Below are 57,671 nucleotides of genomic sequence, written 5' to 3' on the forward strand. Positions count from 1 at the left end.
TTTTCTAGCTTTAAAACCAGCTTCTATAAGCTGTTGAACTTTTTTATCGGAGTTTTCTTCAACCCTAAACGCACCCGCCACAATATGATAATTACCACTTTGCTTGTTGAGTGTTAAGGTGGCAACTGGCAACGGATTTGAAATAACAAAAGTCGCTTCTTGCACTTTTTTATCTACTTGCTCGTGTGCTTGTTCTTGTGCTGCAACGTTATGTTCTTCAATGTTATTTACATATTGATGGGTATAAACAGCACCAGCAACCGCCAGTCCTAAAACGGCAATGGCAGCATATTTTAAATACGATCTTGAGCGTCGTTTTTCAGTGCTAACAGCAATTGGGATGACCTTTTCAATAGCTTCAACTTCGGCTTTATATACCTCACGTTTGATATCCGCACTTGTAAATTGCGCCAGACCGAAGGCATCGGTTAGGTAGTTTACATGTTGCGATGGCTCAAATAAAATGCGGCCTTCGCTATTCAATTTTAATTCACCTATGTGTTGAAGCACAATCACTTCACCTTGGGTTAAAAATGACTTAATCTCCTTTACCTGCCTTTCAATTTTATGAGCAGCAACTTCATATGGGATTTTTTCAACCTCAGCTAAATAGTTGGCAAGTAAACCATCGTTATTTTTAATCTGCTCATTAAAAGTGAGCACCTTTTTCGGCGGATAAAATGAATTGGTACTACTGTGTATTTTCGCCGAAACCTTGTTGGTGACGAAAGCGCCCAATTCAGGAATGGTTACGCAGTCGTAACGGTAAAGTAAATCGCTTATAAAACTATCTAATCGCATAAAACAAAGTTAAAATTTTTTGAATTTGAATTATATTTAGGCTGTTATAGTTATTAACAACGCAAAATTTGCGTTCTTGTATTAGTTTTTAATTTTTAAATGACTAAAGAACAACTACTTTATACACTCGCTTTACAGCATGTGCCAAACATTGGCGGTATTACTGCAAAGAAATTGATAAATCATTGTGGGGATGCCGAAGCTGTATGGAAATCAAAAAGGCATCAATTACTAAAAATTGATGGTATTGGCACTACCGTAATTAACACACTTAAGGAATCGCAACATTTAAAAGCCGCCGAGGAAGAGCTTAAATTTATTGAAAACAACCAAATTATTTGTCACTTTTTTACAGATTCCGATTACCCTGAAAAGTTGAAACACTGTATTGACAGTCCAATATTATTATTCCAAGTTGGGAACATCAATCTCAAAAAACAACGCATCATCAGTATTGTCGGTACAAGAAAAATAACGGTTTACGGAAGTGCCTTTTGCGAGAAATTAGTTGAAGAATTAGCGCCATTTAACCCAGTTATTGTTTCTGGCTTTGCTTATGGCACCGATATTACAGCCCAAAAAGCGGCGGTTAAACATAATTTACAAACCATAGGTTGTTTGGCGCATGGTTTAAACCAGATTTATCCCAAGGTTCACAAAAGATATATGAAAGACATCGAGGCCAACGGTGGATTTGTCACTGATTTTTGGAGCTCTGATGTGTTTGACAGAAATAACTTTTTAAAGCGCAACCGTATTATTGCTGGTTTAAGCGAAGCGACTATTGTTATTGAATCTGCTGAAAAAGGAGGAAGTTTGGTGACGGCCGATATCGCCAATAGTTACAACCGTGATGTTTTTGCGGTGCCAGGAAGAATAACCGATAGCATGAGTATTGGCTGCAACAATTTAATCAAATTTCAAAAAGCGCATTTATTGTCAACACCTATGGATATTCCGTTTATGCTGAATTGGAAACTGGAAGAAGACCAAAAACCAGCCGTTCAGAAACAGTTGTTTGTTGAATTGGATTCCGAAGAAAAAGTCATTTATAACTTTTTAAAAGATAATGGTAAAGAGCTATTAGATGTGATTGCCCTAAAATGTAATATGCCTACGTATAAAATTGCGAGTGTTTTGCTGAATATGGAATTAAAAGGGGTGGTTAGACCGCTGCCGGGGAAATTGTTTGAGGTGATTTAAAGACGAATTATTAATGACTTCATTTTTATTCTTACTTAATTAATTACCTTTTTAATTGTTATATTTGAATGTCAAAGGTTAGATCATGGATATTCAAGCAGAAAAAATTCAACTCGCAAAACTACTTTTAGAAACAGAGAATCCTAAAATTATTGAAGCTATTAAAAAAATTTTCAATAGAGATAAGGCTATTAATTTTTGGGACGAACTTTCACCGGAGCAAAAAAGTGAGATTGAGAAGGCTTCTATGGAAATTGAAAATGGTGAGGTAATCGATTATGAAACCTTTATGAAAAAGTATAGATAGGTGACCAGAAAAGTTGTAATTTCTAAAATTGCTGAGAAGAAATTAGAAAGTCTCTTTGAATATCTTGTTAAAGAATGGTCGTTAAAAGTAAAGAATGATTTCATTGTAAAATTAGGCGAACACATTGGAATCATTCAAACTCAGCCTTAGATTTTTCCCGAATCTAAAAAGAGAAAAGGTCTGAGGAAATGTGTTGTCACAAAACAGACCACATTATATTATAGATTCAATTCTAAACAAATAAATATTGTGACGGTTTTTGACACAAGACAACATCCCAAAAAATTAAATCCTGATTTATAAAAAGGACATCAATCATTGACAACTTTTAAAAGACAATGGTAAAGAGCTATTAGATGTGATTGCCCTACAATGTAATATGCCTACGTATAAAATCGTGGGTGCTTTGCTGAATATGGAATTAAAAGGGGTGATAAGACCTTTGCCTGGGAAATTGTTTGAGGTGATTTAATACCCCAAAACACCTCTAACTCTACCCAAAACCTCATTGGCAACATGAGAAGCTTTTTCAGCCCCTGATGTTAATACGGCATCAATAGCATCAGTATTATTGATATAGTAATTGTAGGTTTCTCTTGGCTTGGCAAATTTCTCCAAAATTAATTCAAACAAGACCTGTTTGGCGTGTCCGTAACCGTAACCACCTTGTTCGTAGTTGATTTTCATGGAGGTTACATCATTTGGGTTTGCCATTAGGCTGTAGATTGCAAAGCAATTGCAAGTATTCCAATCCTTAGGTGCTTCCAATGGTGTGCTATCGGTTTGGATGCTCATAATCTGTTTGCGCAATTGTTTTTCAGGCAGAAAAATGTCGATGATATTACCTTTGCTTTTGCTCATTTTTTCACCATCGGTGCCAGGAATAAGCATGGTGTCTTCTTGTATATCGGCTTCGGGTAATACAAATACTTCTGCATCCATACGGGCGTGAAACCGGGAGGCTACATCGCGGGTCATTTCAATGTGCTGTTGCTGGTCTTTTCCAACGGGCACAATTTCGGCGTCGTATAATAAAATATCAGCTGCCATCAACATTGGGTAGGTGAATAATCCAGAGTTGACATCTTCTAACCTATTCGCCTTATCCTTAAAGCTATGTGCTAAGGTGAGTCTTTGATAGGGAAAAAAGCAACTAAGATACCATGATAATTCGGTAACCTGTGGCACATCGCTTTGTCTGTAAAAAACCGTTTTTTCAGGATTTAAGCCAAATGCCAACCAAGCAGCTGCCGTAGAATAGGTGTTTTGCTTGAGTGTTTGAGCATCTTTTATTTGGGTAAGCGAATGTAAATCGGCTATAAATAAAAACGATTCATTGTCTATAGTTTCCGATAATTTAATTGCTGGAATTATAGCGCCTAAAATATTACCTAAATGCGGGGTGCCGGTACTTTGTATGCCTGTGAGTATTCTTGCCATAACATGCCTGCGAAAGCAGGTATCTCGTTTTTAAGTTTAATAAGCCACAAATGTAACCATAGTTAGTAACAAAAAAAAGTGACTGTTTAGGTCACTTTTTCATTGAAATTTTGTTAGATGATTACCTTCTAAACAAACCTGCAATTAATAAAAGCACAATGGCACCGATGGCTCCAGTTACAATATCGCCGATAAATCCATCGGAAATGTGAATTCCGAAATAGTTGAACAGCCAGTTGCCAATAACGCCACCAACAATCCCTAAAAGAATATTGATGAGTAAGCCAAAGCCGCCACCTCTCATTAAACTACCTGCTAACCAGCCGGCAATCGCTCCAATTAATAATGCATACAGTAATCCCATGATTGTTTAAGTTTAAAATTGTACACTAAATGTAATACATATTTATTAAATACTAATTTTACATCGCGATGAAGCTACTTAAATACCCTTTTTGGATTATATATCGTATTTGGTTTTATGTCTTGGTGGCATTACCAATCATCTTTTTATTTCCCGTATTAATTATTTCTATTTCAAAGGAAAAGTGGTATCCTTATTTTTTTAAACTCGCGCAATTTTGGGCTAAGTTTATTTTAATAGGAATGGGTTTTAGATTGAAAATGGTCTATCAACAAAAACCTGAACGGCATAAAAGCTATATGTTTGTTGCCAATCATACTTCTATGGCTGATATTATGCTGATGTTGGTTAGCGTAAAAAACCCTTTTGTGTTCGTTGGAAAGCAAGAGCTGGCTAAAATTCCCTTATTTGGTTTTTTCTACAAGCGCACTTGTATTTTGGTAGATAGGAATAGTGCTAAAAGTAGGCAAGCCGTTTTTTTAAGAGCACAACGTCGTTTAAAACAAGGTTTGAGTATTTGTATCTTTCCAGAAGGCGGTGTTCCTGAGGAACACATTGTGCTGGACGAATTTAAAGATGGTGCTTTTAGATTGGCAATCAATCACAAAATACCAGTGGTTCCAATAACATTTTTTGATAACAAAAAACGTTTTTCTTACACCTTTTTTAGTGGTGGCCCTGGTAAAATGCGAGCATGGGTGCATACATTTATCAACACAGAAGGTATGACAATTGTCGATACAAAAAACGTTAAAAATCGGGCGTGGGAAATCATCCACAATACCTTAGTGTCAGAAACAAAAAAAGCTACCTCTGGCACGAAGTAGCTCTTTTCTCATCATTGCTTATTGAGCAATAACTAATCTAACCAACCAAAAAAAACCTAAAACTTAAAACTTAAGCCTGTATATACACCCACAAAAAACGGCTGAAAATCGCCGAATGTATTGCTGAATGTATTTATTTGATACTTGAAAATGGGTTCAAGATTAAATTGAAACGACTTTGAAAAATTGTAAAACACACCCAATCCAAAATTAGCACTATAGCTCACATCATTAATGTTGTTTGCTTCTCCAATTAAAGTGCCGTTGCCATTTTGAATTTCAAATATATTATTGTTGTTCAGGAAAAATGTACTAAATCCGCCAATAACATTAAGACCAACTTTTTTATCTACCAAACTGTATTCTAATTCTAACGGTACTTCTATAAATCCAAATTGTTGTTCAAGAGAACTCAAATCGGCTGTTTTTACGATATCAGGCGCACTGGACAAGGACACTGCTCTATTACTGAGGTAATTGGTGGTAGTAACATTTTGGTTAAACTTAATGTTAGAAATATTACTTGCATTATTAGAGTTTCTGGCACTAGCATCTGAGGTTATGATACCGTTGGTGCGATAATCAAAACCAACAGCATTAATTCCTGTGCGGACTCTTAATTTTTTATTAATGGCGTAACTAGTAGAAATTCCATAGCTCATATTAATATCGGAACTTTTGCTGTTTTCGTTAAATTGACTATGAATGCTAGAACCTTCACCTAAAGAATTAAAATAAACAGGTGCCACATTTGGCGAAACGCGCCACCTGTTTAATGCTTCTTTTTCTTCTCCATCTATAATGTTTTCAGCCTCAGCAATGGCTTCTTCAATAGTTTTTTCAGTAGCTAATGTTTCTTTTGGGATGTCTTCTTCTTTTTCAATTTTACTTGTTAATTCGCTTTCACCAGTCACTTTAAAATTTATATCTTCTTGCTTTGTTACCAATTCAATTACCTTTTCTTTGTTGGTTTTTTCAATAGCTTCTGAGGCAACATCGGCATTGTTATCTTGCATTATTTCTTTATTTATCAAAGTTGAGGCTTGCTCGGATGATTTTTCCTCATTCAATTTTTTATCCTTAACCTGATTGCTTTCGGCGATTGCATTTGACTTTTCTGGATAGCTTTCGTTTGCCAACCTTTTAGTTTTATTGTCGATTTTTGATTTTATAGCATCCTTAGTTAAATCGTTGTTTGTAGTTATGGTTGAATTATTAGTAATCTGCCGATGTGTTTCTATTGAAGATTCATTGTTATCGGAATTTTGATTTTCAAAAACAAGCTCGCCATCCTGTATTTTCGGATTGGATGGAACGTTTTTAGTTGAATCTAAAATTGTTTCATTTTGATTTAATACAGAATTATTTTGAGATTGGTTAGCATTAAAAACACCGTAACCAATACCAAGCATAAGCACTAAAGCAGCAGCGATACCTCCCAATTTCCACCAGAATGGAATTATTTTACGGTCCTTCTTTTCACTTTGTAGCTCAGCTTGAATGCCTTCCCAAACGTTTGGCTTGGGTTGTGCTTCAAAGTTTTTCAGTTTTTCCTGAAAAATTCTATCTATGTTTTTCTTCTCTTTCATTTAAACATTTTGAGAGTTGGCTCCCATTTTGTTGTTTTCAATTTTTTCTTTTAAAATCAGCCGTGCTCTCGCTAGATTAGACTTAGATGTACCAATATTTATGTTGAGCATCTCGGCTATTTCACTGTGTGAATATCCATCTAAAGCGTATAGATTGAAAACCAACCGATACCTATCTGGAAGTTCTTGAATTATCTTTAACAAGAAGTCAATATGAATGTCATCGTTATCAACCTCTACAGTAACTTCTTCAATTTGATTGTCATTGATGATATCAAAAACACCAATGCTTCTATATTTTTGTAATGCTGTGTTAATGGCAATACGTTTCATCCAACCTTCAAAAGAACCTTTGTGCTTATATTGTTCAATTTTTTTAAATATTGTTATAAAAGCATCGTGCAGCGTGTCTTCAGCCGCTGCATAATCGCTAGAATACTTAAGGCAGAGTGAAAACAGTTTACCCGAATAGAGTTCATATAACTGGCTCTGTGCTTTAGCATCATTTTTTTTACAATTTTCTATGAGTTGATCTAAACTCACATTTAGTTGATGTTGGTTATAATTAAGTTTTATTCAACAACTGGCACCTCTACAATCATGTAAGTATCATTTCCGCCGCCATCTGATCCTTGCCAAAATTTAAATACATAGTGATCAAAATTTCCATTGACAAAAAAGTTAAATGAAGCTTCATCTTGGGTTGGATCGCTTGAACAATTTAAATCGTTGTTAATTGAATTTATAACTGCAATTGTCCGTTCATTGGAGTTAGACAAAAAATAAAAGTCATTAAATTCGTAACAAGGGTTCGGCTTGGTATAACCAACTGTAATAGTGTAAGTTTCTCCTGTCACAAATTCTTCAGGTAACCCATGTGTTTGAATTGGTAATATTTCAAAGGAAAAATTTGTTGGATTGTTGTCATCAATACTACATGAACTTAGGACAAACCCTATAGCCATTAACAATAAAATGTTTTTCATTACAAATAATTTATTCAAAGGTTTTAATTTATAGATGCAGAAAATACGTAAAGGTTGCGTTAAAAAATCAAAATCCTGAAATATTTCAGGATTTTGATTTGGTTTAAGCCTTTGTTTGTTCGTTTATTTCAGCGCGAACTTTAGCTTCAATTTCATCCATAAGTTCTGGATTGTCCTTAATCAAATCTTTTACTGCGTCCCTACCTTGTCCAAGTTTGGTATCTTCATAGCTAAACCATGAGCCACTTTTTTTAATGATTTCTAATTCAACAGCTAAATCTAAAATTTCACCAACTTTAGAAATGCCTTCTCCATACATAATATCAAACTCAGCTACTTTAAATGGTGGCGCTACTTTGTTTTTTACCACTTTGACTTTGGTTTTGTTACCAGTAACGTTAGAATTATTGTCCTTTATTTGGGTTGAACGTCGGATATCTAACCGAATAGATGCATAAAATTTTAAGGCGTTTCCACCGGTCGTGGTTTCTGGATTCCCAAACATAACACCAATTTTTTCTCTGAGCTGGTTGATAAAAATCATCGTGCAATTCGTTTTGCTGATGGTTGCAGTAAGTTTTCTTAAGGCTTGTGACATCAATCTTGCATGCAACCCCATTTTTGAATCGCCCATTTCGCCTTCTATTTCACTTTTAGGCGTTAAGGCTGCTACTGAATCAATAACAACAATATCAATGGCGCCAGAACGTACTAGATTTTCAGCTATTTCTAAAGCTTGTTCCCCATTATCAGGCTGTGAAATAATTAAATTTTCCAAATCCACACCTAATTTTCCAGCATAAGTTCTATCAAAGGCGTGTTCTGCATCAATAAAAGCAGCAATACCGCCTGCTTTTTGGGCTTCGGTAATGGCGTGTAAGGTTAAAGTTGTTTTTCCTGAAGATTCTGGTCCGTAAATCTCGATAACCCGGCCTCTTGGGTATCCACCTACACCAAGCGCAATATCTAAACCTAAGGATCCTGACGGAATCACTTCAACATCTACCACAGCCATGTCGCTCATTTTCATCACTGTGCCTTTTCCGTATGCTTTATCTAACTTGTCTAAAGTTAATTTTAGCGCTTTTAATTTTGCTTCTTTTTCACTACTCATGTTCACTCTTTTATTAATTGATATGACTGCTAAATTACTACATCTTTTAGCATATTACAATTTTATCACGCAACCTTTTTATAGTTTTTGTATCTAACATTTATAAAGGGAAGATTTTGCTATGAAAAAGAGTTATTACCTTTTAAATATCAAGTTCTAATATTTATTTTTTGTGGTGATTGATAAATATTTAAGAGCTTTAGGGTGACCTTAGTTTATACAGAATTGTTGGTTACAAAGTGTTTCAAATGTTTTAAAAAGCAATGATGAACAAATGAAATTTTTAAGTAAAATTATCTTAACAAATTTTGGCGCTACAACTGAAGTTATGGTCAATAGCAGTTGTAAAGCCGACGGTGGTTAGCTCGTTTGAGGTTTTTGAAATTAAACAAATTTGAAAAATTAATAACGAGTTAGTCTAAGAAAAGCGCTTTGGAGTATTTCCAAAGCGCTTTTTGATTGTTCATTATTAGCAAAAGCAGTACTTTTGTGCTTTAAAATTCTCTAACCTTAATAAATTGGTATAGCATGCAACTGTACAATAACTTAAGTAAAAAAGAGAGAGCAGTACTTATCGAGCAAGCGGGGAAAGACCGTTTGACTATCTCTTTTTACAAATATGCCAAAATTGGCAATCCTGAATTATTTAGAAATCATATGTTTTTAGCTTGGAACGAACTAGATGTTTTAGGCAGAATTCATGTGGCAAATGAAGGTATTAATGCCCAATTATCGATTCCTGCTGATAACTTTGAGGCTTTCAAACACCATTTAGACAGCATTTCATTTCTAGAAAATGTAAGATTGAATATTGCTGTAGAACATGATAATTTTTCGTTTTTAAAATTGAAAGTTAAAGTTCGCGATAAAATTTTGGCGGACGGGCTTAACGACCAGACATTCGATGTTACCAATAAAGGACAACATTTAAATGCCGAAAAGTTTAATGAGCTAATAGACAATCCTAATACCATTTTAGTGGACATGCGCAACCATTATGAAAGTGAAATCGGTCATTTTAAAAATGCTGTGATACCTGATGTGGATACCTTTAGAGAATCACTCCCCATAATTGAAGAGGATTTAAAAGATTTTAAAGCCGACAAAAATCTTGTGATGTATTGTACTGGTGGCATAAGATGCGAAAAGGCTAGTGCCTATTACAAGCACAAAGGCTTTAAAAATGTGTTTCAATTAGAAGGTGGAATTATTAATTACGTTCATGAGGTTCAAGAAAAAGGACTTGAAAACAAATTTATTGGGAAGAATTTTGTATTTGACGAACGTCGTTCAGAAAAAATTTCAGACGATATAATTGCCAATTGTCATCAGTGTGGCAAACCAGCAGATACGCATGTAAATTGCGCCAATGAAGCTTGTCATTTATTATTCATACAATGCGATGAATGCAAAGAAAAAATGGAAAACTGCTGTTCAACAAACTGCATGGAAATAAACCGATTGCCATACGAAGAACAAAAAGAAATGCGAAAAGGTCAAGGAAACAGTAACGATATTTTTAAAAAAGGAAGAGCTGACCATTTACCCTATAAAAAAGACTTGCGAAATATATTTGAAAACTTCACACCCTAAAAACAATAACACCCTTATTAATATTGTTATAAATTCATCTAAATTGAATTAACTGAATAAATAATTTTATCTTAGCTAATTAATAAATACGAATCCTCTTTTTGAAGAATGTTTTCTCACATTTATCAAGAAAATAATATATAAAATTTATGAGTTGTAACAGTTGTTCAACCGGAAAAGATGGACAGCCAAAGGGTTGTAAAAACAATGGTACTTGTGGCACTGATAGCTGTAATAAGCTCACTGTTTTTGATTGGCTTTCTAACATGTCGCTGCCCGATGGAGAAACACACTTTAATGCTGTTGAAGTCCGTTTTAAAAATGGACGCAAACAATACTTTTTAAATACCGAAAATTTAACTTTAAGTATTGGCGATGTTGTGGCTACTCAAGCAAAATCAGGCCATGATATTGGTATGGTAACCCTAACAGGTGAATTGGTGCGTATTCAAATGAAGCGAAAAAATATAGACATTGATGATCGCGAAAACGTACTTAAAATTTACCGAAAAGCCACCCAAAGAGATATCGATATTTGGAAAGATGCCAGAGAACGCGAAGATCCAATGAAGGTAAAAGCTAGGCAATTTGCCATCGATTTAAAACTTCATATGAAAATATCAGATATCGAATTTCAAGGAGATGCAAGCAAAGCTACTTTTTATTATACGGCCGAAGATCGCGTAGATTTTAGAGAACTTATCAAGTTATTTGCACGTGAATTTAAAACCAGAATCGAAATGAAACAGGTTGGTTTTCGTCAAGAAGCCGCACGTCTCGGTGGCATTGGTTCCTGTGGAAGAGAACTTTGTTGTTCTACTTGGTTAACCGATTTTAGGTCGGTTAGTACTTCAGCTGCCAGATATCAACAATTATCGCTCAATCCTTTAAAATTAGCAGGACAGTGCGGTAAATTAAAATGCTGTTTAAATTATGAGTTGGATGCTTATTTAGATGCACTGAAAGAATTCCCAAAAACAGAGGTTAAGTTATACACCGAAAAAGGCGTAGGTGCCTGTCAAAAAATCGATATTTTTAAAGGAGTACTTTGGTACGCCTACGAAGGTGAATGGATGAATTGGCATAAATTAACAGCGGCTCAGGCCAATGTTATCATAGACTTAAATAAGAAAAAACAAAAAGTTGCAAGCCTCGAAGAATTCGCTGTTGAATTACTAGAAGAAACAAAAGTCGCTTTTGAAAATGTAGTAGGACAAGACAGTTTAACGCGGTTCGATAGTCCAAAAACGTCTCGTAAACGTAATAATAAGAACTCTAATAACCGAAAAAGAAAGCCGCAAAACAATGCTAAAAAAAGTTAGCTTTATTTTACTTATTTATTTGTTTGTTCAATCCTGTGATACCAATTATGTGTTTGATACCTACGAAACCGTAGAAAAATCTTGGGGACATGATAAGGCAATTCAATTTAATTTTACAGCCCCAGATTCCATTAATAATTACGCCTTATTCATCAATTTAAGAAACAATAAGGATTATCGTTATAATAATCTTTTTCTCATTGCCGAGTTAAGTTATCCAAATGGCAAAACGTTAATCGATACGCTAGAGTATCAAATGGCAAAACCCAATGGCGAGTTTTTAGGAACTGGATTTTCAGATTTAAAAGAAAATAAATTGTGGTACAAGGGGTTTAATGAACCATTTGTTTTTGAAGAATTGGGAGATTACCAATTAAAATTAAAACACGCCATGAGAAAAAATGGAGAAGTTGAAGGCCTTAAACAACTTGAAGGAATTACTGATATAGGTTTTAGAATAGAAGCTTTAAATACGTATAACAATGGCAACTAAAAAAAAGACAACTGCTGCAAAAGCATCTGATTTTGGACGTTATGTTCGCTGGTTCTGGATTGGATTTCTAGGCATTTTAACCAGTATTGCACTTATTTTTCTATTGGCCTCTTGGGGATTGCTCGGAGAAATGCCCGATTATACAGTACTGGAAAACCCGAAAACTAATTTGGCTACAGAAATTATATCAGCAGATGGTAAAACCTTAGGCAAATACTATTTTGACGATAATAGAACCCCGGTTGATTACAATGAATTGCCAGCTAATTTAATAGATGCTTTAATAGCTACAGAAGATGCGCGTTACCACAAACATGCGGGTATTGATGCCATTGGTACCCTACGAGCGGCATTTTATTTGGGTAAACGCGGAGGCGCGAGTACCATATCGCAGCAGCTTGCTAAACAACTTTTTAATAGACGCGAAGGCGCAAATACCGTTCAAAAACTATCTCAAAAGATTAGAGAATGGATTATTGCTACACGGCTAGAGCGCCAATATACCAAAGAGGAAATAATTGCCATGTATTTCAATATTTATGATTTTGGCAACAATGCAGATGGTATTCGATCGGCAGCAAAAATTTACTTTGGTAAAGAACCAATGGAATTGGAAATTAAAGAATCTGCCATGCTGGTAGGAATGTTTAAAAATTCATCTTTATACAATCCAAGACCCCATAGAAATCCAGAAGGCACAAAAAACAGACGCAATGTTGTGCTTGAACAGATGTATAAATATGGCTATTTAGATAAAAACGTAAAAGATTCTCTTAAGCTAACAGAATTAGATCTTAAGTACTCACCCGAATCGCATCGCGAAGGCTTAGCAACCTATTTTAGAGCGTACCTGTCCGATTTTATGAAGCAATGGATTAAGGATAATCCAAAACCTGATGGCACTAAATACAGTTTGTACAACGACGGGCTCAAAATTTACACGACTTTAGATTCTCGTATGCAGCAATATGCCGAAGATGCCGTTCAGCAGCACATGCCAAATCTTCAGGCAGAATTTGATAATCAAAATACTAAAGAACGCAACCCAACTACACCTTTTTTAGATTTAAAACAGGCTGAAATAGATGCACTCATAAAACGCAGCATGCGCCAAAGTGAACGCTGGAGAAAAATGAAGAATGATCTTGGGAAAACAGACGAAGAAATCATAGCATCCTTCGAAAAACCAGTTCAAATGGAAATATTTTCATGGAAAGGTGAGATAGACACCATCATGAAACCCATCGACTCAATGTTGTATTACAAATCCTTTTTACACCCAGGAATGATGGCGATGGATCCTCAAACTGGACATGTAAAGGCTTGGGTTGGCGGCATGAATTACCGACATTTTCAATACGATCACGTTAAACAAGGTAAGCGCCAAGTTGGTTCAACATTTAAACCTTTTGTTTACGCAGCTGCTATGGACGAGTTACATTTGTCTCCCTGCGATTCTCTACCACGCACACCAATTACCATTGAAGCTGGAAGATTTGGAAATCCGCTGCCATGGACAACCAGAAATTCTGACGGCAAGTACGACGGCTTTCAAACACTTAAATCTGCCTTAGCAAATTCAACCAATACCATAACAGCACGATTAATGAATCAAATCGGTCCGCAGTTGGTGGTAGACATGGCAAAAAAATTAGGCGTAGAGCAAAAAATAGACCCAGTTCCTGCAATTGCTTTAGGTACTCCAGATTTAAGTGTTTACGAAATGGTCGCAGCCTATTCAACCTTTGCCAACAAAGGCATATATAATACCCCGGTAATGGTAACACGCATCGAAGATAAAAATGGCACCGTTTTATATCAAGTCGCTCCAGAAAGTAAAGATGTGTTAAGTGAAGAAATTGCCTACGTTACTGTAAATTTATTAGAAGGCGTTACGCAGTTTGGCTCAGGGCAAAGACTCCGACACAATTGGGCAGTAAACACACCGCTGTATAAAGAAGTGATTACAGGGTATCCTTACGAATTTGATAATCCAATTGCTGGTAAAACAGGAACCACACAAAATCAAAGTGACGGTTGGTTCATGGGTATGGTCCCAAATTTAGTGACGGGTGTTTGGGTTGGTGCTGAAGACCGATCGGTTCATTTCAAAGGTATTGCCTATGGTCAGGGCGCAACAATGGCATTGCCAATTTGGGCTTTGTTTATGAGAAGTTGTTATGCCGATGAGAGTCTTGAAATTTCTAAAGATGAATTTGTAGCGCCAGCCGATTTGTCAATAAGGGTTAATTGTAATTTGTTGCCAAGCCCCAACACCTATACAGACGACGAAGACGATTTAGATAATATTATTGATTTCTAATTTCAAATCGTTTTCAAAGGTTTCCTAGGATATTTTCTATGATTTTCTGAGCATATTTTGTAAATTCACCAATGCAAATCACAAACTATGATAAATAAAAAAGTAGCCAATGCAATGGTGGCATTATCGGGCGTCAAGGATAATATGACGCTAATGCTTGGTGGTTTTGGACTCAGTGGTATTCCAGAAAACAGCATATCGCAATTGGTAAAGCTGAATATAAAAGGATTAACCTGTATTTCAAACAATGCGGGTGTTGATGACTTTGGCTTGGGCTTACTTTTGCACAAACATCAAATAAAAAAAATGGTCTCTTCTTATGTTGGCGAAAATGCCGAGTTTGAAAGACAAATGTTAAGTGGCGAATTGGAGGTTGAATTAATTCCGCAAGGAACTTTAGCTGAAAGATGTCGTGCAGCTCAATCAGGGTTTCCAGCATTTTATACACCAGCAGGTTACGGTACAGAAGTAGCAGAAGGTAAAGAAACAAGAGAATTTAACGGAAAAATGTACGTCTTAGAACACGCGTTTAAGGCGGATTTTGCTTTTGTTAAAGCATGGAAAGGTGACGAAGCTGGTAATTTAATTTTTAAAGGCACTGCAAGAAACTTCAATCCCAATATGTGTGGAGCGGCAAAAATAACGGTTGCTGAGGTTGAAGAATTATTACCAGTAGGTAGTCTTGATCCAAATCAAATTCACATTCCGGGTATTTTTGTGCATAGGATATTTCAAGGTTCAAACTATGAAAAACGCATCGAACAACGTACGGTGAGAAAAAAATAAAAATAACAAATTCCAATCGTGATAGCTTTTGGCACAATAACCAAGATAACCAATAACCCAAATGGCACTAGATAAAAAAGGCATCGCAAAGCGCATCGCCAAAGAAGTAAAAAACGGATATTACGTTAATCTTGGTATTGGTATTCCAACCTTGGTAGCAAATTTTGTTCGTGACGATATAGAAGTTGAATTTCAAAGTGAAAATGGCGTTTTAGGAATGGGACCATTCCCTTTCGAAGGAGAAGAAGATCCCGATTTAATTAATGCGGGTAAGCAAACCATTACTGCTTTACCAGGCGCTTCTTTTTTTGATTCAGCTATGAGTTTTTCAATGATAAGAGGTCAACACGTTCACCTTACTATTTTAGGTGCTATGGAAGTAGCCGAAAATGGCGATATAGCTAATTGGAAAATCCCAGGATATATGGTGAAAGGTATGGGTGGGGCAATGGATCTTGTTGCTAGTGCCGAAAATATTATTGTAGCTATGACCCATACCAACAAAAAAGGGGATTCAAAATTATTAAAGAAATGTTCATTACCATTAACTGGTGTTGGCTGTGTTAAAAAGATTGTAACTGATTTGGCAGTGCTTGAAGTTACTCAGGAAGGTTTTATACTTTTAGAACGTGCACCAGGCGTAAGTGTTGAAGCTATTAAAAAGGCTACAGAAGGTAAATTAATTATAGAAGGTGATATTCCAGAAATGGATATTTAAACAACTTTGGTTTAATATTGAATCGCCTCTAGGGCGATTTTTTTGCAGGAAAAAACTTTACGACCAGTCATAAATGTTAAAATATTACGCATTACATCGATTTATTATGCTTTTTAACTGATTGCATTGAAAAGTTGTTTTATATTAGTAATCCCAAATCACAGTATTGAAAACCAAATCTATCATGAACTTAATTTATGAATTGACCCCAAATCTATCATAAAGCTTAATCTTATGAACAAAGCCCCAAATCTACTAAAAACCTACTCTACGGATGCTGCAATCATAAACAGCTTACAAAAAAGTGTCCGTTTAATCAAGGACATTGCCCTGTTGGCCAAAAAAGTATTCATGCTATAATCCTTTGGGTATAGCATGAATTAATTTTTTGGTATAAGGCGTGTTTGGATGATTGTAAATATGATCTGCTTCACCAATCATTTCAATCTTTCCTTGATTCATCACAATTAACTGATCCGACATAAACTTAACCACAGCCAAATCGTGGGATATAAATATGTAAGTGAAGTTAAATTTTTCTTTTAATTCATTTAGTAAATTGAGTACCTGCGCTTGCACAGAAATATCTAAAGCAGAAACCGATTCATCGCATATTATAAGTTTTGGATTTAGTACGATGGCTCTGGCAATCCCGACACGCTGGCGTTGTCCGCCTGAAAATTGATGGGGATATTTATTAAAATCGCTCGCACTGAGTCCTACACGCTCTAAAAGCGAAATCACCTTTTCCTTTCGATCTTTTTTAGAACTTCCAATACCATGAACTGTCATAGGTTCTAATATAGCTTCACCTACATTAATCCTCGGATTTAAAGAAGCAAATGGGTCTTGGAATATAATTTGAATATCTTTTCTAAGTTGTCTTACAGCATTTCGATTTAATTTAGTAATATCTTCACCTTTATAAAACACAGAGCCGGAAGTGGCTTTGTCTAATTGTAAGATAACATTGCCCAAAGTCGATTTTCCACATCCAGACTCACCAACCAATCCAAGTGTTTCACCTTCATAAACTTTAAAGCTCACATCATTAACTGCCTTAAATTGTTCAGGATTTTTAAATAATGAAGCTTTTCCAAAGTAAATTTTAGATACATTTTTCACTTCTAAAATCGGTGGTTTGGAATATATGTTTTCATGCTGTCGTTGACGCTCAGCGGGACTTATAATTTCAGTTTTAAGAGTACCATTCAACACATCCTTGATAGTTGGTAAAACTTTGAGTCTGTTTTTGGTAGATGGCCTAGATGCAATTAGGGCTTTGGTATAGCTGTGTTTTGCCGATTTAAAAATGGCGTTTACATCGCCTTGTTCTACGATGCTTCCTTGATACATCACCATAACTCTATCGGCAATTTCCGATACCAGTGATAAATCATGCGTAATAAACATCACACTCATATTATATTCTGATTGTAACGATTTCAGCAAGCTTATTATTTCAGCTTGTACGGTTACATCCAGAGCTGTTGTAGGTTCATCTGCTATAAGTACTTTTGGTTTGCAAGCAATGGCCATGGCGATCATAACACGCTGTTTTTGACCTCCAGAAATTTCATGTGGATAGGCTTTATAAAGTCTTTCAGGGTTTGGGAGTTTAACTTTTTCAAAAAGGTTGAGCACTTCGGCCTTAGCTTCTTTTTCGGAAATCTTTAAATGCTGTAAAAGTATTTCAATTACTTGCTTACCACAAGTCATAGAAGGATTTAAGGAACTCATGGGCTCTTGGAAAATCATAGCGATTTCATTGCCTCTTAAGGCTTGAAGCTCTTGAGGGTTCAAATCAACTAAACTCGTGTTTTTGTAAAAAATATTCCCAGAGGTAATTTTAGCAATGCGTTTTGGCAATAAACCCATGATCGATAATGCAGTCACGGATTTTCCCGAACCAGATTCGCCAACAATTCCTAATATTTCATTTGCATTAAGTTGGAAAGAAATATCTTTTAAAATTGGGTTTTCAACACCGTCGTTGAAAAACGACACATAAAGGTTTTCAATATTTAATAAGCTTTGCGATGAGTTCATGCGAATATTAGTGTCATATGCAATAAAGAGAATTCTTAGTTATTCATTTTAAACTGTTAATATCTTTTTTTGGTAGCTAGTTTGCTAAAAAACAATAATGTTTACTTTAACATCCTATTAACAATTTATTCCTCTAAAATATGAAATTAAAATTATCTGCACTCATCTTTATGATGACAACAGTATTTGTTTTTTCACAAAACAAATCTTATTGGGCAAAACAAAGCCCTTCAAAAAATTACACTGTAAAACATCACTTACAGGATTTAAATTCTCAACAACTTTTTAGTGTAAATTTTGATGCTATTGTCTCAGAATTGTTGAATGCCCCAGATCGAAGCGAAATGGGCAGAAGTAATGGTGTTACTATTGGATTTCCAAATGCTGAAGGCAAAATGGATTTTTTCAATGTCTACGAAGCCTCTACCATGCATCCCGAATTACAGGCCAGATTTCCACAAATTCGGTCTTATGTTGGGAAAGGAATCACAAATCCTGCGGCTATCATAAGATTTAGTGTGTCTCCTAAGGGAATTCACACCATGCTTAAAGAACCTAATAAACCAATGACATTTATTGAGCCCTATGCAACTGATTTGTCGGCCTATGTGGTTTTTACCAGAGATCAAAACAGTTCACGCGATAGAGACTTTGCGTGTGAAGTAACAGCCGCTATGCAGAATAATGACGATTATGAAGGCTACGCTTTAAGAAACGCCGATGATTCACTGTTAAGAACTTATAGGCTTGCTGTTTCTACAACAGGAGAGTACACTCAATATCATGGTGGTACCAAGGCATTGGCTTTAGCCGCGATTAACACAACAATGACGCGTGTTAATGGTATTTTTGAAAATGATTTTAATGTCACGCTTCAATTAATAGCCAACAACGATTTGGTAATTTATACCAATCCAAGTACCGATCCTTACACAACAACCGCTAATTACAATAATCAACTTCAATCCACATTAACCAATGTTATTGGCGAAGCTAATTATGATGTAGGCCATTTATTTGCCAACGCCCAAAACAACGGAAATGCGGGTTGTATCGGTTGTGTTTGTGTGAATGGGCAGAAAGGTAGAGGTTGGACTTCACGCACTACGCCTGAAGGCGACCCATTTGATGTAGATTATGTAGCTCATGAACTTGGCCATCAGTTTGGTGCCAATCACACCTGGACTTTTAATGGCAGTGAAGGCACTGGAGCGCAAATGGAACCTGGAAGCGGAAGCACTATCATGGGCTATGCAGGTATAACAGGGGTTAATACCGATGTGCAACCTAATTCTGACCCCTATTTCCATGCCATATCAATACAACAAGTAACGAATTATATTAAAAACAGGAGTTGCCAAACCAACACCAACACTGGTAATGCGGTTCCTGTTGTAGAGGCAGGACCTAATTATACCATTCCAAGAGCGACGCCTTTTGTTTTAGACGGCACAGCAACCGATGCAGACGCCCAAGATATTCTTACGTTTTGCTGGGAGCAGTTTGATCAAAATGCCGCGGCAACTACCTTGCCTGGCCCAAACAACACTTCGGGTGTTGCATTTAGATCGTATAATCCAACAGTTGATAGTAAAAGGTATTTTCCAAGATTGGAAACTGTAAAAACGGGCGCAACATCATGGAAATGGGAAGCAGTGCCAAATGTGAACAGAAATATGAATTTCCGCTTAACAGTTAGAGATAACCGACCCGGAAGCGCCACCAATAAGAGCGATGATATGATTGTTACTGTTACTACTTCGGCTGGACCATTTGTTGTAACCAACCCGAATACTAATCTGATATGGACGGTCGGTAGCACACAAAGTGTTACTTGGAATGTTGCTGGAACCACTGGAAATGGTGTAAATGCTTCAACAGTAGATATTTTTCTGTCAACCGATGGTGGTGACACTTATCCCATAGCACTGGCAACAGGTGTTTCCAACAATGGTTCGGCGTCTGTTTTGGTACCAAATAATATTGGTACTCAAAATCGAGTCATGGTTAAGGGTTCAAATCATATCTTTTTTGATATTTCAAATGCCAATTTCACCATTGAAGGTCAAGTAGCATGCAATGTAGCTATTCCCCAAGATTTGGTAGTATCTAATATAGGTTCTGCAAATGCAACTGTAAGTTGGACGGCATTACCAGGCGCAACTTATGATGTTAGATACAGACCAACAGGGAGTTCAACATGGAATACTATAGAAAATATTGTAGGCGTTTCAACTGAAATAGCTGGTCTACAAACTTTAACCGAATACGAAATTCAAGTTAGAAGTAAATGCCCAAATAATGATGTTTCGGAATATAGCAATAGCGTTATTTTTACCACGCTTGAAGTACAGTTAAATTACTGTGCATCTCAAAGTAGCAACGTTAATGATGAATACATTGGAAACGTTCAACTCAATACCATCAATAATACGTCTGGTGGCCAGTTTTATTCCGATTTCACAAATATTTCAACAGTCTTAACCAAAGGAACATCCTATACCATTTTTATTACACCTGTTTGGACAGGAACCGTTTATAATGAAGGTTATTCAGTTTGGATTGATTTTAATAAGGATGGCGATTTTGACGATGCAGGCGAACAAGTTTTCACAAGAGCCGCAACTAATCAGTCACCAGTGTCTGGAAATTTTACAATTCCAGAAGGCGCAGTTGAAGGTGCCACAAGAATGCGCGTTTCTATGAAGTATAACGCCACACCAACAGCCTGCGAAAGCTTTACCTGGGGTGAAGTTGAAGATTACACCGTAATAATTGAAGGTTCTGGTCCGGATGTTGAAGCGCCAACGGCACCCACTAACTTAACGGCATCAAACACTACGCAAACCTCAACCGATTTGGCTTGGAATGCTTCAACCGATAATGTTGGCGTCACAGGTTACGATGTGTATCAAGATGCTGCTTTAATAGCCTCGGTTACTACGGCAAATTATCAGGTTACTGGCTTAAATCCAAATACCAATTATTCGTTTTTTGTGAGAGCAAAAGATGCGGCGGGTAATATTTCTAATAATAGTAATACAGTTAATGTAACTACATTAGCGCCGCCAGATACAGAAGCTCCTACTTCGCCTACAAATTTAACAGCAACAAATACAACACAAAGCACAACAGATTTGAGTTGGAATGATTCTACCGATAATACAGGAGTAACTGCTTACGATGTATTTCAAGATGGTGCTTTAATTGCTTCGGTATCCTCTACAAACTATCAGGTAACTGGATTAAGTGCAAGCACCAACTATTCTTTTACTGTAAGAGCTAGAGATGCTGCTGGAAATCAATCTGATTTTAGTAACACAGTTTTAGTAACAACTATAGATACTCAAGCACCAACAGCACCAACAAATTTAACAGCGTCTAATATTACGCAAACCACAACCGATTTAAGTTGGAATGCTTCAACTGACAATGTTGGTGTTACGGGATACGATGTTTATCAAAGTGGTGTTTTGATAGCCTCTGTAATATCAACCAATTTTCAGGTTACAGGATTAAATTCTGCAACTAGTTATTCGTTTTTTGTGAGAGCGAAAGATGCAGCCGGTAATGTGTCAAATAATAGTAATACTGTAAACATAACAGCTTTAGCGCCTCCTGATACTGAAGCTCCAACTGCACCAACTAATTTAGTGGCTTCGAATACTACTGAAACTACGACTGATTTAAGTTGGACAGCTTCCTCAGACAATGTTGGTGTAGTGGCCTATGATGTATTCCAAGATGGTACGCAAATAGCATCAGTGTCAGCTATTAATTACCAGGTTACAGGGTTAATTTCAAATTCAACCTATCAGTTTAGTGTTCGTGCCAGAGATGCAGCCAATAATTTTTCGGCTTTTAGTAACAGTGTATCCGTAACTACTTTGGAATCAACTGTAAATTATTGTACCTCTAACAGTACCAATGTTAATGATGAATATATCAGCAGAGTAAGATTAAATACCATTGATAATGCGTCTGGTGCTCAGTTTTATTCAGATTTTACTACGATTTCAACAAATTTGGTGAAAGGAACGGAATACTCAATTACCATAAACCCAACTTGGACAGGAACCGTTTATGCTGAAGGTTACGCTGTTTGGATTGATTTAAATGGTGATGGAGATTTTACCGACGCGGGAGAATTGGTTTTTTCTCAAAACCCAACGAATGCTTCTGTGATTACAGGTACTTTTACAATTCCAATGTCAGCTGCAAACGGAGCAACCAGAATGCGTGTTTCAATGAAGTACAATTCAGTACCAACACCTTGCGAAACTTTCACTTTTGGTGAAGTTGAAGATTATACGGTTGTATTGCAGGAACCTATACCTGATAATGAAGCGCCAACCGCACCAACCAATTTGACGGCATCAAATACTACGCAAACCGCAACAACCTTGAGTTGGAACCCTTCAACTGATAACGTTGGGGTAACTGCTTATGAGGTTTATTTAGACGGGCTTTTATTGGGCACAACAGGAGCCACAAGTGTACAAATAACAGGCTTGAATCCAAGTACAAACTATTCGTTTTTTATAATTGCATTTGACGCAGCGGGTAATAGCTCTGCTCAGAGTAATTCAGTTAATGTTACTACTTTAGACAACGCACTAACTTACTGCAATTCTCAAGGTAATAATAGTAATAATGAATGGATACAAAGAGTACAATTAGGAAGTATCAATAACAACTCTGGAAATAACGGTGGTTATGCCGATTTTACTGCACTTTCAACCAGCTTAGTTAAAGGCTCTAGTAATACCGTTATAATTGTGCCAGGTAGAACCAATACCAGCAGAAGAGAAGCCTACAGAGTATGGATAGATTATAATCAAAATGGTAGTTTTAATGATCCTGGTGAGTTAGTATATAGCAGAAACAGAACCAATGCATCCTCAGTTGGCGGTAGTTTCACAGTGCCAACTTCGGCCCTAAATGGTGCTACAAGAATGCGCGTTTCTATGAAATACAATGCTTCTCCTACGTCATGTGAAATTTTCTCAAACGGTGAAGTGGAAGACTACACAGTTTTTATAATAAATTCGGCTAAAGGCGATGTTGTTGATAACGAGGGCCAAGCTAATGGAGATGATAGTATATTGCTATTCCCTAATCCAGTGAGCGATTCTGAATTAAATATTAAATTAATAGGATGGCAAGCTACTGAAATTAGAGTTTACAATACCTTAGGTCAGTTGGTAATTAAACAACCTTACAGTAATACCATACAAGTAGCAAAACTCGAGGAAGGTGTTTATTTATTAGAATTAATTTCTGAGAATAAATCAATCACCAAAAGATTTGTGAAAAAGTAACACTTAATAAATAACACAAAAATTGAAAAGGTCTGATGAAAAATCAGACCTTTTTTTATATATGAATAATTTCGTCTTCGTTTAAAATAGTTTCACTACGCAATCTCAAAAATACTTGCGCCACGGCAATAGTATCTTTTTCGCAGTAAGCGACTATTCTGTCTATACCATTTTCTTCGTAATAAACTTTGTAAACTTGACTGCCGTCAATATCGTCCTTAGGTGATGGGATGCCAAGTACATTGGTAAGTAATTTTAAAGACGTATAGTTTTTATAATCGCCAAATTTCCATAATTCTAAAGTGTCTAAATGAGGCACTTCCCAAGGTTTTTTTCCAAATAAATTCAACTTATAAGGCAATTCTATATTGTTGATGATCATTCTTCGTGCAATATATGGAAAGTCGAATTCCTTGCCGTTATGGGCACAAAGTAAATGTTTGGCTTGACTAAAGTGAGAAATCAAAAGGTTTTTAAAGTCTTTTAAAATAGTTATTTCATCTCCGTAAAATGAAGTTACTCTAAAATGTCTAATATCACCTTGAAAGGTAAAGTAACCTACCGAAATACAAATTATTTTACCAAATTCGGCCCAAATACCTGCACGTTCATAAAATTCTTCCGCTGAAATCTCGCCTCGTTGATATTGTGATTTCTGCTCCCATAATTCTTGTTTTGCCTCTGTTAATCCTGAAAATAAGGATTGCTCTGGAACCGTTTCTATGTCCAGAAATAAAATATTTTCAAGGGCTAACTTTTTAATCATTACTCTAGCATTTTGTAAGCTTCTTCTATATAGGTTGAAATATCGTCTGTAAAGGTTGCAATAGCATCACCATCACCTTTTGAATGGCCAAGTCTAACAATAATAACGTTATCTTCTGGTTCTACAATCACATACTGACCCAAATGACCGCGCATCATAAAAAAGTTTTTATCGCCTACGCTTTTCAACCACCAACCGTAGCCGTATTCTGGGCTTTCGGCAAACCGGGGTGTTATGGATTTCGCAATAAAAGCAGAGTCTAATAGTTGCTTGCCATTCCATTTTCCATGGTCTTTGTAAAGCTTTCCTAAACGCGCAAAGTCTTTGGCATTACTTGCTATACAGCAGTAGGCTTTTACTAGATCGTGGTCTTCACTATCTACTTGCCACAATGTTTCATTTTCGGAGCCAAGTGGTTTCCAAAAACTTTCTTCAAGATAATTATAGAGCTTTTTACCCGTAGCGCGTTCAATAGCGATGGCCAACATTTGGGTGTCTCCACTAGCATATTTATAAGCGGTTCCAGGTTCTTTCACAACTTTCAATCCAGTTACTACTTTTGTTAAATCATCGTCAAAATACGCTCTTGTGGTAATAGATAGTGGCGAGTAGTAGCGCTCATCCCAATTCGTTCCGGATGCCATACTAGACAAATCACCGACGGTCATTTTTGCTGCTTTTCCATCGCAATATTCTGGAATAAATTCGCAGACAGGCTGATCTAAATTCTTGATATAACCATCCATAATTGCTTTTCCTAACAACGCAGAAACATAACTTTTTGCCATAGAAAATGAATTGGTTTGGGAGCTTTCGCCAAATCCGTCGTAGTAGTTTTCGAACCAAATGCTGTCATTTTTAATAATGACGTAGGCAACTGTTCCGTTAGTTTTATTAATGTTGTTTAATGCTTCAGTTTCCTTTACTTTATTGTAGTCTGAATGATTCGGCCAAGGTTGTGAATTTCCGTTTCCTACAAAAGCGTTATCAAAATGTTTGTAATCTTCTAGGTAAGCGGTTGTGTGGCCTTTCAAGTAAATAGTTCTAACTGCTTTGATGAGGTAATCCGTATCTGTAATGTAAAGTACAGCAATTAAAATAATGAAGATTGAAAGAATTGCTAGAAAGAGTTTTTTCAGAAATTTCATAGGTGATATTTAATGATTTAAATATATAAAATTAATTTAACAGATAATAAATTTGAGCCAAAGAGATTAAAACAACGATTGTTGCTTACATGGATTTTCATGGTTAAGCAACCATTGCTTTCTGGCCAAACCACCAGCATAGCCGGTTAGGCTGCCATCGCTACCAATAACTCTGTGACATGGTATCACAATCCAAATTGGATTTTTCCCATTGGCTTTTGCAACGGCTCTTATAGCCTTAATATCGCCTAATTGTTTTGAAAGTTCAAGGTAAGACATGCAGGTTCCGTATGGGATATTTTGCAGTGCTTTCCATACTGTTTTCTGAAAATCGGTGCCTTGTGGATTTAATTTTAGTTGAAATTCTTTTCGTTTGCCCTCAAAATATTCTTGAAGTTGGTAAACACAATCTTCTAACAATTCTGGAATGATATCGGTAATGGTTTCTTCAGAGTTTAAAATTGAAATACTCGCAATACCATCAGGATCACCAGATATTTTTGCGAAACCTAAAGGTGTATGTATGATGCATTCTTCCACTAAAATTTAGTTGTTTTCATCTATAATACCAAGGCGTTTGGCTCTGTCTTCCCAGTTTTTCCTAGCTAGACTCTGTAAATCAGATATATTATCGCTCTCATCCATGATTTCTAGTCCAAGGAGCGTTTCAATTACATCTTCCATTGTAACGATGCCATTAATTGAGCCATATTCGTCAACTACTAAGGCCATGTGATTTTTCCCAGATATAAGTTTTTCAAATAATTCGGGAATAGGTAAGCTTCTGTTAACTACGATAATGTCGCGCTTTAATTCTGAAAGTGGCTTTTGGTCATGGTCTAAGGCCATTTCTTTAAAAACGTCATCTTTGAGCACTAGGCCAACAATATTATCTTGTTCTATTGAATATACAGGGATTCTTGAAAAGCGAATATTGGAGTTTGCTTTAAAAAATTCTGAAACCGTCATGGTTTCGTTTTCAATTTTCATAACCGTTCTTGGTGTCATGATATCCTTGGCTCGTACCTTTTTAAAGTTTAAAAGGTTTTTAATGACTTTACTTTCATTTTCTTCAAAAACACCTTCTTGATGAGCGATTTCTGTCATTGCTACAAATCCTTCTCTGCTTAAAATACTTCCGTGGCCTTTACCTCCAATTAGTCGCGTTGTTAATCTTAAGAGCCATAGTATTCCTGTATATTTTAAAGGAAAAATAAGAATTTTTAAGCTGATAGCAGTAAAATTACCAAGGCTTTTCCAATAGGTCGCACCGATTGTTTTTGGGATAATTTCTGAAGTAACCAAAATTAAAATAGTCATAATAGTTGAAACAACACCAACCATTAATTCTTCTGTGAAATTCACACCAAAATATCTGTGTGTGGTAGAGCCATAAATTTCAGCATAAGCCACTTTGGCCTGGACACCAACTAAAATAGCACCAACGGTGTGTGCAATTGTGTTTAAGGTAAGAATCGCTATAAGCGGCTGATCGACATCTTTTTTAAAGTTTTCAAGAATTTCAGCATAAACTTTGCCTTCCTGCTTTTTAATTTTTAGAAAGGTCGGCGTTAAGCTGAGCAATACAGCTTCGAGAATACTACATATAAAGGAAAAAAATATGGCAATAACTGCATAGAAGATTAAGAGTCCCATTTAATAATTAGATTTGACCGTAAAGATATAACAATTAGTGGTTCATAAGTTTACTGACATCCTTTGCAAAATAAGATGCTATGATACTTGCGCCTGCACGTTTGATGGCAGTCAATTGTTCCATCATTACAGCATCATGGTCTAGCCAGCCCTTCTCGGCCGCGGCTTTTAACATGGCATATTCACCTGAAACTTGATAAACTGCTACTGGCACATTAACGGTATCGACAATATCTCTTACAATATCTAAATAACATAAGCCTGGTTTTACCATCACAATATCGGCGCCTTCTTCTATATCCATTAATGTTTCTTTAATGGCTTCATGGCGATTGGCAAAATCCATTTGGTAGGTTTTTTTGTCTTTTGGAATATTTTGAGCATCAACTGGAGCAGAATCTAAGGCATCTCGAAATGGGCCGTAAAAGGCTGAGGCATATTTGGCGCTGTAACTCATAATACTCGTGTTGTGAAAACCTTCGTCTTCAAGTAAGGTTCTAATTTCAAAAATCCTGCCGTCCATCATATCACTGGGTGCTACAAAATCGGCACCTGCTTTGGCGTGCGATAGGGACATTTCAGCTAAAACAGAGGTGGTTTCATCATTTAAAATTTGTCCGTTGTGAATAATACCATCATGTCCGTAAATGGAAAAAGGATCGAGCGCCACATCGGTCATAACAATCATATCAGGACATGCATCCTTGACGGTTTTAATGGCGCGTTGCATGAGTCCATTTGGATTTAAAGCTTCGGTACCGCTGTTGTCTTTTAGTTTGTCGTCAACTTTCACAAACAACAAAACCGATTTTAAACCTAAATTCCAAAGTTCTTTTACTTCTTTGGTGAGATGATCTAAACTCAAACGATAATAATTTGGCATGGAAGCGATTTCTTCTTTAATATTTTTACCTTCAACCACAAATAGCGGTACTAAAAAGTCGTTCGGCGTAATGATGGTTTCTCTCACCAAACTTCTGATGCTTTCGTTAGTTCTTAATCTTCTATTTCTTCTTAATGGATACATAATTCAATTTTAAGTTATGAATTGGCGGGTTTTTAATAAAAACCTCTGTGTAACTTTTTATTATAGCCTTACCCAATCTACGGGATTTTTTAAAACCTTCAACAATCTTTCTTCTTCACTTCCGGGTTCAGGATGATGGTCGTAAACCCACTGCACATGCGGTGGCAAACTCATTAAAATACTTTCAATGCGGCCATTGGTTTTTAAACCAAATAAGGTGCCTTTATCGTGTACTAAATTGAATTCTACATAACGGCCACGTCTTATTTCTTGCCAGTTGCGTTGTTCTCTTGTGTAACTTAAATGCTTTCTTTTTTCAACTATTGGGATGTACGCTTCCACAAAACTGTTGCCAACTTCGGTTACAAAATTATACCAATCTTGCATAGAAAAATTATCGGTTGCTTTGCAATAATCAAAAAACAAACCACCAACACCACGGGCTTCATTTCGATGTGAATTCCTGAAATAGCTATCACATTTATGTTTAAATTCTGAATAAAATTTAGGGTCGTGCTTATCGCAGGCAGTTTTACAAGTTTGATGAAAATGTTCGGCATCTTCTTCAAATAAATAATAGGGTGTTAAATCTTGTCCGCCACCAAACCAACTGTCGATCACGTTTCCTTGTTTGTTGTACATTTCGAAGTAGCGCCAATTAGCATGCACCGTTGGAACCATCGGGTTCTTAGGGTGAATTACAAGACTAATTCCACAGGCATAAAAATTGGCATTATTAACACCAAAATAAGTCTGCATTGCTTCTGGTAAAGTGCCGTGAACTGCAGATATGTTAACACCACCTTTTTCAAAAACAGCACCGTTTTCAATCACTCGTGTGCGGCCACCGCCACCTTCAGCGCGTTGCCAAAGATCTTCTTTAAATTTGGCTTCACCATCACATTGTTCAAGCGCTGCACAAATTTGATCTTGTAATTTTTGAATGTATTTATAAAACTGTTCTTTCATTGCAATTGGTAAAACTGTTTAAAGCTCTTCAAGATACACAAATTCGTTTTTAAAATTTTCTATTTCAGAAATTGTTGTTATTAAAACAGCAGTTTTCATTTTTTCTTTTAAAATAGAAATGATGGCTTCTTTGTTGTGCTCAAATAAATTATGTTCAGTAAAAATAATTCTGCCAATGTTATTATTCTGTAGATCCATCAACATTTCAATTTGATTATTTGGTGCTAATTTTTCGTGTAAATCGGTTGTTTTCTTTGCCCAATTTACTGATGTTTCGATTGATTTATTCTTTTTATAACAATGGAAGGCTATTAAAATATTCCATAAGGCATGTCTGAATGCATTGGTAATGTTGTTTTTGTGATGTTTTTTGCCGTAAAGTCGATTACAAATTTGAAGGGTTTGTAATGTAGCCTGATGGGTTGGAAAAAAGTATTGAGGTTTTAAAGCGAAGGTTTTCACTAACAGAAAAAGTTGCTTAAAACTTAAACTTTTAATGCGGTTCCAAACTGCCATAATGGATTTATTTGTATTCTTTCACAGCATCAATAAATGCTTTGGCATTATCAAGCGGGATATTTGGTAAAATACCGTGACCCAGATTTACGATGTACTTGTCTTTTCCAAATTCGTTAATCATTTGGGTTACCATCTTCTTGATTTCAGCAGGGGGCGAAAATAATCGTGCCGGATCAAAATTACCTTGTAAAGTGACATTACCGCCTGTTAAATATCGAGCGTTTCTCGCTGAGCAAGTCCAATCAATACCGATAGCCGAGGCATTAGAGCGCGCCATTTCTGGTAGGGCAAACCAGCAGCCTTTTCCAAAAGCTACAACATAAGTTTCATCTTTTAAGGCCTCAATAATTTGATTGATGTATTGCCATGAAAATTCTTGATAATCAGTCGGCGATAGCATACCACCCCAAGAATCAAAAATCTGTACAGCGTCAACACCTGCCCTTACCTTAGCCTTTAAATAGGCAATGGTTGTATCGGTTATTTTTTGAAGTAATTGATGCGCTGCGATAGGATTAGTAAAACAAAACTCTTTAGCAATATCAAAATTTTTACTGCCCTGGCCTTGCACACAATAACATAAAATGGTCCAAGGCGAACCTGCAAAACCAATTAGTGGCACTTCATCATTAAGCAGTTCTTTAGTAGCTTTTATGGCTTGCATTACGTAATCTAAGGCCACGCTAACATCTGGAACAATTACAGTCTCTACGTCTTTTTGGCTACGGATAGGCTTCGGTAAATAGGGTCCGAAATTTGGCTTCATCTGCACTTCAATATTCATCGCTTGCGGAATCACCAAAATATCGCTAAATAAGATGGCCGCATCCATACCGTATCGCCGAATTGGCTGAACCGTAATTTCGCTCGCTAGTTCAGGTGTTTGGCAACGGGTAAAAAAATCGTATTTGGCTTTTATCTCTTGAAATTCTGGTAAGTATCGGCCTGCCTGACGCATCATCCAAACTGGGGGACGCTCAACAATTTCTCCTTTTAAAGCTCTTATGTATAGATCGTTCTTCATAGACTTTTTTATTTATGACTATAAATGATGGTTTACCAATTCAATTAAACTTTCAACAGTGGGGATTTTTGCGACCTGTATTTCTTTAAAATACTTTTGCGCTTCGGTAGCTGTGGTATCACCTATGCAAAAAGCAATGCCATTGGCTTTGTTTTGTTTGAGAAAACTTTCTACGGCTGAAGGACTAAAAAACATAACCGCTTTCGCGTCACTATGAATTTTAGAAGCATCTAATTTAGTTTGATAGGCTTCTATTTCGTTAACCTGAATGTTATTTTCGGTTAAAATAGCCGGCAATTCGTCTAGCCTTATATTGCTACAGAAATAAGTAACCTCAGTTCCTTCTATGAACGCCACCAAATGTTCGGCTAGAGCTTTCGCACTGTTTGCTGCAAATGTTACCGGTCCGATTTTTTGAGCAATCAAACGCTTGGTGCGTCTTCCTACACAATAGATGTTTTTAAATTGAAGCTCTGTTGCATCAACACTTCTAAGAATAGCTTCAACCGCATTTTGACTTGTAATGACAACGTTTTTGAGAGTTGATTTTAAAAGAATTGGTGAAATTCTATTTAAACTAATTTTAATAGCGTCGTCACTTTCCACCTTTAGACCATCGTTGAACATTCTTAATTGTTGTTCGGTAAGCGATTTTGTAGAAAACACATCAATCTTGCGATCGGAATTTTTGATGGTATCCATAAGCCGTTTTCCGCCGCGCTCAATAATGAAATTGGCGCAGTATTCGGCCATATTGTAATGGCTGCCTATTTTTTCAGAACGCTGAACCTCAAGTTTTTTACTGCCATCTAAACTTAATAAAACCCCTTTAAAAAATATTTCATCGTCTTTTACAAAGGCAATAGCGCCAATTGGAGCAGAACAACCGCCTTCAAGTAGCCTTAAAAATTCGCGTTCTATCTGGGTACAAATTTGTGTGTGTTCGTCGTTAATTTCACTTAAAATCGTTCTGGTTTCTTCGTCATTTTCCAGTGCAGCAATCATAACTGCGCCTTGTGCGGGCGCTGGAATCATCCAATCAAGGTTAAAGGAGTTTTCAGGTTTAATTCCTAATCTACCTAGGCCTGCAGCAGCAAAAATAGCAGCATTCCAATCTTGGTTCTCCTCAAGTTTTTGAAGCCTTAAATTTACATTGCCTCTTAAGTCAACAATGGTGTGTGTCGGAAATTGATTGAGCCATTGGGCACGACGGCGCAAACTTCCTGTGGCTATAATGGCGTTTTGCTGAGACAAAAACTCTTCGTTATTTTTAAAAACCAACATATCTCTGGTATTGCCGCGTTTTAAAACAGCACCTTGAACAATGCCCACTGGCAAGGCAGTTGGCACATCTTTTAAGGAATGTACAGCAATATCAATATCACCGTTAAGCATGGCAACATCTAAGGTTTTAGTAAAAATGCCTCTAATTCCCATTTCGTAAAGCGGCTTGTTAAGTACTAAATCACCGGTGGATTTTACAGGAACAATTACAGTTTTATGGCCAAGATGTTCTAATTGTTGTTGTACAGTTTTGGCTTGCCACAAAGCTAATTCGCTATCGCGGGTGCCAATTCTAATTGGTTTAGACATTTTGGATATTTTCTAGCTGGAATATTTTTTTGATAAGTTCAACACTTTCGTCTGAAGAATCGGAGTCCTCTTTAAGGTGAAATGCGAAGTGATTGGTAATTTTTTGAATAATATTATTGCTGATTAACTCGGCTTGAACTTCATTAAAATCAGATAGTTTTTTACGTTGATTACTGATTTCAGAATTTTTTAAATCGTTTAATTTAAGCTTTATGGCTTGAATTGTTGGCGCAAATTTGCGCGTATCTAACCATGTTAAAAATTCTGTTTTGATGTCCTCTATGATGGTTTCGGCAATTGGTATAAAAACTTTGCGTTTTTCTAAAGTATCATCCGTAATTTTTGCCAAATCGTCTAGATGCACCAATTTCACGTTCGATAAATCGTGAACGTCTATTTTAACATTTTTCGGAATGGATAAATCTAAAATAAGTAAGGGTTTTCCGGTACTTAACATAGATTTTTCGATAGTGGGTTGCTTGGCGCCCGTTGCCACAATTAAAATGTCGGCTTGGTTAACTTCGGTTTCTAGATCTGAAAAATCTTTCACAATTACATTAAACTTTCCTGCAATTTCCTCTGCTTTGGTTTTAGTGCGATTGATAATGGTGATATGGGAATTTTTGGTGTGTTTCACCAGGTTTTCACAGGTGTTTCTGCCAATTTTACCAGTGCCAAAAAGCAAGATATTTTTCTCGGAAACAGCTTTTATGTTATTCATGATATATTGAACAGAAGCAAAAGATACTGACGTTGCGCCTGATGATAATTCAGTTTCAGTTTTAATACGTTTGCTAGCTTGGATTACGCAATTAACCAATCTTTCAAGATAAGAATTAAGTAATCCAAACGATTTTGAAAGTCTTGCTCCAGATTTAAGCTGACTGATAATTTCGAAGTCGCCTAAAATTTGGCTATCCAATCCAGAACCTACTTTAAACAAATGAGAAATAGCTTCTTTATTTTTATAAATATAGGCCACTTCTTGAAAAGATTCTACTGTACCGTTGGTATTATTACAAAGCAAATGAATTAACTGGTAAGGATGCTCAGCAAAGCCGTAAAGTTCAGTCCGATTGCATGTTGAAACGACTATAAGGCTTTCAATACCAGTTTTTTTGGCGTCAAGTAATAGTTGCTTCTTTGCAACCTCGTTTAGACTGAATAGTCCACGAACTTCTGCATCGGCCTTTTTGTAGCTTAGGCCTATGGCATAAAAAAATTTACTCTTATAATGTTGCATTCGCTCTGTTACCTGACTTGGGAATTAACTGAGCAAAAGTAATAGCGATATAAATTATAAAATAACGCTAAAAGAACTTTTTGTAACGCTAAAAGATTTTTAGGTAATATTCACATTTAAAACTGATAAATATCATATTTTTGCAGTGAATAAGGCTCATACAGCAAGAGTTGTTTAGAACGAATCTAAATAAAAGAATTAAATAAAAGAAATTGCTAATATCAAAAAATATCGCTAAAAGTTCATTTGAAGAAGTAACGATTGACCAAGGTTTTTTGGTACTTTATTTTAAAAATGATCTTCACGAAGCTACTGAAATTAAACGGATGATAAGCCAAGATTTTATTCAGTTCCATTTTGCAGTTAAGGGTCATTGTTCCTTTCTTTTTAATGAAGGTAATTATGTGTTTGATTTAAAGGAAGAAAACGCTTTATTGCTATATAATCCCGAACGTGATTTGCCTATACATTTGAATGCAAGCGCTAATAGTTGGATCATTTCAATTTTGATTTCAATTAAAAAATTTCACGGATTGTTCTCCAATGAAGCAGATTACATTACTTTTTTAAGTGAAGAGAATAAGAATAAAAAATATTACAAAGATCGCAGTATTTCCCCGTCGATGTTTATTGTGCTTAATCAAATGATGAATTACAATTTGAATAGCTCAGTTAGATCGCTTTATTTTAGAGCAAAGGCATATGAGTTGTTGAGTCTGTATTTTAACCGTAGTGAAGATGCCGATATTGAACAATGTCCGTTCTTAGTTGATGAATCTAATGTCACCAAAATCAGACAAGCCAAAGAAATTATAATTGCGCGTATGGCCGAGCCACCAACCCTGCAAGAAATTGCAGATGAAATAGGTTTGAGCTTAAAAAAATTAAAAGAAGGATTTAAGCAAATTTATGGCGATTCGGTATTTAGCTTTTTACTGGATTACAAGTTAGAAGTGGCACGAAAATTACTAGACTCTGGCCATTTTAATGTAAATGAAGTAGGTTTAAAAGTTGGGTATAGCACGGCAAGTCATTTTATTTCCGCTTTTAAAAAGAAATACGGGGTAACGCCTAAAAAATACATTCAATCAAATTAGAAAAATGAAAGCACTACATATTACTTTATTTGCACTCTTGATTTCATTGGGAATCATAGCGCAAACCGACAAAGAATCTATCCAAAAATCGGCAGACACCTACATGGTGTATGTACAAAATAATGATATTGATAAAATTTTAGATGCCATGCTGCCAAAGCTTTTCGAAACCGTTAGCAGAAGTCAAATAAAGTCAAGTATGGAACAAATGCTCAATAATCCAAATATTAAGGTTGAGTATATATCGGCCAAAATCAACAGCATTTCCAACACGGTTAAACACGATGATACCAAATACGCACTTGTAAATTACGATAGTAGCTTTAAAATGGTCTTTTTAACGGAGGCTGAAAAGCCATTAGAAGAACGGAAGGAAATGCTAGATTATTTTAAAACAGCCATGGAAGCTCAGTTTGGCAAAGATAGTACAACGATAAATTACGACGAAGCTTCAGTTTCGGTGAAGTCCGTTACCAATATGTTTGCCGTGAGCAGCCCAGAATTTACTGGCTGGAAGTTTTTAAATGATGACAACAATATGGGAACATTGGCTAAAACAATTATTCCAGAAGATGTGATTTCAGCATTAAAAAATTAAAGAGAAAAATTGCAATTAAGAAAAATGAAAAAAGGAATTTTATTAGTAAATCTGGGCTCACCCGATAGTCCAAATCCCAAAGATGTAAAGAAATATTTGGGTGAATTTTTAATGGATGAACGCGTGATAGACGTGCCACTATGGGCAAGAACCCTCTTGGTTAAAGGTATTATTTTAAACACCAGACCAAAAGCTTCGGCAAAAGCCTATAAAAAAATTTGGTGGGAAGAAGGTTCGCCATTAATCGTATTGTCCGAAAAACTTCAACATAAAATACAAAAACAGGTTGAATTACCCGTGGCCTTGGCTATGCGTTATGGCAGTATGACTATCAAAAGCGGACTTCAAGAATTGGTGGAAAAAGGTGTGGAGGAAGTGTTATTAATTCCTTTGTATCCACAGTTTGCGATGGCAACTACAGAAACCATCGTTGTTTTAGCAGATGAGATTCAAAAAGAACATTTCCCAAATTTAAAGATTACCGATCTAAAGGCCTTTTATAACCATCCAGAATACATCAAAGTCTTATCTGAATCAATCAAAAAACAACTAGAAGGTAAAGATTACGAACATCTGTTGTTCTCCTATCACGGTGTACCTGAGCGCCATATTAGAAAAAGTGACATTACTAAATCGCACTGTAATCCGAGCTTATCAGGCGGTGGTATTTGTTGTAAAACGCCTTCTAAAGCGCATGAATTTTGCTACAAACACCAATGCCTTGAAGTCACCAGACTGGTTGCAGAATATCTAAATTTTGAAGATGGAACTTATTCAACCTCTTTCCAATCTAGATTAGGTTTCGATCCATGGTTACAACCTTATACCGATAGAACGATTGAAAAATTAGGCAAAAATGGCGTGAAAAATATGGCCATTGTAACACCTGCGTTTGTGAGTGATTGTTTAGAAACATTGGAAGAAATTGCCATGGAAGGCGAAGAAATATTTCATGAAGTTGGTGGTAAAAATTTCACTACGGTTGCCTGTTTAAATGATGACAAAAACTGGGTGGCACTACTCTCAAAATGGATACATAACTGGGTTGAAGCCGATTTAGTGACTGCTTAATGGCAAAAGTTTCAGCAGATGATTTAGGTACCCAATCCATAGGATCATTGCTTATAAAACAAGCGGTGCCAGCATCCATTGGTATTTTGGTAATGTCATTGAACATTATTGTCGATACCATATTTGTTGGTAATTGGATAGGCTCTATTGCCATTGCGGCCATCAATGTGGTATTGCCAGTATCGTTTTTTATTGCGGCTTTAGGGATGGCCATTGGTATTGGTGGGTCTTCAATAATTTCGCGTGCACTTGGCGCTGGTGATAAAGAAAAAGCACTTAAATCATTTGGTAATCAGTTGAGCTTAACGCTACTACTCACTACCATATTAGTGGTAATAGGTTTGGCATTTGTCGAACAAATTATTCCAAGGTTTGGAGGTAAAGGCGGTATCTATGAACCTGCTAAAACTTATTATACCATCGTGCTTTATGGCGTGCCGTTTTTAGCGTTGTGTATGATGGGCAACAATGTGATCAGGGCCGAAGGCAAACCAAAATTTGCAATGATTGCCATGATTATTCCGTCGGTTGGAAACTTAATCTTGGATTATATTTTAATCTATGTTTTTGACTTTGGAATGGCTGGTGCAGCCTGGGCTACAACTATTTCGTACCTACTTTGTTTTGGTTATATATTATGGTTTTTCCTATCTAAAAATTCTGAACTTCATATTAACCTGAGTCATTTCAACCTCAGTAAAAAAATTACTTCAGAAATAGCCTCATTAGGTAGTGTAACACTGGCACGGCAAGCGGTGGTAAGTGTGATTTATTTATTTATGAATAACATTTTGTTCAATCTTGGAGGCGAATCAAGTGTGGCTGTCTTTGGAATTATTGCGCGAATAATGATGTTTGCCTTGTTTCCTGTTTTGGGCATTACCCAAGGATTTCTTCCTATTGCGGGTTATAATTACGGAGCCAGAAATTTTAGTCGTGTTAAAGAAACTATCAACACATCTATCATATATGCGTCTGGCCTAGCAGTGGTTATTTTTATATTTCTAATGGTTTTTACCGAGTCTATCGTAAGTGTATTTACCAAAGATCAAATAGTGATTAACCAAACAGTTTATGCTATGAAATGGGTGTTTTTAGCAGTGCCAATTGTATCCATTCAACTGATAGGCTCAGCTTATTTTCAGGCGATTGGTAAGGCTGTTCCAGCGTTGCTACTTACTTTATCCCGCCAAGGATTTTTCTTTTTGCCATTGGTTTTGATTTTACCTTTTTTTTATGGGGAATTCGGCGTTTGGATTTCATTTGCACTAGCCGATTTTCTTTCAACCATTCTAACAGCCTATTTTATTAATAGAGAAGTACGACTTAAATTAAATGTCGATTCATAAATAATTGCTGTAAATGCTTATTTTTATGGCAAGACTAACTAAAACTAAAAACAATGAGATTTTTCAAACTTTCAGTGGCAATCTTGCTTTGCTGTTTTTTTGCACCAAACACATATACACAAGATATTAATGCAGAACTTTTTGAAGCTTTAGAATATAGATTTATCGGTCCGCATCGTGGCGGAAGAAGTGCCGCTGTTACTGGGGTACCAAATAAACCCAATTTATTTTATTTCGGAGCGACCGGTGGAGGTATTTTTAAAACCACCAACGGTGGCCGAACCTGGGAAAGTATTTCCGATGGTTATTTTGGAGGAAGTATCGGTGCAATTGCTGTAGCCAAAAGTGACCCCAACGTAATTTATGTTGGCGGTGGCGAAAAAACAGTTAGAGGAAATGTATCATCTGGTTACGGCATGTGGAAAAGTGTTGATGCAGGTAAAACGTGGCAATCCTCTGGCCTTGAAAAAACAAGGCATATTCCCCGCATAGCCATTCACCCTCAGAATCCTGATATTGTTTTCGCTGGTGTATTAGGAGACATTTACAAACCAACTGAAGATCGCGGGCTATACAAAAGCACCGATGGAGGAAAATCATGGAGTAAAATATTGTTTTCGCACCCGCAGGCGGGTGTAGTTGATTTGATTTTAGACCCAACCAATCCCAGAATTATTTATGCATCAACATGGCATTTGCAACGTACGCCTTACAGTTTAATTTCAGGGGGCGATGGTTCGGCCTTATGGAAAAGTACTGATAACGGTGTAACTTGGAATGAGATTTCTAAAAACAAAGGTTTCCCAACAGATACATTGGGCATTATTGGGATTACGGTTTCACCAGTTAATAATGAGCGTCTTTTTGCAATGGTTGAAAACAAAGAGAAAGGCGGTCTCTACCAAAGTAACGATGGTGGCGATAGTTGGACTTTGGTAAATAGCGATAGAAGTTTAAGACAGCGTGCATGGTATTACACTAGGGTTTATGCAGACACTAAAGATGTGGATGTGGTATATGTGCTTAATGTATCCTATCACAAAAGTACCGATGGCGGAAAATCTTTTGACCGTTACAATGCCCCACACGGTGATCACCACGATTTATGGATAGCGCCTGGAGATCCAAACAGAATGATAATTGCCGACGATGGCGGTGCGCAGGTAACCTATGATGGCGGAGAAACTTGGAGCACCTACTACAATCAGCCAACAGCACAGTTTTATCGTGTAACTACCGATAATCATTTTCCTTATAGAATTTACGTGGCGCAACAAGATAATTCGACATTAAGAATTCCGCATAGAACGGACGGTTACGCCATTGGGGAAGATGATTGGGAAGAAACAGCAGGAGGTGAATCGGCACATATTGCGGTGAGTCCGTTAGATAACGAGGTGGTTTTTGGCGGAAGCTACGGCGGATTCTTAACCCGAGTTAACCACAAAACAGGAACCGTTAGAGCTGTTAACGTTTGGCCAGACAACCCAATGGGGCATGGTGCAGAAGGTATGAAATACAGATTTCAGTGGAATTTTCCCATCAAGTTTTCTAGGCACAACCCTAATAAATTATATACCTTTTCGCAACACGTACATGTTTCTGAAAACGAAGGCCAGTCTTGGGAAATAATCAGTCCCGACTTAACCACAAACGATCCCGAAAAGATGAAATCTTCTGGTGGCCCAATAACAAAAGACAATACCTCGGTAGAATATTATTGTACCATTTTTGCAGCTGAAGAATCACCTTTAAAAGAAGGCTTGCTTTGGGTTGGCAGCGATGATGGTTTGTTACATGTTACCAAGGATGGTGGAAAAAACTGGGAAAACGTAACGCCTAAAGGAATGCCGCAGTGGATGATGTTTAATAGTATAGAACCTAGTATGTACGACGAAGGAACCTGCTATGTAGCTGGTACACGGTATAAGTTAGGAGACTTTTCTCCTTATATCTATAAAACCACGAATTACGGAAAAACTTGGACAAAAATTACCAACGGTATTAATGCCGAGCATTTTACCAGAGTGATGCGCGAAGATCAAAAACAACGTGGCTTGCTTTACGCAGGTACCGAAACTGGCATGTATATCTCTTATGATGATGGTAAAAACTGGAAGTTATTTCAGCTTAATTTACCAATTGTTCCTGTTACAGATTTAACGATCAAAGACAATAATTTGGTTGTGGCGACCCAAGGTCGGGGATTGTATATTATTGATGATTTATCAGTGATTCAGCAATTGTATAATGCGAAAAACTCAGATCATTTATTACTAGCACCTAAAGACACCTATCGCATGCGTGGTGGCAGTAGAACTGGTAGCTTAACTCAAGGCACCAACCATCCTAATGGTGTAATGACTTATTTTTATTTAAAGGATTTGAAAGACGAGGATGAGGTTGTTTTAAGCTATAAAGAAGCTAATGGAAAACTAATTAAAGCATTCAGCAGCAAAGGTAAAGACAACGAAAAATTAGAAATAAAAACGGGTTCCAACCTATTTGTTTGGAATATGCAATATGACGGCGCCGAAAGGCTGCCAGGTATGATTTTATGGTGGGCCAGTTTAAACGGGCCCAAAGCCATTCCTGGAGATTATAAAGTTGAATTAAATGTAAACGGAAAACTTATTGAGCAACCTTTCAAAATCTTGGCAGACCCAAGAGCTGAAAGCACACTCGACGATATGAAAGTGCAATTCAGTTTTATTGAAGACGTTAATAAAACCATGGACAACGCCCATCAATCCATCAAAAAAATCAGGAACATTAATGAGCAATTAGTGGCTTTTCAAAAGCAATACAAAGACAATGAAGAGGTGAAAGACTTGGTTGAAAAAGCCAAAGAATTACAAAAGCAGTTTACCGAAATAGAAGAAGCCTTGTATCAAACCAAAAACCGAAGTAATCAAGACCCGTTAAATTTTCCCATTAGACTCACCAATAAATTAGGACATTTAAATGCTTTAGTCAGTCTCGGAGATTTTGCACCAACAGATCAGGATGTAGCCGTTAAAAATGAGCTTGCAGCTCAAATTAACGAAGAACTATTGAAATTTAATCAATTAATTTCTGAAGAAATCAAGACTTTCAACCAATTATTCAACAGTAAAAATCTTAATTATTTGTTTGTAGATTAAAATGGCATATTACAACTATATCAAAGCATTGCACCTCATATTTATAGTAACCTGGTTTGCTGGACTTTTTTATATTCCAAGGCTCTTTGTTTACCAAATTGAAGCGTTCTATAAAGCTTCCCCCGAAAAAGAAATACTAGGCGAACAATTAAAACTGATGGCAAAACGCTTGTGGTATATTATTACTTGGCCATCTGCGGTCTTGGCAACACTTTTTGCAGTTTGGTTACTAATCTTACGACCAGATTTGTTGCAGCAACCGTGGATGCACGTCAAGCTGGCATTTGTTTTGTTGCTTTTTATTTATCACTATCAAACTCATGTTTACTTTAACCAATTGCAAAAAGATGTAGTGAAAAAAACCTCTTCATTTATGCGCTTGTGGAACGAGGGCGCTACTTTTATTTTATTTGCTGTGATATTTTTGGCACTTTTAAAAAATGCCATCAACTGGATTTTTGGAGTAATTGGATTAGTAGTTTTAGCCCTACTAATTATGTTAGGATTTAAAGTTTATAAAAGTATTAGGGCTAAAAACCCAAAGGCTTGAGGCTGGCATAATACTTGACACCTCTCAAAGTGTTTAGTAATAGTATTGTTTGTAACGGTAAAATGTATGAAATTAAAAAAAGTATCACTTAGGCTTAGAATATTTATAGGAATGATAACCTTGGTTTTACTAGCCTCTATTCTTATTGCTTTGGTGACTATTTATCAATACAACGAAGAAGCTCAAGACTACCACCGCGAACGTTTAGAAAGAAAAGAAATCGCTATTACCGAGCATATTGATTTTGTTTTGCGTGACCGACAGACAACTTACGAAATAACCACACAAAACATCCCAAGAATTTTCAAAGAAAAAATATTTGAAATTGCTGAAATACATGGTATGCAAATTAATCTTTATGATTTAGAAGGCGATTTACTTATCAGTTCTAGAGGTGCATTTGCAATGGATTCCATTGTGAGGTGTCTTGATCCCGAAGTGTTGAATGCCGTTTCTCAAAATTTCCAGCATCGATTCGTCAATAAAACCATTAGTAACAAGGTAACTTATCAATCTTCTTATTCATTTATTACCGATAACAAGTTTAAACCCTTAGCAATTTTAAATTTACCGTATCTTGAAAATGATGAATTTTTAAATAAAGAGCTCAACGAGTTCCTTTTGCGTCTAGGGTTTGCCTATTCTATTATGATTTTGGTTGCCATTGCTTTTGCTTTTATCTTATCGAGATTTATCACCAAATCGTTAAAAACGGTAAGTGATAAAATGGCAAAAACCCGTCTTGAATATCGCAATGAAAAAATTGATATTCAAGACACCAGTCAAGAAATAGAAACGCTGGTTACTGCCTATAATAGCATGATTGACGAATTGGAAGAAAGCGCCGTTAAATTAGCCACCAGTGAAAGAGAACAAGCTTGGCGAGAAATGGCTAAACAAGTGGCTCATGAAATTAAAAATCCTTTAACACCCATGCGCTTGAGTATTCAAAGTTTTGAGCGCAAGTTCGATCCTCAAGACGAAAATATTAAACAAAAGCTAAATGAGTTTTCTAAAACACTCATTCAGCAAATAGATACAATGAGTTCTATTGCATCTGCTTTTTCAACCTTTGCTAAAATGCCAGCACAGAAAAATGAAACCTTAAATGTGGTTGAAATAACAAAACTGGCTTTAGATATTTTTAATGAGGATTACATCTCATTTATTTCCGAACAAGACAAGATTATTGCTAAATTTGATAGAACCCAACTTATCAGAGTTGTGACGAATTTGGTTAAAAATGGTATTCAAGCAATACCTGAAGACCAAGAAAATAAACGCATTGTAGTAGATATTACAAAAGATGAATTCAATGTAATTATCTCAGTTTCGGATAATGGTATAGGAATAGCCGAAGCGCATAAAACAAAAGTATTTGAACCAAAATTTACAACCAAATCAAGCGGTATGGGATTAGGATTGGCCATGGTTAAAAATATCGTAGAAACTTATAATGGAACAATTTCTTTCACCTCCAATCCAGGCCGAGGCACCATTTTTAAGGTATCATTCCTTAAAGTTTAAAAACAAAAATTAAAACAAAAATTAAATTATGAGTTATAACAACATACTATCGGAACATGACAATGGAATCACAACCATTACCATAAACAGACCTAATAAATTAAATGCACTCAATAAAGCTACAATTGAGGAATTACACCAAGCATTTAAGGAGGCAGATAATGATAAAAAAGTAAAAGTCATTATAATTACAGGAAGCGGTGAAAAAGCTTTTGTGGCTGGTGCAGACATTAGCGAGTTTGCAGATTTCAGTATTGAAAACGGTGGAAAATTAGCCGCAAAAGGTCAAGAATTATTATTCGATTTTGTTGAAAATCTGTCTACACCGGTTATTGCTGCGGTTAATGGTTTTGCACTTGGCGGTGGACTAGAATTGGCAATGGCTTGTCATTTCAGAGTTGCCAGCAACAATGCTAAAATGGGATTGCCCGAAGTATCCTTAGGCGTCATTCCTGGTTATGGTGGTACCCAACGACTTCCTCAATTAGTTGGAAAAGGGCGTGCTATGGAATTAATTATGACGGCAGGCATGATAGACGCCAACCAAGCTTTAAGTTATGGATTGGTAAATCATATAACCACTATTGAAGAGTTATTGTCATTTTGTAAAGGAATTGCCAACAAAATAATGCGCAATTCATCGGTCGCGATTGCAGCTGCCATTAAAGCCGTAAATGCCGGATTTAAGGATGGTGTGGATGGATACAAAGCTGAAATAATAGCTTTTGGCGATAGTTTTGGCACAGAAGATTTTAAAGAAGGTACATCCGCATTTTTGGAAAAACGCAAAGCCGACTTTCCAGGTAAATAAAAACTAGATTCTTTATTAAATTTATACAAAAAAGTGAGCCCTAAAGCTCACTTTTTTCACTAATAGATAACTAATATAAACAGAAACTATAATTTAAATTTTTCGGTATAAACTCTGCCGTTAGATGTCATCACTGCTGCGTAATCACCTCTTTCGGTTCTGTCTAATTTATAGGCTCGTTTTAAAATAGGATTTTCAGAAGATATTATTTCGGAATGAATTAACTCGTTTTCATAGTAAAGTTCAACCTTCATCTTATTACTGTCCAGACCAACTTTTGAAATTAAAATTTTTGCATCTTCTTTTTGGAATATTGGTTTGTAAATGGTTTGAACATCTTTGTCAAAAAATTCAACGCCCTGTTCTGTAACTTTGAAAGAAGTTATTTCAATTTGAAATTTTGTATCAATTTCAAGTGTGTACGTACCTTTCTCTAATTGCGAATAATCAAATAGCGCTTTAGCATCACCCTTATAATTTACAGTGCTAAGTTGAACCACAGTACCCGATGCATCTTTAATTACAACTGAGATATTGTTTATGTCGTTATTAGTGATTTTATTTTCAACTAATACATTGCTTGTGTAACTAGATAAAGTTCCGAACATTACAGCTACAATTAAAAGTTTTTTTATCATTGTTTTCATTGTTTTTTATTATTACTAATTTCTGGTACAAACTTAGTCTAGGATTACCTGTTAAAAAACATGTATATTGGCATGTATGTGTACATAATTAACCAACAGGAAATAAATATTAGATATTAAAGTTAATATAGAATATAATTACGGTAATTCATTATAGTTTTTCTTTTTAATTAGCCGTAAATTTGTATAAGATATGACAGCGAGAAAACCTATATTAGAAAAGATTAGTCCGGAGTTTGGAAGCTCTTTAAGAGTTAAAAAACATGAGGCCTATATTGGTGAAAACAAACCATTTTGGCATTTTCATCCGGAGGTTGAATTGGTTTATGTGAACAAAGGCCAAGGTAAAAGACATATCGGAAGTCATTTGTCGTATTTTAACAATAGTCAATTATTACTTATTGGCGCTAATTTGCCACATAACGGTTTTACAGATCGCTTAACAATTAACGGTTCAGAAACGCTGGTGCAGTTTAGACCAGAGTTTTTAGGGGAACATTTCTTCGATATTCCTGAAATGGGTTCTATTAAAAAATTATTTGAACGCTCAAAAAATGGCATTCTATTCGGTGTAAAGACAAAACTTAAATTAGGAAAAAAAATTGAAAAATTAGCCGAAAAAGAAGGTTTTAAAAAAATATTGATATTGTTAGAAGTACTTCACGACTTGTCAAAGGCCGAAGATTATATCATATTAAATGCCGATGGATTCGCCTTTGAAACAGAGCCGCAAGACAGCGCCAAGATCGACATTATATTTAAACACGTAAACGCCAATTTTAAATCGCATATCAGCTTAGACGAGATTGCCGATAAGGTTAGTATGACAGTCCCAGCATTCTGTCGCTATTTTAAAAAGGTTACCGGTAAAACCTTTACTAAATTGGTTAATGAATATAGAGTAGTGCATGCAACTAAGCTGCTTTCAGAAAGTAAAATGAGTATTACGGAAGTTTGTTTTGAATGTGGCTTTAATAATTTTTCTCATTTTAATAAGTTGTTTAAAGAGTTTACAGGTAAAAGCGCATCTAAATATAGAGGCGAATTAAAAATGATTGTACAATAACACACCAATAAAAGCTATGGCAAAGAAAAATAAAATTCAAATAGCACTTGAATATTACACTAAAAAGGGAGAAGAAATATTGAAAACTGTAAATAGCAGAAACGATTTAACAGCAGATGAGATTATCCATTTTGGCGAAGAAATGGCGATTCTGGAATACAAAATGACTGCCTTAGAAGTGGCTAAAGAAAGTTAACACTTTTTACCTTTCGCCATCCCATTCGGCATAAAACTGCTCGAGATATTGCTCCATAAACTTGTGCCGTTGTTGCGCAATGCGTTTTCCTGTTCGCGTGTTCATTTTATCTTTAAGAAGCAATAATTTTTCGTAAAAGTGATTAATTGTTGGCGCCGTTGAGGATTTGTATTCGGCTTTGGTCATTTTTAGATTTGGTTTGATGCTTGGATCAAATAAACCTCTGTTTTTAAATCCTCCATAATTAAAAGCACGCGCAATACCAATAGCACCAATGGCATCTAATCTGTCAGCATCCTGAACAACCTGAAGTTCTATCGAGTTAAACGATTGGCCATTCTCAAAACTATTCTTAAACGACATGTGCTTAATAATGTTTACCACATGTTCAATAACACTGCTGTCTAAATTGTGCTTAAATAAAAATTGTCTTGCCATATCTGGCCCAATTGTTTCATTACCATCGTAAAATTTACTATCAGCAATATCATGAAGTAAAGCACCAAGCTGCACAATAAGCAAGTCAACCGTTTCGTTTTCAGCGATAAGTATAGAATTATTAAAGACCCTCAAGGTGTGAAACCAATCGTGACCGCCTTCGGCATTTGTTAAAACCGATTTTACGTAGGTCTTGGTGGCTTTTAGTATTTCAATATCATTCATTTGTTATTGCTGAAGTTATTTCGGTTTCAATTATAGTAACTAATTCTTCATGATTAGAAAAATTAGAAAGCTTTTTTGGCTGGTGAACTTTAAATTTAATGTGCGCACCAAGTCCCATAGGAAATTTTCCAAATCGCAATGTTTTCCACGAATTATTAATGGTGATAGGCACCACAGTGGCACTTGGTATGTTTTCAAAAAGCGTTAGAAGTCCTTTTTTCTGAAAGGGTTTTGGTGCCCCAGTCCGGCTGCGCGTTCCTTCAGGAAAAATAACAGCGGCTCTTTTAGTGGTTTCAATATAGGTTGCAAAATTTTTGATAGCAGTAACAGCTTGTTGTGGTTTTTTCCTATCTATTAAAACAGAACCACCGTGACGTAAATTGAAAGAAACACTTGGGATACCTTTACCTAATTCAACCTTGCTGATAAACTTAGGATGGTATTTTCGCATATACCAGATCAAAGGTGGGATATCGTACATGCTTTGATGGTTCGCGACAATAATTATAGGTTGATTGTTTTCGATAATGAAATTATTTTCAAATGAAAACCTAGTTCCTAAAACATTTAAACTCCGCATGATAAAAAACTGAAGCCATTCTACACTTCGCTTGTGAGCTTTGTAACCGAGCAAGTTTAAACAAAACCACTGTACTGGGTGAAATATTACCAAGGTTAAGCCAAAGCATATTAAATACAATGGTGTTAAAACGTATGAAATAAGTTTTTGCATGGTGTAAAAATAAAAAAACCACGCTTTGTGCGTGGCTTTCATTTACGAAATTATACTGATTTAACAGTGTTGATTGTAAGCATCAACTAAATTTTCGGCAATCATTTCTGCTGGTCGGCCTTCAATGTGATGTCTTTCTAACATGTGAACCAATTCACCATCTTTAAACAAAGCCATACTTGGCGAGCTTGGAGGAAATGGAACCATATGAGCTCTAGCTACATCTGTTGCTTCGCGATCTACACCTGCAAAAACGGTAACTAAATTATCTGGTTTCTTTGAGTTTTGTAAACTTATGCGCGCACCTGGTCTGGCGTTGGCAGCGGCGCAACCACAAACTGAATTTACTACAACCAAAGTAGTACCTTTCTTCGATAATGCCTGATTTACAGCTTCGGCGGAATGTAATTCTTCAAAACCCACGCTAGTTAAATCTTCGCGCATTGGTTTTACTAATTCTGGTGGATACATATATTTTGTATTTATGTGAAAATTAAGTCACAAAGTTACAAAACTTGATATAATTTAAGTCGAAATTATAATGAGATTAACTATTTAATTTTGAAGTTTGTTTGATCCAAAATTTTTAACCTAACAAAGTTATTCGTCTAAAATAATTACATTGATATCGTTACCTTTGCATTTCTTTTTAATTAAACACATTTTATTTTGATTCGTTGGATTGCTGTTATCATAGGTTTTATATTTTTTAGATTTCCTGGTGCTATCATAGGTTTTTTATTGGGAAGTTTGCTAGAAGGATTTCAAAAAAACAGGCAAAATCCATTTTCTGGTAATGCTAAAGTTTCACCTGCCGATTTTGAACTTAATTTACTATCGCTAGCATCTATTGTTATTAAAGCAGATGGCAATGTTAGCGAACAAGAAATGCGATTTGTTCAAAATTACTTCGTTCAAGCTTATGGTAAAGACCATGCCAATGCAACATTTAGAACCTTTAATGAGGTTGTAAAAAATCGAGAAATATCAGCCCTTAAAATTTGTGAATTTTTACGAATTAGAACCCGCTATGAGTCGCGTTTACAAATTATCCATTTTCTTTTTAGTATCGCGCAAGCCGATGGTTTGGTGTCGCAACCAGAGGTTGAAAAGATTAAAGAAATCGCCAATTATCTCTCTATTGGGGTGCGTGATTTTGAAAGTATAAAGGCCATGTTCTTTAAAAATCCAGATAGCGCCTATAAAATTCTAGAAATTGACAAAGGCGCCACTGCAAACGAAATTAAGTCGGCTTACAGAACAATGGCTAAAAAATATCATCCTGATAAACTACAACACATGGATGAAGCCTATCGAAAGGGAGCAGAGGAGAAGTTTAGAAAAGTTCAGGAAGCTTATGAGCAATTGCAAAAGGAGTTAAATTTTAAGTAATTTTTTTAACTAAGACAAATGTCGTATATTTGAGGACATATGTTTTAGTAATGAATAATTTTGAAACTCATATCAATTCGGTAAATGAAGCTGCGACACTTTATGTTAAAACTTTCACGCAGTTGGACGTTGCCAAAAGTTTTGGTTTGCAGGATTTACTAGACGATAAATTAATGCTCATCAAAGCCATTAGAAAGGGCATTCCGTTTACGCTTTTCAACGAAATAAAAAATATCACGCCATTTTCCGATGATGATTGGGCCGAAATTCTTAGCGTATCCACCAAATCATTACAGCGTTACAAACAAAAGAAAGATTTTTTGTTCAAACCCATTCATTCCGAAAAAATTATTGAAATAGCTGAGGTGTCATTAGTAGGAAATGTAGTTTTTGGAGATAGTTCCAAATTTAAACTTTGGCTCAACACACCTAGTTATGCGCTTGGTAACATGTTGCCTATTGAGTTACTTAAAGATTCCTATGGTAAGGAGATGGTACTCGCCGAACTCCACCGAATAGACCACGGAATTTTTGCCTAATGATTGTTTATAGGTTATCTAGAAAGAAATATGCCAATGAATTGTCAGGCAAAGGTGCCGCATTATTTGGTAATCGTTGGAATTCAAAAGGGGTTGAAATGATTTACACTTCTGAAAGTCGGGCACTTGCTATGGCTGAGGTCGCTGTTCATTTAACTTTAGCTACTTTGCCAAATGATTTCGTGTTGCTAGAAATATTGATTCCGGACAAGCTTTCAATTTTAGAATTCAGCCCCAAAGAATTATCTAAAAACTGGAATGCATTTCCGCACCATCCCGAAACGCAGCTTGCTGGAGATCAATTCATAAGAGACAATCATTTTGCTGTGATGAAAGTACCTTCGGCGGTGGTTCAAGGAGATTTTAATTATATAATAAATCCTTACCATTCCCAATTTAAGCTGATTAAAATTGCTGCTCAACTTCCATTTTTATTTGACCAACGATTGTTTAAATCATCCTAAAAACTAAATCTTAGCATCGTTAAAATAGACCTTCCTGGATTCGGAATTTCAAACGCTCTCAATATGGATAAGTGATCTACATAAGTAGTGTTTAATAGATTGTTGGTCGAAATACTGGCTGTTAGGTTTTTGTTGCCCCAACTAAAATCTTTTGTTACACCTAGGTTTAATAAAGTATAAGCAGGTGTTTCAATTTCATTAAATCCAGGTCTGTTTTGTTTTGAAAAATGTGTGAGCGTGGTTTCAATTTGAGTTGATTTTATAAATTTAGGCCTATAATTTAAACCTAAACTATAATTATCGGCAGGGATGAAGGTCAGATTTTCGTCAGATTCACTCAAAGTGCCGCGCACCAAGGCTGCGGTTGAGTTGATTGAAATATCCTCGTTAAACTTATAATGAATAGACAGTTCTGTACCGTAAAGCTGTGCATTTTCTTGCTGAAATTCCCAGATTTGTAGGCCGTCCTCAGGTTGGGTTTCACCAGTATTGATAAAGAAAATATAATTTGAAATGGTATTGAAGTAAACCGAGGTTCCCAATGAAAATCTCGAAATTTCTAAGGCATAACTAATATCTGTTTGAAAACTTTGTTCACGTTCAAAACTCGCATTCCCAACCTCGAATCTGCTGGTTCCGGGATGTGGTCCGTTCGAGAACAACTCAGCCAAATCTGGCGCTCTAAATCCTGAGGATAGATTTACCTTGATGTTTTGAAATTCAGATATATCATAAGTTGCACCTAAAGACCCAGTAAGTCCGCCGAAATTCGAACTAAGTTGTCTGTTTTCTGGATTTCCGGGTAAAATAAATCCATAATTGACGAGCAATGGACGGTCGGCAAGGGCCGTGACTTTTCGGTAATCCAATCTAATTCCTGCTTGAAAGTATAGCTTATTAAATTGTTTGCTTCCTAAATAATATGCGCCAATATCAAAAGTGTTTGCATCGGGAATTAATATTTCTTGAGCTGAATTTTTATTAAGCATTCTAATAAAGCTTGATTGAAATCCGAAGGTGTGTTTAAAATTTTGTTTCGGAATTAAAGATATTCTACCAGAAATAAAGCTGTGATTTTGGTTAATTCCAAGATCGACCGAATCAAAACTTTCTTCTATTTCGCTGCGATCGTTAAAGTGATGTGAGATATGAAAATAGGTTTGAAACTTTTCGTGAAAACTTTCTTGTGAATAAGAAATTAAATAATCTTTTACTTCTTGAAAAGGCAACTGCATGCTGCGATCGTTTCTGCTAGTTGCCAATGATACCTCTAATTCATCATCGCTAATGATTCCCAAATTTTGGTTGAGATAGGTAAAAGACAACTTGTTTTTAAAATTAGTCTTATCTAAACCGGCGTGAATTCTGAAATTTTGATTGTTAAATCTGCTATTGCCGGTAATTCTGCCGTTGCCATCTTTATAATCGGCATGAGTTTCAAGGGCTGCTTCTAAAGCAAAAAACATATGGTTGTTGAACCGCTTTCCAAAACTGGCAAATGTTTTATTGCCATTTGAAACACTATTAAACGAACTTCCAATATTTCCAGTCAATTTGTTGTGATTCAAGTAGGATTCATCGTCTTTGATTAGTAAAACACCACCAACTGCACCAGAACCGTACAGGATGGACGCTGGACCTTTTATAACGTCAACTTTAGACACCCCTAAATTGTTAAGTCCCAAGCCATGGTCCTGACCCCATTGGTGATTTTCAAGTTTGTTATTTTGAAAAATGGTAACCACCCTCGAAAATCCAAGTCCTCTTATAAAAGGTTTCACAATGCCCGTACCTAAAGTAGCACCGCTAATCCCAGGTAAATCCGTGAGTGAGGCCGCCAAACCTCCAGTGTTTAATTGTCTAGTTATAGTTTTCATATCCAGATCAGTTACCGAATATGGAGTTTTTTTGGTTAAACCTGTTTGTTTGTCAATAATTACGATGGCATCAAGTGATTCAATGTCTTTAATGAGTTCGATGTTTAGTCGTTTATATTTTTTAGATTCGGAATTAAAGTCTATGGGAAGTATTCTTTTTTGATAGCCAATCGATGAAATCACCAAGTTGAAGACAGCCTCCGAGGATTCAATCTTAAATGTGCCATCGGATTCTGCAATTGTACCTATGGTAGTATTTTCAATGTAAATGGACGCGAAAGCAACGGCTTCATTGTTAGAAACAATCTGACCTTCAATAATGAATTGGGAATAATGAGTAAAGTAACTAAGGCACCCAATAAAAACCAGAAAATATTTATTTGAAAAGCACATGCTGTTTTAATAATTTATTTAGGCAAATATATAAATAAATTTAGACAAGGCTAAAAATGTATTTTATATTGTTTAAAAATGTATTTTTGTGACCATAAAGTATACAGATTTATGTTTAGTGATTCAGAAGAAAATTATTTAAAAACAATATTTCATCTAGAAAGACAATTTAAAGATGGCGTTTCTACCAATGCAATCGCCGACCAGATGCAAACCAAAGCATCGTCTGTTACTGATATGATGAAACGATTATCAGATAAAAATTTAGTTAACTACGTGAAATATCAAGGCGTAACATTATGTGATAAAGGAAGAATCGCCGCTGCAGCAATCATCAGAAAACACAGGTTGTGGGAAGTTTTTTTGGTTGAAAAATTAGAATTTAGTTGGGATGAAGTTCATGAGGTTGCTGAACAATTGGAGCATATTGAATCTGAACAACTCATAGATAAGCTTGATAAAATGCTCAACTATCCCAAATTTGATCCCCATGGCGATCCTATTCCAAATAAAGATGGAAATTTTCCAATTAGAGATAAAGTTTTATTAAGTGATTTAAGAGTTGGTTCCAAAGGGATATGTATTGGTGTGAAGGATACTTCATCCTCTTTTTTAAAGTATTTGGATAAAAATGGCATCGCCTTAGGAAAGTCTATTCAAGTATTGGAAAAGGAAGATTTTGATCATTCACAAAAAATAAAAATAGAAAATGAGGTGCTGCAAGTATCTCAGCAAATTGCATCAAATTTATATATTAAAACCACCCATTAATTATGGATAGTATTTTAGATTTTTTCGAAAACATAAATCCGGTTTATGGCGCTTTAGTGGCAGGTTTATTCACTTGGATTTTGACAGCACTAGGCGCGTCGCTAGTGTTTTTTGTAAAAGGTATGAATCGTGCATTACTTGACGGAATGCTTGGATTTACAGGTGGTGTTATGGTAGCAGCTAGTTTTTGGAGTTTGCTAGCGCCAGGTATTGCCATGAGTCCTGGCGAAGGTTTTGTAAAAGTAATCCCAGCAGTAGTTGGTTTTGCGCTTGGTGCTTTGTTCATTTTTGGCTTAGATAAAATTTTACCACATTTACATATCAACTTTAAAGAAACGGAAAAAGAAGGTGTTAAAACACCTTGGCATAGAACGACCTTATTAGTATTGGCCATAACCTTGCACAATATTCCTGAAGGATTAGCTGTGGGTGTTTTATTTGGTGGTGTTGCCTTGGGTATGCCAGAAGCGACTATAGGTGGTGCAGTTGCCTTAGCACTTGGAATTGGAATTCAGAATTTTCCTGAAGGCTTGGCCGTGTCTATGCCTTTAAGACGTCATGGCGTTAGTAAATTCAAAAGTTTTTGGTTTGGTCAAATGTCAGCTATTGTTGAACCTATCGCAGCAGTAATTGGAGCTGTAGCGGTTACATTTTTCACTCCGTTGTTACCTTATGCATTGTCTTTTGCAGCGGGTGCTATGATTTTTGTAGTGGTTGAAGAAGTGATTCCAGAAACCCAGCGAGATAAATATACCGATATCGCCACATTGGGCTTTATTGGCGGATTTATTATTATGATGACTTTAGACGTTGGTCTTGGATAGCATTAATCACAACCGCAATTGCCACTACCGCAAGATTTTGCAGCCTTTTTCTTTGAAGTAAAAACAAAACGTTTCAGCAAGAATACAATTGCTGCTACAAGCGTGAGTACGACTAATATGGTTTGTATTGTGTGATTCATAAGTATTTATTTTAATAGCTGATAAGCAATCAGCGATATAATATAAGCAATAATTGTCATACCTGCTAATTGAATCATAGGCCATTTCCAGCTATTAGTTTCTCGTTTTACAATGGCTAAGGTGCTCATGCATTGCATTGCAAAAGCATAAAACAATAACAGTGAAATTCCAGTTGCAAAATTAAACACTTTAGTGCCATCGCTATTTACTTCGGCAGCCATACGTTTTTTAATGGTGCTTTCTTCGTCGGCATCGCTGCTTCCTACGCTGTAAATGGTAGCAAGTGTTCCAATAAAAACCTCTCTTGCTGCAAAGGAAGTAGCAATACCAATTCCTATTTTCCAATCGTAACCTAAAGGTCTAATAACAGGTTCAATGGCTTTTCCAACGTAACCTATATAAGAATGCTCTAATTTGTGTGCAGCAACTTTTTGGTCAATTTCGTCATAATCAACATTTGGAAATTCCGTTTGAACAATAGTTTCGGCATCATTAAATTGCTCATTTGGACCATAAGATGCCAACACCCAAAGAATAATTGAAATGGCCAGAATAATTTTACCAGCCTCAAAAACAAAGGCCTTAGTTTTTTCTAGAACAGTTAATGCAACGTTTTTAGGAAGTGGCATTTTATAGTTTGGCATTTCAACCACAAAAAACGACTTGTGCTTTATTTTTAATATTTTATTAAGCGCATACGCCGAAATAATTGCCATGGCAAATCCTAAAAAATATAGAAGCATTAAGGTTAAGGCTTGGTAGTTAAGACCGATAAATCGGCCTTGCGGAATTACCAATGCAATAATAATTAGATACACCGGTAATCGTGCAGAACATGTCATAAACGGAGTTACCAAGATGGTAATAAGTCGTTCTTTCCAACTTTCAATGTTACGTGTTGCCATAATTGCTGGAATCGCGCAGGCAGTTCCAGAAATAAGTGGCACAACACTTTTACCGCTAAGCCCAAAACGACGCATAACTCTATCCATTAAAAACACAACGCGACTCATATAGCCGCTTTCTTCAAGAATTGAAATAAACAGAAAAAGAAACGCAATTTGTGGAATAAATATCACAATACCACCAATACCAGCAATAATACCTTCGGACAACAGATCCGTGAAAACGCCTGGTGGTAAGGTGTTTTGAACCCATTCTGATAAAGCTGCGAAACTTTCGTCTATAAAATCCATGGGCACGGTTGCCCAATCGTAAATGGCCTGAAAAATTGTAAGTAGAATTACAAAAAATATAACATACCCAAACACTTTGTGGGTTAAAATTCTATCAGCTTTGTAACGTAAATCAGTGGCTTTACTTGTGTCGATTGTTAATCCTATTTTAAGAACAGCGTTGATGAACTGGTAACGTTTTATGGTCTCTTTTTGCTGAAGTACTTTAAGTTCTATTTTAGATTTCACTTGGAAATCACCTACGTCAAATTGGTTTCTTTCAATTTTCCCAAAGTTCGCATCCTGCGAAATAACTACCCATAGCTTGTATAGGTTTTGATTGGGAAAGGTTTTTCGCAAACTTTCAAAATACGCAACATCTATAGTTGAAGTGTCTAGACAACCTTCCGTAGAAAGTGATTTATAATCGTAAATAAGTTCTTTTAGATTGTCAATGCCAATATTTTTGCGTGTGGAAACAAGTGCGATTTTGGTTTTAAGTTCGACTTCTAAAATATCAATGTCTAATGAAATTCCTCGACGCTTCATTCTATCCGACATATTAATTACCAAGATAGTTGGAATCTGAAGGTCTTTAATTTGAGTGAATAGTAGTAAATTTCGCTTTAGATTTTCGACATCAGTTACCACAACAGCAACATCAGGAAAATCTTTATCATTCTTATTTAAAAGGAGTTCAATCACCACATTCTCATCAAAAGAAGAAGCGTTTAAACTGTAAGTCCCAGGTAAATCAATAATATGCGCCTTAACGCCACGTGGCAATTTGCAGATTCCTTCTTTTTTTTCAACCGTAATTCCCGGATAGTTTCCAACTTTTTGGTTTAAACCTGTAAGGGAATTGAAAACGGAAGTTTTTCCGGTGTTGGGATTGCCAATAAGTGCGACATTAATTTGTTTAGCCATTGGTAATCTTTATAATGATGTGTTCTGCAGTTTCTTTTCTAATGGCAACATGCGAATCGTTAATATTAAGATACATCGGGTCAGAGAAGGGCGCAACTTGTAGTAATTCAACGAAATTCCCTGGTAAACAACCCATTTCTAACAATTTTAGAGGAATATTGTTTGAGGAGACATCGATAATAATAGCTTTTTCGCCTTTTTTGAGTTCTGCCAGTGTTACTTTCAAAGCTTATTTAGATTCATTTTAAAAAAGCAAAAGTAAACTAAATAAATTATAAGCAAAAGAAATTGGACTGTTAAACCTATACCAAAATTGGTTTATCTATTCGGCTTTTAAAGTTTTAATATCTTCTAAAAGTGTTTTAATTTCTTCAGGATTGGTGCCATCGTAAAATCCTCGTATTTGTCTTTTTTTATCGATGAGCATAAAGTTTTCGGTATGAATCATATCAAACTCGCCACCGTCTCCATCATCTAAAACAGCAAGATAACTTTTTCTTGCTAGGTTGTAGATTTCTTTTTTATCACCCGTTACTAAATTCCATTTTTTATCATTGACACCCTTTTCTACAGCATATTTTTTTAGTTGTGCAACGCAATCTATTTCAGGTGTTACAGAGTGTGATAATAACATGACATCGTCATCATTTAAAATTTCTTTTTGAATTTGAACCATGTGATCCGTCATGGCTATACAAATAGTTGGGCAAGTGGTGAAGAAAAAATCGGCCACATAAATTTTATTTTCGTAATCCTTCTGTGTGACGGTTTTAGCATTTTGATTTGTCAAACTAAAATCGGCAATCTTGTGGTATTTTTTTTGGTGTTGAATGGTGCTATCGACCAATTCAGCTGTCACCATTGATGGCTGATAAATTGGTAAGACTTTTTTCGGTTTTAAGATGTTGTAAAAAATGCTAATAATTATGATGGAAATTATGAGTAAAGCAATGGCGAAGTTTTTATAGGCTTTAAAAAACTGTAACATATAGAGGTTTTGAGTGAAAAATCGAAAATTTATACAAAAATACGACTTGATAGGAATAAAAATCCTAATTTTAAAGTTAAAAAGAAAAAGCTATGCGTATTTATATTAACCTTTTAGCACTTTGGAGCGTGGCTATCTTGTTTGCGCAAAAGCCATTAACCATTTCAGAATCGATTGTTGAGGTTGAAGCCAAATCGGCCTCTCAATTGTTGAATTACCGAGCAAATCTCAATACTGGAAATTACGATGTAAAATACCACCGTTTGTACTTAAATATTGATCCTGTACAAATAGGAATGTCAGGAGCAGTTACCACTTATTTTGAAGCTAAGAGTGATTTAAATGAAGTTGTGTTTGATCTTACTAGTAACATGATAGTATCATCAGTTACCCAAAGAGAAAATGAATTAACTTTTACTCAAAACGCTGATGATGAATTGCGTATAAATTTACCTGAAGTTTTGAATCAAGGTGTATTAGACTCATTAACAGTACATTATTCTGGAAATCCTATAAGTTCGGGATTTGGCTCGTATGAGCAAACTACCCATGCTGGTGTTCCCATTGTTTGGACACTTTCTGAGCCTTATGGCGCCAAAGCTTGGTGGCCATGTAAGCAAGATTTAATAGACAAGGCCGATTCTGTGGATGTGTATTTAAATACTCCCAGGTTTACACCAGGGAATGAAGATTATGTGGCCGTTTCAAATGGCGTTGAATTGAGTCAAGTTATTCAAGGCAATAACAAAGTAACGCGATTTAAGCACCGCTATCCAATTCCAGCTTATTTAATTGCTATCGCCATCACCAATTATACTATTTATAATGATGTGGTTCCAAACAATGGTGAACCGTTTGATATTGTTAATTATGTCTTTCCCGAAAGCCTCGCAACAGCGCAAGCTAGCACACCAGTTACTGTTGATATTATGAATTATTTTGTCGACATTTTTGAACCGTATCCGTACGCAGACGAAAAATATGGTCACGCACAATTTGGATGGGGTGGCGGTATGGAGCATACAACAGTGTCGTTTATGGGAAATTTTTCGAGAGAATTAATAACCCACGAGTTGGCTCATCAATGGTTTGGCAACAAAGTTACCTGCGGAAGCTGGCAAGACATTTGGCTTAACGAAGGGTTTGCCACGTATCTATACGGCTTGGTAATTGAAGAATTTGATGGTAATACTGCTTTCAGTACATGGAAACAACAGCGAAACAATTTTATAACCTCACAACCCGATGGTTCGGTGTATTTGAAACCCCAAGACACTACAAGTATTAATAGAATTTTCAGCAGTAGATTAAGTTATAATAAAGCTGCTATGGTGCTGCATATGCTGCGAAAGAAAATGGGAGATGCTAATTTTTTCCAAGGCTTAAGAGATTATCTGGCACATCCCGATTTAGCATTTGACTACGCCAAAACAGCCGATTTTATTCCGATTATGGAATCGGCCAGTAATCAAGACTTAACAGAGTTTTTTAACGATTGGCTGTTTAATGAAGGTCACCCTAGTTTTGAAGTACTTTGGAACCAACCTC

At 36.1% G+C, this 57,671-nt stretch carries 53 protein-coding genes and 1 pseudogene (1 of these 54 running past the window's edge); 27 read left to right on the forward strand and 27 right to left on the reverse strand.

Annotation, left to right across the window (positions count from 1 at the left end; all coding sequences use genetic code 11):
* A partial coding sequence (locus V7Z48_RS02510) for an SPOR domain-containing protein (RefSeq protein ID WP_334111815.1) occupies positions 1-801 on the reverse strand: 801 nt, incomplete at its 3' end.
* A 99-nt stretch (positions 802-900) separates the two neighbouring features.
* Here V7Z48_RS02510 and dprA point away from each other — a divergent pair.
* The 3 genes and pseudogenes from dprA to V7Z48_RS02525 all read left to right on the forward strand — a co-directional run.
* Positions 901-2,004, forward strand: coding sequence for a DNA-processing protein DprA (gene dprA, locus V7Z48_RS02515; RefSeq protein ID WP_334111816.1), 1,104 nt, complete (start codon positions 901-903; stop codon positions 2,002-2,004).
* 85 nt (positions 2,005-2,089) lie between these two features.
* Positions 2,090-2,311: a hypothetical protein gene (locus V7Z48_RS02520; RefSeq protein ID WP_334111817.1), complete on the forward strand. Its 222-nt coding sequence runs from the start codon at positions 2,090-2,092 to the stop codon at positions 2,309-2,311.
* A 328-nt stretch (positions 2,312-2,639) separates the two neighbouring features.
* Positions 2,640-2,783 (forward strand): annotated as a pseudogene (locus tag V7Z48_RS02525) (DNA-processing protein DprA); the annotation flags it as partial.
* Here V7Z48_RS02525 and trpS read toward each other — a convergent pair.
* Complete coding sequence (gene trpS, locus V7Z48_RS02530; protein WP_334111818.1) at positions 2,780-3,751, reverse strand: tryptophan--tRNA ligase; 972 nt, start codon at positions 3,749-3,751, stop codon at positions 2,780-2,782. The pseudogene V7Z48_RS02525 and the gene trpS sit on opposite strands and share 4 nt — an antisense overlap.
* A gap of 121 nt (positions 3,752-3,872) precedes the next feature.
* Positions 3,873-4,115: a GlsB/YeaQ/YmgE family stress response membrane protein gene (locus tag V7Z48_RS02535; protein ID WP_334111819.1), complete on the reverse strand. Its 243-nt coding sequence runs from the start codon at positions 4,113-4,115 to the stop codon at positions 3,873-3,875.
* Positions 4,116-4,183: 68 nt separating this feature from the next.
* Here V7Z48_RS02535 and V7Z48_RS02540 point away from each other — a divergent pair, with 68 nt between their 5' ends.
* Positions 4,184-4,942, forward strand: coding sequence for a lysophospholipid acyltransferase family protein (locus tag V7Z48_RS02540; protein ID WP_334111820.1), 759 nt, complete (start codon positions 4,184-4,186; stop codon positions 4,940-4,942).
* 56 nt (positions 4,943-4,998) lie between these two features.
* On the opposite strand, the gene V7Z48_RS02545 is transcribed toward V7Z48_RS02540, so the two are convergent.
* The 4 genes from V7Z48_RS02545 to recA all read right to left on the reverse strand — a co-directional run bounded on the left by V7Z48_RS02545 (position 4,999) and on the right by recA (position 8,631).
* Entirely contained in the window at positions 4,999-6,531 is a 1,533-nt protein-coding gene (locus tag V7Z48_RS02545) for a hypothetical protein (RefSeq protein WP_334111821.1), read from the reverse strand.
* Positions 6,532-7,074 (reverse strand): RNA polymerase sigma factor, encoded by a 543-nt coding sequence (locus V7Z48_RS02550; RefSeq protein ID WP_334111822.1) that lies wholly within the window; start codon positions 7,072-7,074, stop codon positions 6,532-6,534. It lies immediately after the preceding gene.
* Between the two features lie 29 nt (positions 7,075-7,103).
* Positions 7,104-7,517 (reverse strand): hypothetical protein, encoded by a 414-nt coding sequence (locus tag V7Z48_RS02555; RefSeq protein ID WP_334111823.1) that lies wholly within the window; start codon positions 7,515-7,517, stop codon positions 7,104-7,106.
* Between the two features lie 103 nt (positions 7,518-7,620).
* Complete coding sequence (gene recA / locus V7Z48_RS02560; RefSeq protein ID WP_334111824.1) at positions 7,621-8,631, reverse strand: recombinase RecA; 1,011 nt, start codon at positions 8,629-8,631, stop codon at positions 7,621-7,623.
* Between the two features lie 528 nt (positions 8,632-9,159).
* Here recA and trhO point away from each other — a divergent pair.
* The 6 genes from trhO (at position 9,160) to V7Z48_RS02590 (ending at position 15,866) form a co-directional block, all read left to right on the forward strand.
* A complete protein-coding gene (trhO, locus tag V7Z48_RS02565) occupies positions 9,160-10,224 on the forward strand; it encodes an oxygen-dependent tRNA uridine(34) hydroxylase TrhO (RefSeq protein WP_334111825.1) in 1,065 nt (354 codons plus the stop codon).
* A 149-nt stretch (positions 10,225-10,373) separates the two neighbouring features.
* Positions 10,374-11,546, forward strand: a complete 1,173-nt coding sequence (locus tag V7Z48_RS02570; protein WP_334111826.1) for a PSP1 domain-containing protein — start codon at positions 10,374-10,376, stop codon at positions 11,544-11,546.
* Positions 11,530-12,039: a gliding motility lipoprotein GldH gene (locus tag V7Z48_RS02575; RefSeq protein WP_334111827.1), complete on the forward strand. Its 510-nt coding sequence runs from the start codon at positions 11,530-11,532 to the stop codon at positions 12,037-12,039. Before V7Z48_RS02570 ends, V7Z48_RS02575 begins: the two co-directional genes overlap by 17 nt.
* The gene (locus tag V7Z48_RS02580; protein ID WP_334111828.1) at positions 12,029-14,362 is read left to right on the forward strand and encodes a penicillin-binding protein 1A; all 2,334 of its coding nucleotides are present in this window, start codon (positions 12,029-12,031) and stop codon (positions 14,360-14,362) included. Before V7Z48_RS02575 ends, V7Z48_RS02580 begins: the two co-directional genes overlap by 11 nt.
* 87 nt (positions 14,363-14,449) lie before the next feature.
* Positions 14,450-15,148, forward strand: coding sequence for a CoA transferase subunit A (locus V7Z48_RS02585; RefSeq protein ID WP_334111829.1), 699 nt, complete (start codon positions 14,450-14,452; stop codon positions 15,146-15,148).
* A 61-nt stretch (positions 15,149-15,209) separates the two neighbouring features.
* The gene (locus V7Z48_RS02590) at positions 15,210-15,866 is read left to right on the forward strand and encodes a CoA transferase subunit B (RefSeq protein ID WP_334111830.1); all 657 of its coding nucleotides are present in this window, start codon (positions 15,210-15,212) and stop codon (positions 15,864-15,866) included.
* Between the two features lie 354 nt (positions 15,867-16,220).
* Here the strand turns inward: V7Z48_RS02590 and V7Z48_RS02595 are convergent, their stop codons facing one another.
* Positions 16,221-17,915 (reverse strand): ABC transporter ATP-binding protein, encoded by a 1,695-nt coding sequence (locus V7Z48_RS02595; RefSeq protein ID WP_334111831.1) that lies wholly within the window; start codon positions 17,913-17,915, stop codon positions 16,221-16,223.
* 140 nt (positions 17,916-18,055) lie between these two features.
* Between V7Z48_RS02595 and V7Z48_RS02600 the strand changes: the two genes are divergently transcribed.
* A complete protein-coding gene (locus tag V7Z48_RS02600) occupies positions 18,056-23,236 on the forward strand; it encodes a GEVED domain-containing protein (protein WP_334111832.1) in 5,181 nt (1,726 codons plus the stop codon).
* Positions 23,237-23,291: 55 nt separating this feature from the next.
* On the opposite strand, the gene V7Z48_RS02605 is transcribed toward V7Z48_RS02600, so the two are convergent.
* From V7Z48_RS02605 to hemA, 10 genes are all read right to left on the reverse strand, one after another.
* Positions 23,292-24,002, reverse strand: a complete 711-nt coding sequence (locus V7Z48_RS02605; RefSeq protein ID WP_334111833.1) for a 3'-5' exonuclease — start codon at positions 24,000-24,002, stop codon at positions 23,292-23,294.
* Positions 24,002-25,150, reverse strand: coding sequence for a serine hydrolase domain-containing protein (locus tag V7Z48_RS02610; protein WP_334111834.1), 1,149 nt, complete (start codon positions 25,148-25,150; stop codon positions 24,002-24,004). The genes V7Z48_RS02605 and V7Z48_RS02610 overlap by 1 nt, the downstream gene beginning before the upstream one ends.
* Before the next feature lie 66 nt (positions 25,151-25,216).
* Positions 25,217-25,690, reverse strand: coding sequence for a methylated-DNA--[protein]-cysteine S-methyltransferase (locus tag V7Z48_RS02615; RefSeq protein WP_334111835.1), 474 nt, complete (start codon positions 25,688-25,690; stop codon positions 25,217-25,219).
* Positions 25,691-25,696: 6 nt separating this feature from the next.
* A complete protein-coding gene (locus tag V7Z48_RS02620) occupies positions 25,697-26,806 on the reverse strand; it encodes a CNNM domain-containing protein (RefSeq protein WP_334111836.1) in 1,110 nt (369 codons plus the stop codon).
* 34 nt (positions 26,807-26,840) lie between these two features.
* A complete protein-coding gene (gene hemB / locus V7Z48_RS02625; protein ID WP_334111837.1) occupies positions 26,841-27,833 on the reverse strand; it encodes a porphobilinogen synthase in 993 nt (330 codons plus the stop codon).
* Between the two features lie 60 nt (positions 27,834-27,893).
* A complete protein-coding gene (gene hemF, locus V7Z48_RS02630) occupies positions 27,894-28,802 on the reverse strand; it encodes an oxygen-dependent coproporphyrinogen oxidase (protein ID WP_334111838.1) in 909 nt (302 codons plus the stop codon).
* Between the two features lie 18 nt (positions 28,803-28,820).
* Positions 28,821-29,318 (reverse strand): DUF6973 domain-containing protein, encoded by a 498-nt coding sequence (locus V7Z48_RS02635; RefSeq protein ID WP_334111839.1) that lies wholly within the window; start codon positions 29,316-29,318, stop codon positions 28,821-28,823.
* A 7-nt stretch (positions 29,319-29,325) separates the two neighbouring features.
* Positions 29,326-30,345 (reverse strand): uroporphyrinogen decarboxylase, encoded by a 1,020-nt coding sequence (gene hemE / locus V7Z48_RS02640; protein ID WP_334111840.1) that lies wholly within the window; start codon positions 30,343-30,345, stop codon positions 29,326-29,328.
* Between the two features lie 18 nt (positions 30,346-30,363).
* Positions 30,364-31,938, reverse strand: coding sequence for a hydroxymethylbilane synthase (gene hemC / locus V7Z48_RS02645; RefSeq protein ID WP_334111841.1), 1,575 nt, complete (start codon positions 31,936-31,938; stop codon positions 30,364-30,366).
* On the reverse strand, positions 31,931-33,181 hold the full coding sequence (gene hemA, locus V7Z48_RS02650) for a glutamyl-tRNA reductase (RefSeq protein ID WP_334111842.1): 1,251 nt from the start codon (positions 33,179-33,181) through the stop codon (positions 31,931-31,933). The genes hemC and hemA overlap by 8 nt, the downstream gene beginning before the upstream one ends.
* Positions 33,182-33,393: 212 nt before the next feature.
* On the opposite strand from hemA, the gene V7Z48_RS02655 reads away from it, so the two are divergent.
* The 8 genes from V7Z48_RS02655 (at position 33,394) to V7Z48_RS02690 (ending at position 43,327) form a co-directional block, all read left to right on the forward strand.
* Complete coding sequence (locus V7Z48_RS02655; RefSeq protein WP_334111843.1) at positions 33,394-34,278, forward strand: AraC family transcriptional regulator; 885 nt, start codon at positions 33,394-33,396, stop codon at positions 34,276-34,278.
* A gap of 4 nt (positions 34,279-34,282) precedes the next feature.
* A complete protein-coding gene (locus V7Z48_RS02660) occupies positions 34,283-34,876 on the forward strand; it encodes a hypothetical protein (protein WP_334111844.1) in 594 nt (197 codons plus the stop codon).
* Between the two features lie 24 nt (positions 34,877-34,900).
* Positions 34,901-35,947 (forward strand): ferrochelatase, encoded by a 1,047-nt coding sequence (gene hemH / locus V7Z48_RS02665; protein ID WP_334111845.1) that lies wholly within the window; start codon positions 34,901-34,903, stop codon positions 35,945-35,947.
* Positions 35,947-37,296 carry an MATE family efflux transporter gene (locus V7Z48_RS02670; protein WP_334111846.1) on the forward strand — a complete coding sequence of 450 codons (1,350 nt, stop codon included), beginning with the start codon at positions 35,947-35,949 and terminating at the stop codon, positions 37,294-37,296. Before hemH ends, V7Z48_RS02670 begins: the two co-directional genes overlap by 1 nt.
* Before the next feature lie 53 nt (positions 37,297-37,349).
* Positions 37,350-40,439, forward strand: a complete 3,090-nt coding sequence (locus V7Z48_RS02675; protein ID WP_334111847.1) for a VPS10 domain-containing protein — start codon at positions 37,350-37,352, stop codon at positions 40,437-40,439.
* Between the two features lies 1 nt (position 40,440).
* Entirely contained in the window at positions 40,441-40,989 is a 549-nt protein-coding gene (locus V7Z48_RS02680) for a CopD family protein (RefSeq protein ID WP_334111848.1), read from the forward strand.
* 66 nt (positions 40,990-41,055) lie between these two features.
* The gene (locus V7Z48_RS02685) at positions 41,056-42,516 is read left to right on the forward strand and encodes a sensor histidine kinase (protein ID WP_334111849.1); all 1,461 of its coding nucleotides are present in this window, start codon (positions 41,056-41,058) and stop codon (positions 42,514-42,516) included.
* 28 nt (positions 42,517-42,544) lie between these two features.
* Positions 42,545-43,327 (forward strand): enoyl-CoA hydratase/isomerase family protein, encoded by a 783-nt coding sequence (locus V7Z48_RS02690; RefSeq protein WP_334111850.1) that lies wholly within the window; start codon positions 42,545-42,547, stop codon positions 43,325-43,327.
* An 86-nt stretch (positions 43,328-43,413) separates the two neighbouring features.
* Here the strand turns inward: V7Z48_RS02690 and V7Z48_RS02695 are convergent, their stop codons facing one another.
* Positions 43,414-43,965 carry a hypothetical protein gene (locus tag V7Z48_RS02695; RefSeq protein WP_334111851.1) on the reverse strand — a complete coding sequence of 184 codons (552 nt, stop codon included), beginning with the start codon at positions 43,963-43,965 and terminating at the stop codon, positions 43,414-43,416.
* A gap of 202 nt (positions 43,966-44,167) precedes the next feature.
* Here V7Z48_RS02695 and V7Z48_RS02700 point away from each other — a divergent pair, with 202 nt between their 5' ends.
* Together V7Z48_RS02700 and V7Z48_RS02705 are read left to right on the forward strand one after the other, a co-directional pair.
* On the forward strand, positions 44,168-45,040 hold the full coding sequence (locus V7Z48_RS02700; RefSeq protein WP_334111852.1) for an AraC family transcriptional regulator: 873 nt from the start codon (positions 44,168-44,170) through the stop codon (positions 45,038-45,040).
* A gap of 16 nt (positions 45,041-45,056) precedes the next feature.
* Positions 45,057-45,236: a hypothetical protein gene (locus V7Z48_RS02705; protein WP_334111853.1), complete on the forward strand. Its 180-nt coding sequence runs from the start codon at positions 45,057-45,059 to the stop codon at positions 45,234-45,236.
* Positions 45,237-45,242: 6 nt separating this feature from the next.
* Here V7Z48_RS02705 and V7Z48_RS02710 read toward each other — a convergent pair whose 3' ends face one another.
* From V7Z48_RS02710 to V7Z48_RS02720, 3 genes are read right to left on the reverse strand one after another with little or no spacing between them, the layout of a single operon-like run.
* Complete coding sequence (locus tag V7Z48_RS02710; RefSeq protein WP_334111854.1) at positions 45,243-45,899, reverse strand: HD domain-containing protein; 657 nt, start codon at positions 45,897-45,899, stop codon at positions 45,243-45,245.
* Positions 45,892-46,632: a lysophospholipid acyltransferase family protein gene (locus V7Z48_RS02715; protein ID WP_334111895.1), complete on the reverse strand. Its 741-nt coding sequence runs from the start codon at positions 46,630-46,632 to the stop codon at positions 45,892-45,894. Before V7Z48_RS02715 ends, V7Z48_RS02710 begins: the two co-directional genes overlap by 8 nt.
* Before the next feature lie 60 nt (positions 46,633-46,692).
* Positions 46,693-47,103 carry a BrxA/BrxB family bacilliredoxin gene (locus V7Z48_RS02720; protein WP_334111855.1) on the reverse strand — a complete coding sequence of 137 codons (411 nt, stop codon included), beginning with the start codon at positions 47,101-47,103 and terminating at the stop codon, positions 46,693-46,695.
* Positions 47,104-47,301: 198 nt separating this feature from the next.
* On the opposite strand from V7Z48_RS02720, the gene V7Z48_RS02725 reads away from it, so the two are divergent.
* From V7Z48_RS02725 to V7Z48_RS02735, 3 genes are read left to right on the forward strand one after another with little or no spacing between them, the layout of a single operon-like run.
* Positions 47,302-48,024: a TerB family tellurite resistance protein gene (locus V7Z48_RS02725; protein ID WP_334111856.1), complete on the forward strand. Its 723-nt coding sequence runs from the start codon at positions 47,302-47,304 to the stop codon at positions 48,022-48,024.
* A 50-nt stretch (positions 48,025-48,074) separates the two neighbouring features.
* Complete coding sequence (parS, locus tag V7Z48_RS02730) at positions 48,075-48,563, forward strand: type II RES/Xre toxin-antitoxin system antitoxin (protein ID WP_334111857.1); 489 nt, start codon at positions 48,075-48,077, stop codon at positions 48,561-48,563.
* Complete coding sequence (locus V7Z48_RS02735; RefSeq protein ID WP_334111858.1) at positions 48,563-49,027, forward strand: RES family NAD+ phosphorylase; 465 nt, start codon at positions 48,563-48,565, stop codon at positions 49,025-49,027. The genes parS and V7Z48_RS02735 overlap by 1 nt, the downstream gene beginning before the upstream one ends.
* On the opposite strand, the gene V7Z48_RS02740 is transcribed toward V7Z48_RS02735, so the two are convergent.
* Positions 49,024-51,297, reverse strand: coding sequence for a TonB-dependent receptor (locus V7Z48_RS02740; RefSeq protein WP_334111859.1), 2,274 nt, complete (start codon positions 51,295-51,297; stop codon positions 49,024-49,026). The two genes, V7Z48_RS02735 and V7Z48_RS02740, sit on opposite strands and share 4 nt — an antisense overlap.
* A gap of 111 nt (positions 51,298-51,408) precedes the next feature.
* Between V7Z48_RS02740 and V7Z48_RS02745 the strand changes: the two genes are divergently transcribed.
* Entirely contained in the window at positions 51,409-52,068 is a 660-nt protein-coding gene (locus V7Z48_RS02745) for a metal-dependent transcriptional regulator (RefSeq protein ID WP_334111860.1), read from the forward strand.
* Between the two features lie 2 nt (positions 52,069-52,070).
* The gene (locus V7Z48_RS02750) at positions 52,071-52,892 is read left to right on the forward strand and encodes a ZIP family metal transporter (RefSeq protein WP_334111861.1); all 822 of its coding nucleotides are present in this window, start codon (positions 52,071-52,073) and stop codon (positions 52,890-52,892) included.
* 2 nt (positions 52,893-52,894) lie between these two features.
* Here the strand turns inward: V7Z48_RS02750 and V7Z48_RS02755 are convergent, their stop codons facing one another.
* From V7Z48_RS02755 to V7Z48_RS02770, 4 genes are all read right to left on the reverse strand, one after another.
* A complete protein-coding gene (locus V7Z48_RS02755) occupies positions 52,895-53,032 on the reverse strand; it encodes a FeoB-associated Cys-rich membrane protein (RefSeq protein WP_334111862.1) in 138 nt (45 codons plus the stop codon).
* Between the two features lie 6 nt (positions 53,033-53,038).
* Entirely contained in the window at positions 53,039-55,135 is a 2,097-nt protein-coding gene (gene feoB, locus V7Z48_RS02760; protein WP_334111863.1) for a ferrous iron transport protein B, read from the reverse strand.
* Positions 55,128-55,361 (reverse strand): FeoA family protein, encoded by a 234-nt coding sequence (locus tag V7Z48_RS02765; protein ID WP_334111864.1) that lies wholly within the window; start codon positions 55,359-55,361, stop codon positions 55,128-55,130. Before V7Z48_RS02765 ends, feoB begins: the two co-directional genes overlap by 8 nt.
* Before the next feature lie 96 nt (positions 55,362-55,457).
* Complete coding sequence (locus V7Z48_RS02770) at positions 55,458-56,123, reverse strand: SCO family protein (protein WP_334111865.1); 666 nt, start codon at positions 56,121-56,123, stop codon at positions 55,458-55,460.
* A gap of 92 nt (positions 56,124-56,215) precedes the next feature.
* Between V7Z48_RS02770 and V7Z48_RS02775 the strand changes: the two genes are divergently transcribed.
* Positions 56,216-57,671, forward strand: the 5' portion of a protein-coding gene (locus tag V7Z48_RS02775) for a M1 family aminopeptidase (RefSeq protein WP_334111866.1). Its footprint extends 485 nt past the window's final position; only the first 1,456 of its 1,941 coding nucleotides appear in the window; it begins with the start codon at positions 56,216-56,218; its stop codon lies beyond the right edge, outside the window.

The organism is Paucihalobacter sp. (assembly GCF_036825875.1).
In the GTDB taxonomy this organism is placed as follows: Bacteria; Bacteroidota; Bacteroidia; order Flavobacteriales; family Flavobacteriaceae; genus Paucihalobacter.

Excerpts from the sequence above, each read along its gene's own strand:
- dprA (WP_334111816.1), top strand. The coding sequence starts at position 901 with ATGACTAAAGAACAACTACTTTATACACTCGCTTTACAGCATGTGCCA.
- V7Z48_RS02520 (WP_334111817.1), top strand. The coding sequence starts at position 2,090 with ATGGATATTCAAGCAGAAAAAATTCAACTCGCAAAACTACTTTTAGAA.
- trpS (WP_334111818.1), bottom strand. The coding sequence starts at position 3,751 with ATGGCAAGAATACTCACAGGCATACAAAGTACCGGCACCCCGCATTTA.
- V7Z48_RS02535 (WP_334111819.1), bottom strand. The coding sequence starts at position 4,115 with ATGGGATTACTGTATGCATTATTAATTGGAGCGATTGCCGGCTGGTTA.
- V7Z48_RS02540 (WP_334111820.1), top strand. The coding sequence starts at position 4,184 with ATGAAGCTACTTAAATACCCTTTTTGGATTATATATCGTATTTGGTTT.
- V7Z48_RS02545 (WP_334111821.1), bottom strand. The coding sequence starts at position 6,531 with ATGAAAGAGAAGAAAAACATAGATAGAATTTTTCAGGAAAAACTGAAA.
- V7Z48_RS02555 (WP_334111823.1), bottom strand. The coding sequence starts at position 7,517 with ATGAAAAACATTTTATTGTTAATGGCTATAGGGTTTGTCCTAAGTTCA.
- recA (WP_334111824.1), bottom strand. The coding sequence starts at position 8,631 with ATGAGTAGTGAAAAAGAAGCAAAATTAAAAGCGCTAAAATTAACTTTA.
- trhO (WP_334111825.1), top strand. The coding sequence starts at position 9,160 with ATGCAACTGTACAATAACTTAAGTAAAAAAGAGAGAGCAGTACTTATC.
- V7Z48_RS02570 (WP_334111826.1), top strand. The coding sequence starts at position 10,374 with ATGAGTTGTAACAGTTGTTCAACCGGAAAAGATGGACAGCCAAAGGGT.
- V7Z48_RS02575 (WP_334111827.1), top strand. The coding sequence starts at position 11,530 with ATGCTAAAAAAAGTTAGCTTTATTTTACTTATTTATTTGTTTGTTCAA.
- V7Z48_RS02580 (WP_334111828.1), top strand. The coding sequence starts at position 12,029 with ATGGCAACTAAAAAAAAGACAACTGCTGCAAAAGCATCTGATTTTGGA.
- V7Z48_RS02585 (WP_334111829.1), top strand. The coding sequence starts at position 14,450 with ATGATAAATAAAAAAGTAGCCAATGCAATGGTGGCATTATCGGGCGTC.
- V7Z48_RS02590 (WP_334111830.1), top strand. The coding sequence starts at position 15,210 with ATGGCACTAGATAAAAAAGGCATCGCAAAGCGCATCGCCAAAGAAGTA.
- V7Z48_RS02595 (WP_334111831.1), bottom strand. The coding sequence starts at position 17,915 with ATGAACTCATCGCAAAGCTTATTAAATATTGAAAACCTTTATGTGTCG.
- V7Z48_RS02600 (WP_334111832.1), top strand. The coding sequence starts at position 18,056 with ATGAAATTAAAATTATCTGCACTCATCTTTATGATGACAACAGTATTT.
- V7Z48_RS02605 (WP_334111833.1), bottom strand. The coding sequence starts at position 24,002 with ATGATTAAAAAGTTAGCCCTTGAAAATATTTTATTTCTGGACATAGAA.
- V7Z48_RS02610 (WP_334111834.1), bottom strand. The coding sequence starts at position 25,150 with ATGAAATTTCTGAAAAAACTCTTTCTAGCAATTCTTTCAATCTTCATT.
- V7Z48_RS02620 (WP_334111836.1), bottom strand. The coding sequence starts at position 26,806 with ATGGGACTCTTAATCTTCTATGCAGTTATTGCCATATTTTTTTCCTTT.
- hemB (WP_334111837.1), bottom strand. The coding sequence starts at position 27,833 with ATGTATCCATTAAGAAGAAATAGAAGATTAAGAACTAACGAAAGCATC.
- hemF (WP_334111838.1), bottom strand. The coding sequence starts at position 28,802 with ATGAAAGAACAGTTTTATAAATACATTCAAAAATTACAAGATCAAATT.
- V7Z48_RS02635 (WP_334111839.1), bottom strand. The coding sequence starts at position 29,318 with ATGGCAGTTTGGAACCGCATTAAAAGTTTAAGTTTTAAGCAACTTTTT.
- hemE (WP_334111840.1), bottom strand. The coding sequence starts at position 30,345 with ATGAAGAACGATCTATACATAAGAGCTTTAAAAGGAGAAATTGTTGAG.
- hemC (WP_334111841.1), bottom strand. The coding sequence starts at position 31,938 with ATGTCTAAACCAATTAGAATTGGCACCCGCGATAGCGAATTAGCTTTG.
- hemA (WP_334111842.1), bottom strand. The coding sequence starts at position 33,181 with ATGCAACATTATAAGAGTAAATTTTTTTATGCCATAGGCCTAAGCTAC.
- V7Z48_RS02660 (WP_334111844.1), top strand. The coding sequence starts at position 34,283 with ATGAAAGCACTACATATTACTTTATTTGCACTCTTGATTTCATTGGGA.
- hemH (WP_334111845.1), top strand. The coding sequence starts at position 34,901 with ATGAAAAAAGGAATTTTATTAGTAAATCTGGGCTCACCCGATAGTCCA.
- V7Z48_RS02670 (WP_334111846.1), top strand. The coding sequence starts at position 35,947 with ATGGCAAAAGTTTCAGCAGATGATTTAGGTACCCAATCCATAGGATCA.
- V7Z48_RS02675 (WP_334111847.1), top strand. The coding sequence starts at position 37,350 with ATGAGATTTTTCAAACTTTCAGTGGCAATCTTGCTTTGCTGTTTTTTT.
- V7Z48_RS02680 (WP_334111848.1), top strand. The coding sequence starts at position 40,441 with ATGGCATATTACAACTATATCAAAGCATTGCACCTCATATTTATAGTA.
- V7Z48_RS02685 (WP_334111849.1), top strand. The coding sequence starts at position 41,056 with ATGAAATTAAAAAAAGTATCACTTAGGCTTAGAATATTTATAGGAATG.
- V7Z48_RS02690 (WP_334111850.1), top strand. The coding sequence starts at position 42,545 with ATGAGTTATAACAACATACTATCGGAACATGACAATGGAATCACAACC.
- V7Z48_RS02695 (WP_334111851.1), bottom strand. The coding sequence starts at position 43,965 with ATGATAAAAAAACTTTTAATTGTAGCTGTAATGTTCGGAACTTTATCT.
- V7Z48_RS02700 (WP_334111852.1), top strand. The coding sequence starts at position 44,168 with ATGACAGCGAGAAAACCTATATTAGAAAAGATTAGTCCGGAGTTTGGA.
- V7Z48_RS02705 (WP_334111853.1), top strand. The coding sequence starts at position 45,057 with ATGGCAAAGAAAAATAAAATTCAAATAGCACTTGAATATTACACTAAA.
- V7Z48_RS02710 (WP_334111854.1), bottom strand. The coding sequence starts at position 45,899 with ATGAATGATATTGAAATACTAAAAGCCACCAAGACCTACGTAAAATCG.
- V7Z48_RS02715 (WP_334111895.1), bottom strand. The coding sequence starts at position 46,632 with ATGCAAAAACTTATTTCATACGTTTTAACACCATTGTATTTAATATGC.
- V7Z48_RS02720 (WP_334111855.1), bottom strand. The coding sequence starts at position 47,103 with ATGTATCCACCAGAATTAGTAAAACCAATGCGCGAAGATTTAACTAGC.
- parS (WP_334111857.1), top strand. The coding sequence starts at position 48,075 with ATGAATAATTTTGAAACTCATATCAATTCGGTAAATGAAGCTGCGACA.
- V7Z48_RS02735 (WP_334111858.1), top strand. The coding sequence starts at position 48,563 with ATGATTGTTTATAGGTTATCTAGAAAGAAATATGCCAATGAATTGTCA.
- V7Z48_RS02740 (WP_334111859.1), bottom strand. The coding sequence starts at position 51,297 with ATGTGCTTTTCAAATAAATATTTTCTGGTTTTTATTGGGTGCCTTAGT.
- V7Z48_RS02745 (WP_334111860.1), top strand. The coding sequence starts at position 51,409 with ATGTTTAGTGATTCAGAAGAAAATTATTTAAAAACAATATTTCATCTA.
- V7Z48_RS02750 (WP_334111861.1), top strand. The coding sequence starts at position 52,071 with ATGGATAGTATTTTAGATTTTTTCGAAAACATAAATCCGGTTTATGGC.
- V7Z48_RS02755 (WP_334111862.1), bottom strand. The coding sequence starts at position 53,032 with ATGAATCACACAATACAAACCATATTAGTCGTACTCACGCTTGTAGCA.
- feoB (WP_334111863.1), bottom strand. The coding sequence starts at position 55,135 with ATGGCTAAACAAATTAATGTCGCACTTATTGGCAATCCCAACACCGGA.
- V7Z48_RS02770 (WP_334111865.1), bottom strand. The coding sequence starts at position 56,123 with ATGTTACAGTTTTTTAAAGCCTATAAAAACTTCGCCATTGCTTTACTC.